The 57301-nt window shown below is 72.1% G+C and carries 52 protein-coding genes and 1 pseudogene (1 of these 53 cut by a window edge); 17 read left to right on the top strand and 36 right to left on the bottom strand.

What is annotated here, in order from left to right:
- Positions 1 to 49: 49 nt before the first annotated feature.
- The 14 genes from ACIBZJ_RS15890 to pruA form a co-directional block, all read right to left on the bottom strand.
- Complete coding sequence (locus ACIBZJ_RS15890; RefSeq protein WP_395929962.1) at positions 50 to 571, bottom strand: PadR family transcriptional regulator; 522 nt, start codon at positions 569 to 571, stop codon at positions 50 to 52.
- Positions 572 to 727: 156 nt separating this feature from the next.
- On the bottom strand, positions 728 to 1159 hold the full coding sequence (locus ACIBZJ_RS15895) for a pilus assembly protein TadG-related protein (protein WP_395929964.1): 432 nt from the start codon (positions 1157 to 1159) through the stop codon (positions 728 to 730).
- Positions 1156 to 1425 carry a hypothetical protein gene (locus ACIBZJ_RS15900; protein ID WP_395929966.1) on the bottom strand — a complete coding sequence of 90 codons (270 nt, stop codon included), beginning with the start codon at positions 1423 to 1425 and terminating at the stop codon, positions 1156 to 1158. The genes ACIBZJ_RS15895 and ACIBZJ_RS15900 overlap by 4 nt, the downstream gene beginning before the upstream one ends.
- A gap of 45 nt (positions 1426 to 1470) precedes the next feature.
- The gene (locus ACIBZJ_RS15905) at positions 1471 to 1710 is read right to left on the bottom strand and encodes a hypothetical protein (RefSeq protein WP_395929968.1); all 240 of its coding nucleotides are present in this window, start codon (positions 1708 to 1710) and stop codon (positions 1471 to 1473) included.
- A complete protein-coding gene (locus tag ACIBZJ_RS15910) occupies positions 1707 to 2072 on the bottom strand; it encodes a TadE/TadG family type IV pilus assembly protein (RefSeq protein ID WP_395929970.1) in 366 nt (121 codons plus the stop codon). Before ACIBZJ_RS15910 ends, ACIBZJ_RS15905 begins: the two co-directional genes overlap by 4 nt.
- 33 nt (positions 2073 to 2105) lie before the next feature.
- The gene (locus ACIBZJ_RS15915; RefSeq protein ID WP_395929972.1) at positions 2106 to 2300 is read right to left on the bottom strand and encodes a hypothetical protein; all 195 of its coding nucleotides are present in this window, start codon (positions 2298 to 2300) and stop codon (positions 2106 to 2108) included.
- 112 nt (positions 2301 to 2412) lie between these two features.
- Positions 2413 to 2796, bottom strand: coding sequence for a hypothetical protein (locus ACIBZJ_RS15920; RefSeq protein ID WP_395929974.1), 384 nt, complete (start codon positions 2794 to 2796; stop codon positions 2413 to 2415).
- 86 nt (positions 2797 to 2882) lie between these two features.
- Positions 2883 to 3248 (bottom strand): fluoride efflux transporter FluC, encoded by a 366-nt coding sequence (locus ACIBZJ_RS15925; protein ID WP_395929976.1) that lies wholly within the window; start codon positions 3246 to 3248, stop codon positions 2883 to 2885.
- Positions 3245 to 3700, bottom strand: a complete 456-nt coding sequence (locus ACIBZJ_RS15930; protein WP_395929978.1) for a fluoride efflux transporter FluC — start codon at positions 3698 to 3700, stop codon at positions 3245 to 3247. The genes ACIBZJ_RS15925 and ACIBZJ_RS15930 overlap by 4 nt, the downstream gene beginning before the upstream one ends.
- A 43-nt stretch (positions 3701 to 3743) precedes the next feature.
- Positions 3744 to 4643, bottom strand: a complete 900-nt coding sequence (locus tag ACIBZJ_RS15935) for a type II secretion system F family protein (RefSeq protein ID WP_395929980.1) — start codon at positions 4641 to 4643, stop codon at positions 3744 to 3746.
- The gene (locus ACIBZJ_RS15940; RefSeq protein WP_395929982.1) at positions 4640 to 5542 is read right to left on the bottom strand and encodes a type II secretion system F family protein; all 903 of its coding nucleotides are present in this window, start codon (positions 5540 to 5542) and stop codon (positions 4640 to 4642) included. Before ACIBZJ_RS15940 ends, ACIBZJ_RS15935 begins: the two co-directional genes overlap by 4 nt.
- A 1-nt stretch (position 5543) precedes the next feature.
- A complete protein-coding gene (locus ACIBZJ_RS15945) occupies positions 5544 to 6800 on the bottom strand; it encodes a CpaF family protein (RefSeq protein ID WP_395929984.1) in 1257 nt (418 codons plus the stop codon).
- A gap of 73 nt (positions 6801 to 6873) precedes the next feature.
- Positions 6874 to 8715 carry a protein kinase gene (locus ACIBZJ_RS15950; RefSeq protein ID WP_395929986.1) on the bottom strand — a complete coding sequence of 614 codons (1842 nt, stop codon included), beginning with the start codon at positions 8713 to 8715 and terminating at the stop codon, positions 6874 to 6876.
- 122 nt (positions 8716 to 8837) lie between these two features.
- Positions 8838 to 10478, bottom strand: a complete 1641-nt coding sequence (gene pruA / locus ACIBZJ_RS15955; protein ID WP_395929988.1) for an L-glutamate gamma-semialdehyde dehydrogenase — start codon at positions 10476 to 10478, stop codon at positions 8838 to 8840.
- Positions 10479 to 10682: 204 nt separating this feature from the next.
- Between pruA and ACIBZJ_RS15960 the strand changes: the two genes are divergently transcribed.
- Entirely contained in the window at positions 10683 to 12869 is a 2187-nt protein-coding gene (locus ACIBZJ_RS15960) for a hypothetical protein (RefSeq protein WP_395929990.1), read from the top strand.
- A 68-nt stretch (positions 12870 to 12937) separates the two neighbouring features.
- Here ACIBZJ_RS15960 and ACIBZJ_RS15965 read toward each other — a convergent pair whose 3' ends face one another.
- From ACIBZJ_RS15965 to ACIBZJ_RS15985, 5 genes are all read right to left on the bottom strand, one after another.
- Entirely contained in the window at positions 12938 to 13441 is a 504-nt protein-coding gene (locus tag ACIBZJ_RS15965) for a DUF6912 family protein (protein WP_395929992.1), read from the bottom strand.
- Positions 13442 to 13475: 34 nt separating this feature from the next.
- Positions 13476 to 14456 carry a patatin-like phospholipase family protein gene (locus tag ACIBZJ_RS15970; protein ID WP_395929994.1) on the bottom strand — a complete coding sequence of 327 codons (981 nt, stop codon included), beginning with the start codon at positions 14454 to 14456 and terminating at the stop codon, positions 13476 to 13478.
- Positions 14453 to 15844, bottom strand: a complete 1392-nt coding sequence (locus tag ACIBZJ_RS15975; protein WP_395929996.1) for a wax ester/triacylglycerol synthase family O-acyltransferase — start codon at positions 15842 to 15844, stop codon at positions 14453 to 14455. The genes ACIBZJ_RS15970 and ACIBZJ_RS15975 overlap by 4 nt, the downstream gene beginning before the upstream one ends.
- Before the next feature lie 71 nt (positions 15845 to 15915).
- Positions 15916 to 17595, bottom strand: coding sequence for a CpaE family protein (locus ACIBZJ_RS15980; RefSeq protein WP_395929998.1), 1680 nt, complete (start codon positions 17593 to 17595; stop codon positions 15916 to 15918).
- The gene (locus ACIBZJ_RS15985) at positions 17592 to 18500 is read right to left on the bottom strand and encodes a flagellar biosynthesis protein FlgA (protein WP_395930000.1); all 909 of its coding nucleotides are present in this window, start codon (positions 18498 to 18500) and stop codon (positions 17592 to 17594) included. The genes ACIBZJ_RS15980 and ACIBZJ_RS15985 overlap by 4 nt, the downstream gene beginning before the upstream one ends.
- Before the next feature lie 211 nt (positions 18501 to 18711).
- Between ACIBZJ_RS15985 and ACIBZJ_RS15990 the strand changes: the two genes are divergently transcribed.
- Positions 18712 to 18960 carry a helix-turn-helix domain-containing protein gene (locus ACIBZJ_RS15990; protein ID WP_395930002.1) on the top strand — a complete coding sequence of 83 codons (249 nt, stop codon included), beginning with the start codon at positions 18712 to 18714 and terminating at the stop codon, positions 18958 to 18960.
- On the opposite strand, the gene ACIBZJ_RS15995 is transcribed toward ACIBZJ_RS15990, so the two are convergent.
- On the bottom strand, positions 18950 to 19504 hold the full coding sequence (locus ACIBZJ_RS15995) for a hypothetical protein (RefSeq protein WP_395930004.1): 555 nt from the start codon (positions 19502 to 19504) through the stop codon (positions 18950 to 18952). The genes ACIBZJ_RS15990 and ACIBZJ_RS15995 overlap by 11 nt on opposite strands.
- A gap of 138 nt (positions 19505 to 19642) precedes the next feature.
- Between ACIBZJ_RS15995 and ACIBZJ_RS16000 the strand changes: the two genes are divergently transcribed.
- Entirely contained in the window at positions 19643 to 20182 is a 540-nt protein-coding gene (locus tag ACIBZJ_RS16000; RefSeq protein ID WP_395930006.1) for an Rv3235 family protein, read from the top strand.
- 22 nt (positions 20183 to 20204) lie between these two features.
- Here ACIBZJ_RS16000 and ACIBZJ_RS16005 read toward each other — a convergent pair whose 3' ends face one another.
- Entirely contained in the window at positions 20205 to 21518 is a 1314-nt protein-coding gene (locus ACIBZJ_RS16005) for a hemolysin family protein (RefSeq protein WP_395930008.1), read from the bottom strand.
- 122 nt (positions 21519 to 21640) lie between these two features.
- Complete coding sequence (gene secA / locus ACIBZJ_RS16010; protein ID WP_395930010.1) at positions 21641 to 24514, bottom strand: preprotein translocase subunit SecA; 2874 nt, start codon at positions 24512 to 24514, stop codon at positions 21641 to 21643.
- Positions 24515 to 24760: 246 nt separating this feature from the next.
- Here secA and ACIBZJ_RS16015 point away from each other — a divergent pair, with 246 nt between their 5' ends.
- A complete protein-coding gene (locus tag ACIBZJ_RS16015; protein ID WP_395930012.1) occupies positions 24761 to 25309 on the top strand; it encodes a GNAT family N-acetyltransferase in 549 nt (182 codons plus the stop codon).
- Positions 25310 to 25392: 83 nt separating this feature from the next.
- Here ACIBZJ_RS16015 and hpf read toward each other — a convergent pair whose 3' ends face one another.
- The 5 genes from hpf to mtrA all read right to left on the bottom strand — a co-directional run bounded on the left by hpf (position 25393) and on the right by mtrA (position 31405).
- On the bottom strand, positions 25393 to 26031 hold the full coding sequence (hpf, locus tag ACIBZJ_RS16020) for a ribosome hibernation-promoting factor, HPF/YfiA family (RefSeq protein ID WP_395930014.1): 639 nt from the start codon (positions 26029 to 26031) through the stop codon (positions 25393 to 25395).
- Positions 26032 to 26386: 355 nt separating this feature from the next.
- Positions 26387 to 27103 (bottom strand): ComF family protein, encoded by a 717-nt coding sequence (locus tag ACIBZJ_RS16025; protein WP_395930016.1) that lies wholly within the window; start codon positions 27101 to 27103, stop codon positions 26387 to 26389.
- A 75-nt stretch (positions 27104 to 27178) separates the two neighbouring features.
- Positions 27179 to 28966 (bottom strand): LpqB family beta-propeller domain-containing protein, encoded by a 1788-nt coding sequence (locus ACIBZJ_RS16030; protein ID WP_395930018.1) that lies wholly within the window; start codon positions 28964 to 28966, stop codon positions 27179 to 27181.
- Positions 28959 to 30659, bottom strand: a complete 1701-nt coding sequence (gene mtrB / locus ACIBZJ_RS16035; RefSeq protein WP_395930020.1) for an MtrAB system histidine kinase MtrB — start codon at positions 30657 to 30659, stop codon at positions 28959 to 28961. Before mtrB ends, ACIBZJ_RS16030 begins: the two co-directional genes overlap by 8 nt.
- A gap of 56 nt (positions 30660 to 30715) precedes the next feature.
- On the bottom strand, positions 30716 to 31405 hold the full coding sequence (mtrA, locus tag ACIBZJ_RS16040; protein WP_395930022.1) for an MtrAB system response regulator MtrA: 690 nt from the start codon (positions 31403 to 31405) through the stop codon (positions 30716 to 30718).
- A gap of 124 nt (positions 31406 to 31529) precedes the next feature.
- Between mtrA and ACIBZJ_RS16045 the strand changes: the two genes are divergently transcribed.
- Genes ACIBZJ_RS16045 through ACIBZJ_RS16065 form a run of 5 tightly spaced genes read left to right on the top strand, consistent with a single transcriptional unit; the run spans position 31530 to position 36705 of the window.
- Entirely contained in the window at positions 31530 to 32477 is a 948-nt protein-coding gene (locus tag ACIBZJ_RS16045; RefSeq protein ID WP_395930024.1) for a hypothetical protein, read from the top strand.
- Entirely contained in the window at positions 32474 to 33202 is a 729-nt protein-coding gene (locus tag ACIBZJ_RS16050) for a DUF4129 domain-containing protein (RefSeq protein WP_395930026.1), read from the top strand. Before ACIBZJ_RS16045 ends, ACIBZJ_RS16050 begins: the two co-directional genes overlap by 4 nt.
- Positions 33199 to 34398 carry a DUF4350 domain-containing protein gene (locus ACIBZJ_RS16055; RefSeq protein WP_395930028.1) on the top strand — a complete coding sequence of 400 codons (1200 nt, stop codon included), beginning with the start codon at positions 33199 to 33201 and terminating at the stop codon, positions 34396 to 34398. The genes ACIBZJ_RS16050 and ACIBZJ_RS16055 overlap by 4 nt, the downstream gene beginning before the upstream one ends.
- Positions 34395 to 35393 (top strand): AAA family ATPase, encoded by a 999-nt coding sequence (locus tag ACIBZJ_RS16060; protein ID WP_395930030.1) that lies wholly within the window; start codon positions 34395 to 34397, stop codon positions 35391 to 35393. Before ACIBZJ_RS16055 ends, ACIBZJ_RS16060 begins: the two co-directional genes overlap by 4 nt.
- 1 nt (position 35394) lies before the next feature.
- Positions 35395 to 36705: a DUF58 domain-containing protein gene (locus ACIBZJ_RS16065; RefSeq protein WP_395930032.1), complete on the top strand. Its 1311-nt coding sequence runs from the start codon at positions 35395 to 35397 to the stop codon at positions 36703 to 36705.
- A gap of 1 nt (position 36706) precedes the next feature.
- On the opposite strand, the gene ACIBZJ_RS16070 is transcribed toward ACIBZJ_RS16065, so the two are convergent.
- The 5 genes from ACIBZJ_RS16070 to ACIBZJ_RS16090 all read right to left on the bottom strand — a co-directional run bounded on the left by ACIBZJ_RS16070 (position 36707) and on the right by ACIBZJ_RS16090 (position 40836).
- On the bottom strand, positions 36707 to 37732 hold the full coding sequence (locus ACIBZJ_RS16070; RefSeq protein WP_395930035.1) for an adenosine deaminase: 1026 nt from the start codon (positions 37730 to 37732) through the stop codon (positions 36707 to 36709).
- A gap of 56 nt (positions 37733 to 37788) precedes the next feature.
- Positions 37789 to 38784, bottom strand: a complete 996-nt coding sequence (locus ACIBZJ_RS16075; protein ID WP_395930037.1) for a stage II sporulation protein M — start codon at positions 38782 to 38784, stop codon at positions 37789 to 37791.
- Between the two features lie 52 nt (positions 38785 to 38836).
- A complete protein-coding gene (locus ACIBZJ_RS16080; protein WP_395930039.1) occupies positions 38837 to 39307 on the bottom strand; it encodes a Rieske (2Fe-2S) protein in 471 nt (156 codons plus the stop codon).
- Between the two features lie 164 nt (positions 39308 to 39471).
- Complete coding sequence (locus ACIBZJ_RS16085; protein ID WP_395930041.1) at positions 39472 to 40146, bottom strand: DUF6529 family protein; 675 nt, start codon at positions 40144 to 40146, stop codon at positions 39472 to 39474.
- A 9-nt stretch (positions 40147 to 40155) separates the two neighbouring features.
- Positions 40156 to 40836: a hypothetical protein gene (locus ACIBZJ_RS16090; protein WP_395930043.1), complete on the bottom strand. Its 681-nt coding sequence runs from the start codon at positions 40834 to 40836 to the stop codon at positions 40156 to 40158.
- Between the two features lie 116 nt (positions 40837 to 40952).
- Between ACIBZJ_RS16090 and ACIBZJ_RS16095 the strand changes: the two genes are divergently transcribed.
- Together ACIBZJ_RS16095 and ACIBZJ_RS16100 are read left to right on the top strand one after the other, a co-directional pair.
- On the top strand, positions 40953 to 42971 hold the full coding sequence (locus ACIBZJ_RS16095) for an adenylate/guanylate cyclase domain-containing protein (RefSeq protein ID WP_395930045.1): 2019 nt from the start codon (positions 40953 to 40955) through the stop codon (positions 42969 to 42971).
- Positions 42968 to 43648 (top strand): Crp/Fnr family transcriptional regulator, encoded by a 681-nt coding sequence (locus tag ACIBZJ_RS16100; RefSeq protein ID WP_395930047.1) that lies wholly within the window; start codon positions 42968 to 42970, stop codon positions 43646 to 43648. Before ACIBZJ_RS16095 ends, ACIBZJ_RS16100 begins: the two co-directional genes overlap by 4 nt.
- 16 nt (positions 43649 to 43664) lie before the next feature.
- Here ACIBZJ_RS16100 and ACIBZJ_RS16105 read toward each other — a convergent pair.
- The 3 genes and pseudogenes from ACIBZJ_RS16105 to ACIBZJ_RS16115 all read right to left on the bottom strand — a co-directional run.
- Positions 43665 to 44037, bottom strand: a pseudogene (locus tag ACIBZJ_RS16105) (IS982 family transposase); the annotation flags it as partial.
- 226 nt (positions 44038 to 44263) lie between these two features.
- The gene (locus tag ACIBZJ_RS16110) at positions 44264 to 45649 is read right to left on the bottom strand and encodes a cystathionine beta-synthase (RefSeq protein ID WP_395930049.1); all 1386 of its coding nucleotides are present in this window, start codon (positions 45647 to 45649) and stop codon (positions 44264 to 44266) included.
- 50 nt (positions 45650 to 45699) lie between these two features.
- Complete coding sequence (locus tag ACIBZJ_RS16115) at positions 45700 to 48210, bottom strand: ATP-binding protein (protein WP_395930051.1); 2511 nt, start codon at positions 48208 to 48210, stop codon at positions 45700 to 45702.
- Between the two features lie 318 nt (positions 48211 to 48528).
- Here ACIBZJ_RS16115 and ACIBZJ_RS16120 point away from each other — a divergent pair, with 318 nt between their 5' ends.
- From ACIBZJ_RS16120 to ACIBZJ_RS16130, 3 genes are all read left to right on the top strand, one after another.
- Positions 48529 to 49536, top strand: a complete 1008-nt coding sequence (locus ACIBZJ_RS16120) for an SGNH/GDSL hydrolase family protein (protein ID WP_395930053.1) — start codon at positions 48529 to 48531, stop codon at positions 49534 to 49536.
- Positions 49537 to 49672: 136 nt separating this feature from the next.
- Positions 49673 to 50449: an SGNH/GDSL hydrolase family protein gene (locus ACIBZJ_RS16125; RefSeq protein WP_395930055.1), complete on the top strand. Its 777-nt coding sequence runs from the start codon at positions 49673 to 49675 to the stop codon at positions 50447 to 50449.
- A 72-nt stretch (positions 50450 to 50521) separates the two neighbouring features.
- A complete protein-coding gene (locus ACIBZJ_RS16130; RefSeq protein WP_395930057.1) occupies positions 50522 to 51754 on the top strand; it encodes an acetyl-CoA C-acetyltransferase in 1233 nt (410 codons plus the stop codon).
- Between the two features lie 54 nt (positions 51755 to 51808).
- On the opposite strand, the gene ACIBZJ_RS16135 is transcribed toward ACIBZJ_RS16130, so the two are convergent.
- Complete coding sequence (locus ACIBZJ_RS16135; RefSeq protein ID WP_395930059.1) at positions 51809 to 52801, bottom strand: UDP-glucuronic acid decarboxylase family protein; 993 nt, start codon at positions 52799 to 52801, stop codon at positions 51809 to 51811.
- 427 nt (positions 52802 to 53228) lie between these two features.
- Between ACIBZJ_RS16135 and ACIBZJ_RS16140 the strand changes: the two genes are divergently transcribed.
- The 3 genes in view from ACIBZJ_RS16140 to ACIBZJ_RS16150 are tightly spaced (at most 8 nt apart) and all read left to right on the top strand, a layout consistent with a single transcriptional unit that may run on beyond the window.
- On the top strand, positions 53229 to 55307 hold the full coding sequence (locus tag ACIBZJ_RS16140; RefSeq protein WP_395930061.1) for a glycosyltransferase family 2 protein: 2079 nt from the start codon (positions 53229 to 53231) through the stop codon (positions 55305 to 55307).
- Positions 55308 to 55315: 8 nt separating this feature from the next.
- Positions 55316 to 56359 (top strand): UDP-glucose 4-epimerase GalE, encoded by a 1044-nt coding sequence (gene galE / locus ACIBZJ_RS16145; RefSeq protein WP_395930063.1) that lies wholly within the window; start codon positions 55316 to 55318, stop codon positions 56357 to 56359.
- Positions 56356 to 57301: the 5' portion of a UDP-glucose dehydrogenase family protein gene (locus tag ACIBZJ_RS16150; protein ID WP_395930065.1), read on the top strand. Its footprint extends 344 nt past the window's final position; 946 of the gene's 1290 nt are visible here — the first part of the coding sequence; the start codon lies at positions 56356 to 56358; the stop codon falls past the right edge of the window. Before galE ends, ACIBZJ_RS16150 begins: the two co-directional genes overlap by 4 nt.

Genomic DNA, 57301 nt, shown 5'->3' on the forward strand with positions numbered 1-57301 from the left:
CCCCTCCCGGCAGCTGCGCGCGGCCGGGAACGACCGGTCGCCTCGTTCTCTAGCTGGACATCCCCGGAGCACTGTCGAGCCACTTCAGGATCGAACGCTGGTACGAGATCGCGAACTCCAGGGTGGCTACCTGGAACGAGTCGTCCCGCTTCTTCACCTCCTTGAGCTCCTCCCGGAGCTCGGCGAGCCGCGCGTTGTGCTCCTCCCGGCGTTCCGCGTACAGCTCCTGGAGCTGCTGCGGTTTGTGCAAGGACCCGAAAGCAGCCCGCAACATCAGCGGGTTGCGCAACTGGTCTCGCCCCGCATCCTCGCTCAGCCACTTCGCGAACACCCGCTTGCCGGATGCGGTGATCGCATAGGGCTGGGAGGAGCGGGGGCCGGGTCTACCTAGCCGAACGAACCCCTTCTCGGCCAGGACCGGCAACTCGCGGTATACCTGGCTTCGAGTAGTGGTCCAGAACGGACCCAATCTGTTCTCTGCAGTGGCCATGAGCTGGCCACCTGTCATCGGACCTTCGTGCAGCAGCCCAAGTAGTGCAGCTGCCGTCGCATTGAGACCTTTCTCCGCCATGTTAGCCACGGTGACACGATTCGGGCGGTCGCGCCATACGCCACGCCTTCCAAAGTGGAACCCGTCACAAGTCGGACAGTTCCCAGGTCATCGGGGGCGCTACCAACCCCCACCGCGCGAGTCTACGAACGTCGACAAGCGCCGGTCACGGTCCGATCAGGTCTTCCAGAATACTCGCGCAGAGCTTGTAGCGACCCTCTCGATGCCATTCGGCTTTCCGAACAACCGTCCGAACGGGAGAGGCACCATACGCACACAGACCAGCACTATCTGATCATTTTGCACGTTGAGCGCGACGTCAACCTCCTCTTTTTGTATACCTTTCAGGTAGCGCTGCAGCTCAGGGGCTGCTTCCTGGTATGTGACGGACGCGTGATCGGACGGTTCCGTACCGCTTATGTACGCTGCTGCGTCGCTTGTGCCGCCTGCGGTCGCGAGCGCAGCGGCGTCGCACCAGGACTGGAGGTCCCGCTGGGCGAGGAATGCAGTGGATGCAGTCGCCACGCCCGCGATCAGGAGCAACGCGACCGCGACACAGAGGAGGATCAGCGGCTGCAGGCTGCCGTCGTCCCGCGCCCGCCGGATCACTGCCCGCTCCGCGCGCCGTCAATCGTGACGACGTACCTGGCTTCGATGACGTTGCGACCGGCGTCGACCATCGTCGGAACGCCCGGCAGGCGGTAGACGCGCCGGACGCAGAGCTCGAAGCGCGAGCCGGGATCGAGCGGCGGGCCGTTCACGGGGTTAACCGTCGAGTCCAGGGTGAGGCGCGGGCCGTCGCAACCGGCGCCGACCGGGCCCCAGCGCAGCTCGGCCGGCCCGGTCAGGCCCTGGTCCTCGGTCGCGAGCCGCACCGCGGAGGACGCGCGTTCGATCGCGGCCGCGGGGTCGTCCGTGCTCTAGGCGCGGCCCGCTTCGCGAGCCGCCTCGGTGACCGCGAAAGCGTTCCGCTGGACCTCGAAGACGGCGAGGACGACGTAGAGCAGGGGGACGAGGAGCAGCACGCCACCCCAGACGAACTCGATGATCGCCGACCCGTCGTCGCCACGAGGCCGCCGGTGCCCGGGCCGAGCCTCCCGCGGACGCACACCCTCCGGCGGCGGCACGGTGGTGCGACATGGGGTGAATGGGGACGTCATGACGGCTCGGCCTCCTCGACGGCGCGGGCCGTGGCGTGGAGGGGAAGCACCGCGCCCAGGGGCGCGAAGAACACCGGAAGGGCACCGGTGCAGTCGACCCGGGCCAGGCGCAGGCCGTTCGGCGCGACCTCCTCGCTCCCGGCGCACACGAGGTGATCGGCGACGTTCCGCCCCGCGCCGCGGCGGAGGATGTCGTGCGCCCGCGCCGCTCCGGCGTCCGGCCCGACGTCGGCATTGGCCGCGTACCGTGCGCCTTCAGCGGCGCTCGCCACGACGATCGTGCGCACGTACAGGTACACCGCGACCTGCAGGACGCCCAGCAACAGGCCCAGCAGAACGACTGTGACCAGCGAAAACTCCACTACCGCAGACCCGCGGTCGCCGCGGAGCACCGATTACCGCCCGGTATCCGAGACCACCTGATCGAGCGCGGTCTGCACCGCGGTGACGATCGCGTCGCGGAACACCGCGAACACCGCCGCGACCAGCCCCGCGGTCATGACCGTGACCATCACCCAGCCGGGGACGTCTCCACGGTCGCCCCGTGGGGCACGCAGGCGGCAGAACAGCCAGAACAGAGGAGGCAGCATGGGACGCCCTCCGAGCGCTCGACGCGAGTTCCCATGGCCCCGATACCGAGGGTAGGGATCACGTACGCGCTCCGCGAGGGCTTCGGGCAACCTGTGGACGGCCGGGACCCGATCAGGCCAGTTCGGCCGGCCGGGCCACCCCGTTCCCGTCGAGAATCGCTCGCAGTGCGTCGGCGAGCCGCTCCGGGGAGATCTCGTCGTCGGGGCTCATCGGACGGTCCGAGTAGCGGAAGCTGCGCTCCCAGCCGTGCCGCCCGTCGGCGAACACGAGCACACCGTCGTCGTCGCCCTCGACCTTGGTCTCCCAGAACCGGTCTTGTTGCTGACCGGTCAGCTCACGCATGAACGACCCGAACTTCCGCGACGTCCCGGGGTTGTCGGCCTCCCCCATCGCGGCGAGGAACGCGTCGACCAGGCGAGCTCGCTCGACGCGCTCGGCGTCGAAGCCCGGCTCGGATTCCGAGAAACCGTGCTCATCCTTACGGACGTCGACCATCGGAACAGCCTCCTTCTCGTCGTCCCTGGTCTCGTGCCCGGCAAAACGGCGGTCAAACCTGGATGCGGACGGAAGCCGCAAAGAGCCTAAAGTTCACCAATAGCCCTAGACAGTACGAGGCCGACGGCGGCCGCGCCGAAGGCCGCGAAGAGCGTCGCCACGACGTATGCGACCGACAGGAACCGCGCTCGGCCCTGCGCGAGCCGCAGTACCTCGTAGCTGAACGTCGAGTACGTGGTGAGCGCGCCGCAGAACCCGGTGCCGACCAGCGCGGTCACCCCGGCCGACGCCGGCCGCCCGGCGACGAACCCGAGGACCAGCGACCCGGCGACGTTGACCGTGAACGTCCCCCAGGGGTAGCCGGGGCCGACGATCGCCTGGACGGCCCGGTCGGTCAGGTACCGCAAGGGTGCCCCGACCGCCGCCCCGAGCGCCACCAGCAGCACGGTCATCGCCGCGCCACCAGCCACCCGGTGATGCCGCTCCCGGCCCAGACCGCCACCAACGCGGCGACCACGGTCACCGCGAGATACACGAGCCCGACGGCGGCCGCGCCCGCGGTCGCGTTGCGTCCGGCGTCCACCACGTAGGTCGAGAACGTCGTGAACCCGCCGAGGAACCCGACGCCGAGGAACGGCCGCAGCAGCGTCCGCTGGGGGTACACCTCGGTCACCACCACCATGAGGACGCCGATCAGAAAGCAGCCCGACACGTTGACGACCAGCGTCGACCAGGCGAACTGATCCGGGCCGTGGGGCCAGGCGGTCGAAATCCCGTAGCGGGCGAGCGCTCCGAGAACGCCGCCGGCCGATACCGCGCCCAGGACCGGCCAGACGTGCTCACGCCGCTGCGCCAGGATCTCGAGGTCGACGTCGGCATCGGCGGGCATGGTTGGTTCACTCATCGGTCCTCCCCGGGCACGGTAACGCGGGCCGGGCGAGCGCCGGCTAACGGGTGAGCGTGCTGATCGAGACCAGGCCCGGATAGAGCGCGAACAGAACCGTGACCGGCAGGATCAGGAACACGACCGGAATCATCATCGCGATCTCGCGTCGCCCGCCGGCCGCGAGGAGCGAGCGTTTCTCGGCCTCGCGGGCGTCGGCGGCCTGGGCGCGGAGTACCTCGGCGAGCGGGGTGCCCCGCTCGAGCGCGATCACGATCCCGTCGACGAACCGGGCCAGCGGTTCGGACGCCGCCCGGGCGGCGAGCGCTTCGAGTGCGGTGATCAGGCCGGCGCCGGAGCGGCTCTCGCCGAGAGCCCGGGCCAGCTCGCGGCTGAGTTCGCCGCGGCCGGTCTCGCTGACGCGGCGCAGGGCGGCGGCCGGTGCCTCGCCGGCGGTGACCGCCAGCGCGAGCAGTTCGGCGACCACCGGGAGCTCGGCGCGCATCGCGTCGGATCGGCGGCGTACCTGGACCGAGAGCCACCAGTCCCGCCCCAGCACGCCGCCGGCCGCACCGAGCGCTCCGAGCACGCCCAGCCCGGGGAGGCGGCCGGTGGCCGCAGCCAGGACGACCCCACTGACCAGCCCGATCGCGCCCCACCGCACCTGCTCGGCGCGAAAACCGACCACCGCGGGGGGCCGGCCGGAAGCGACGAGGCGGCGTTGGACCGCTCGGCCGCCGCCGAGGAGGCGATCGAGCAGTTCGGCGACCGATCGCGCCGCCGCGGCCCAGGACCGGTCGGGGCCTTTCGCGGCGCCGAGGGCCACCCGGGTCACTTCCGCCCGGCCCAGGTACGGGGCCAGGCGGTCCTCCAGGCGGGGGCGGCGGGCCGGCGGAACTCCCCGCGCGACGAGCAGAATGCCGAGCGCCAGCCCGAGCCCGATCACGGCACCGGCCGCGCTCATGCGAGCACCCGGCGCTCGTCGGGCAGGTGTCCGATCCGCAGCATCAGGCGGTAGGCCAGCACGGTCAGGGCTCCCCCGACGGCCAGCAGCAACCGTCCCGAGCCGCGGTCGAACACGGTGAGCGTCGTCGACTGGGTCGCGAGCAGCACCAGCACGAGCCAGGGCCCGGCCACCGCCAGCCGGGCCGCGTTGACCGTCCAGCCCTGGCGGGTCTCGAGCTCGGCCCGGATCCGGGCGTCCTCGCGGAGGAACCCGGCCAGCGTGCGGAGGAGGCGGCCGAGGTCGGTGCCGCCGACCTCGCGGGCCACCCGGAGCGCTTCGCAGATCCGGTCGGCGACCGGATCGGACAGGTCGTCCTTGAGACGGTCGAGGCAGACCAGGAACTGGCCGGTCGCGCGATGATCGGCGGCGAAGCGCGCGAACGCCGGACGCAGCGGTGCGGGGCCGCGCTCGGCGATCGCGCTCACCGCCTCCGGGAGCGACAAGCCCGCGCGCACCGCCGAAGCCAGGTTGTCGACGACGTCCGGCCAGGCGTCCCGGAGCTCGCGGGCCCGGTTGGCCCGCAGCCGCCGCACCAGCGCCACCGGCCCGAGAAACCCGAACACCCCGAAGCACACCCCGATCGAGGTGCTCCCGGTCACCACGAACGCGATCGCACCGGCCGACAGTGCCGCGGCGGCCTGTGCCCCGAGCAACTGCCCGGCGCCGACCCCCGGCAGCCCGGCCGCCGCCAGCATCCCGGCCCGCCGCGCGGCCCACCCGGACAGCACCCGGCCGGGCCCGCCGGCTGCACGGCTCGCGTCGGCCCGGTCGGGGCCGCGGCGACGACGGCGCGCGGGGCGGCGTCCGAACAGGAGCAGGAGTCCACCGGCGAACGCGAGGCCGACGACGGCGCCCACGTCAGGCCGACCTGGGGGCCGGGAGGCCGCTGCGCGGCGCGAGCAGGGCCGGAAGGTCCACCCCGGCCCGGGCGTAGCGCTCGCCGTGGGGCGGGAAGCCGTCCGCGCGGGTCAGCTCGCCGCCGACGGACGTGAAGATCTCGGCGGTCTCGATCGCACCGTCGCCGCTCCGGCCGCCGACCGCGACGATCTCCCGCACCGTCCGGGTTCCGGCCGCCGTCATCTCCAGGTGGACGACGAGGTCGACGCACGTCGCCACCGTCGGCACCACGAACGACGGATGCACGTTCTCGCCGGCCAGCAGCGGGAGCGTGCAGAGCTTGGTCACGGCCTGCCGCGCCGAGTTCGCGTGCACCGAACAGAGCCCCGGCAACCCGGCGTTCAGCGCGATCAGCAGGTCGAGCGCCTCGGCCTGCCGCACCTCACCGACGATCAGCCGGTCCGGACGCATCCGCAGCGCCTCGGTGACCAACCGGCGCAACGGGATCTGGCCCGCTCCCTCGAGGTTGGGCTGCCGCGTCTGGAGCGCGACCCAATCGGGGTGGTGACGCAACTGGAGCTCGAAGACCTCCTCGCAGCTGATCACCCGCTCCGACGGGGGGATCGCTCCGGCGAGGCAGTTCAGCAGCGTGGTCTTGCCGGTCTGCGTGCCGCCGCTGACGATGACGTTGAGACCGGCCACGATGGAGGCTTCCAGGAACCGCCCGGAGTGCGGGGTCAGCGTGCCGAGCGGGATCAGTTCGGCCAGCGTGTGCGCCCGGGCCACGAACTTCCGGATGTTGACCGCCCAGTGCTCGCGCGTCACGTCCGGGATGACGACGTGCAGACGCGAGCCGTCGGACAGCATCGCGTCGACGAACGGCGTCGACAGGTCGACCCGCCGGCCGGTGCGCTCCAGCGCCCGCTGGACGAGTTCCTCGATCTGGCCGGGCGCCAGGATCGTCGTGGTCAGCTCGGAGCGTCCGCTGCGGGCGACGAACACCCGGCCGGGGCCGTTGACCCAGATCTCCTCGACCGTCGGGTCGTCGAGGAAGCGCTGGAGCGGGCCGAGGCCCGCGACCGCGTCGAGGACCGTGCGCCGGATCCCGGGCGGGTCTCCGAGCGCCTCGACGACGCCGCCGGCCGCTCGGTCGGCGTGGGCGGCCAGGACCTCGTCGATCAGGCCGCTGACCGCGGCCGGATCGCCGAGCGGGTCGACCCCGCGCAGGCGGACCAGCTCGCGTACTTGCCGGTGGACGATCTCGTCGGCGCTGGACACCTCACCTCCCCGGTCCGGCTCGTGAATCGACGGTAGCGATTCGGATACCGGGTGTTACCGGGATGTGGATAACTCAGGTGTCGAACGGGGCGCCGATTCCGTCGCTGCCGCCCGGGGACGGGGTCATCTGGCTGGGGGGCTTCGGCATCGTCTGGCCGGGCTTGGGCAGGCCGGGGATGTCGGTCGGCGGGGCGCCGTCCGGGGTCTTCGGGCCGGTGCCGTCGGGGCGGGTCGGGGTCGGGAACGGGTTCTTCGGCATCGACGGGATCGGCTGCGTGTGCGTCGGGACGGGGGCCGGGCGGACCGCGGTCTTGTTGTTGTCGGTGGTCAGGACTCCGGACCAGAGGACGCCGAACGCGACCGCGGCGAGCGTGACGACGCAGGCGGCGGAGAGGCTGAGCACCAGGGGCCAGCGGCGGTGCCGCCGGGGTGGCGCCGGGGTCGCCCAGGGCGGCGGAGGCGGAAGCCCCGGGCCGCCGGGGCCGCCCGGGCCGCTGTAGCCGGGGGCGCCGAAGGCGGCGGGCGCACCCGGGCGGAAGTCGGCGTTCCGCGCCGCCGGGATCCCCGGCCCGCCGAACGCGGCCGGGCTGCCGGCTACGGCCGGGCTGCCCGCTACGGCCGGGCTGCCCCAGGGCGGCGGGCTTCCCGCCGGGGCGGGGCTTCCCGCCGGGGCGGGAGTGCCCGCCGGGGCGGGAGTGCCCCAGGCCGCCGGGGCAGGCGGGATGCTGAGGGCGGCCGGGGCCGCCGGGCTCGACCAGGCGGGGTTCACCGCGGGCGCGAGGCTCACCGGGAGCTCAGGGCTCACCGGGGGCGCGGGGCTCACCGGGTTCGGCACCGGGCCGGACGCGCCGGCCCACGCGGCCGGAGCCGCCGGGCTCAGCGGAGCCGCCGCCGCGACCGGCTCGAACGGCGCCGCCGGACTCGACGGCACCTCCAGGTTCGACGACACCGGCTGCGCCGCAGCGGGCATCGCCAGCGTCGGGCTGGGCCGGACCGAGCCGGGCTTCGACGGCAGCACCGACGTGACCCGGTCGTCCGGCAGAACCTCACCCACCGCGGCCACCGGCACCTCCTGGTAGTGCGGCGTCCCCTCGGGCAGCAGCGCCGCCGCGGGCAGGCCGGCCAGCGTGGCCGCGAGCTCCCGCAGGTCGGCGGCGAGCGACTCGGCGCTCGGACGGCCGAGCGGGTCGCGCCGCAGGCACGCGGTGAGCAGCGGACGGACCGCGGGCACCGTCGCGTCGGTCCAGATCGGCCGGGCCGTGACGTGCCGGTTCATCACCTCGGACGAGGTCCCGCCGCGGTACGGCGTGGTGCCGGTCAGCAGCTCGTAGAACAGGATGCCGAGCCCGTACACGTCACTCGCCGGAATCGACGCGTGCCCCTGCACGACCTCCGGCGCGATGTACTCCGGCGTGCCGTAGCTGAGCGGCGCCGGACCCCGGACCAGCCGGGACACCCCGAAGTCGGCCAGCCGCACCGGCCCGCCGTCCGCGGGCACCAGCACGTTCGCGGGCTTGACGTCCGCGTGCACGATGCCGGCCGCGTGGGCGGCCGCCAACGCGTCCGCGATCGTCGCGGCGGTCAGCGCGGCGGACGTCGGCGCGAACGTCCCCGAGGCCGCCAGCGCGTGGCGCAGGTCGGCGCCGTCGACCAGGTCCATGACGAGCGTGATCTGGTCCCCCTCGACGACCAGATCACGCATGCGGACGACGGCCGGGTGCGTGATCGACGTCAGCACCCGCCGCTCCCGGAGGAACCGGTCGACGACGTCGGCATCGGAAGCCAGCTCGGCGCGGATCTGCTTCGCCGCGACGAGCTCGCCGGTCTTGATGACCCGGGCGCGCCACACCGAACCAGTGGCACCGCCGGCGATCTTGTCGACCAGTTCGTATCGGCTGCCTAGAGGCGTGGTCACGGCGTCGTCCCTTCGGGTACCGGACGCCGAGGAGACGCCCGCAACCCGAGTATGCAAACGGGCCGCCCGCACGGTCTCCCGGATTCGTGCCACTCCCCGCCCCGCGTCGGCGACCCGACACGTCAGCCCATGTGCGGGTAGCCGTGGTCGGTGGCGGGGACGAAGGTTTCCTTGATCGTGCGGGGGCTGACCCAGCGGAGCAGGTTGAAGATCGAACCCGCCTTGTCGTTGGTGCCGGACGCGCGGGCCCCGCCGAACGGTTGCTGCCCGACGACCGCACCGGTCGGTTTGTCGTTCAGGTAAAAATTGCCGGCCGCGAACCGCAGCCGTTCGGTGGCCCGCACGAGCGCCTCGCGGTCGCGTCCGAAGACGGACCCGGTCAGCGCGTACGGGGTGCTGTCCGCGGCCAGGTCGAGGACGTCGTCGAACGCTTCGCTCCCGGTGTCGTCGTACACGTGGACGCCGAGCAGCGGGCCGAAGTACTCGGTGCGGAACAGTTCGTGGGCCGGATCGGTGCCCACGACCACGGTCGGCCGCACGAACCAGCCGACGCTGTCGTCGGTCGTGCCACCGGCCAGCATCGTGCAGGACGGGTCGGCCGAGAGCTTGCCCAGCACGTCCCGGAGCCGGTCGAACGCCCGTCGGTCGATCACCGCGCCGCCGAAGTGACGGAAGTCACGGACGTCGCCGTACTCGAGCTCCTCGACCGTCGTCGCCAGCCGATCGCGCAGGCCGCCGGCCTCCCAGAGCGACCGCGGCAGATACGCCCGGGACGCCGCCGAGCACTTCTGCCCCTGGTACTCGAACGCGCCCCGGACCAGCGCGGTGTGCAGCGCATCCACGTCCGACGACGGGTGCGCGACGACGAAATCCTTGCCGCCGGTCTCGCCGACCAGGCGTGGATACGCGGCATACCGATCGAGATTCCGCCCGACCGCCTCCCAGAGGTAGCGGAACGTCCGGGTCGAGCCGGTGAAGTGGATTCCGGCCAGGTTGCGGTCGGAGAGCGCGACCTCGGACACCGCCGCTCCGTCACCGGTCAGCAAGTTGATGACGCCCGGCGGCAGCCCGGCCTCGGTGAGGATCCGCATGAAGTAATGGGCCGAGAGCTGCTGGGTGGGCGAGGGCTTCCACAGCACGGTGTTGCCCATCAGCGCCGGGGCCGTCGGCAGGTTGCCGGCGATCGCGGTGAAGTTGAAGGGGGCGATCGCCAGCACGAACCCTTCCAGCGGGCGATGGTCGAACCGGTTCCAGGCGCCGCCGCCGGAGGCGGGCTGCTCGGCCAGGATCCGCTCGCCGTAGTGCACGTTGAACCGCAGGAAGTCGATCAGCTCACAGGCGGAGTCGATCTCGGCCTGCTGGACCGTCTTCGACTGGCCGAGCATCGTGGCGGCGTTCAGCCGGTCGCGCCAGGGCCCGGCGATCAGGTCGGCCGCCCGGAGGAAGATCGCGGCCCGATCGGCGAACGGCATCGCCTGCCAGGCCGGGGCCGCCTGGGCCGCAGCGCTGATCGCGTCGGTCACGTCTTCCCGCGTAGCCTGCCGCAAGGTTCCGAGAAGATGGGCATGCGCATGTGGCTGGACCACCGGCACTTCGTCACCGCCGCCCCAACGGGTGGCGCCGCCGATCGTCTGAGTGAGGTCTTCCCGCTGGTCGTCGACCGTTTCCAGAGCAGCGTGGAGGGTGAGAGCCTCCACGCTGCCCGGTGCGTAGCTCCGGACCGGCTCGTTGACCGGTTCCGGTACCCGGGTGACGCCGTCCATGTGTGGTCACCTCCGCGTAGGCCCGAGTGGAGTGCGGCGGTTAGCACTCTATCGGGCACATCCGATCTCGATCGTTCTGTAATGACGGTGCTATCCAGCGGCTTTGGGGATCAATCGGCTGTGGGGCAGACTGCCGAGTGCTGATCCTCGATACCTAAGATGCGCCTGTAGACCGTGTCCGCTCCTGTTCAGAAGGGAGTCGACGTGGAGTCCGGCCCTGCGCCCGCCCACCCGCTCACCGAACCCGGTCGAACCACCGTTCAGCTTCTGGTCGTCTCCTCCGCGGTACTCGCAGTTCTCCAGCTTGTCGCGGCGACCTCGGTCGACGTCGTCAACGGCGAGAGAGCAGGTTGGTGGGTCGCGATCCAGGGCGCGACCGTCGCCTTCGCGGCCGCCTTCGCCGGCGCCGCCGCCAGTGCCAACGGCGCCTGGTGGCGTCGGATGCAACAGAAATCCGGTAGTACGACGCCACAGAGCCTCGGCACCGGTATCGCGGCGGCCAGCGTGGCCGGCACGGTGTTCGCGATGCTGTGCTGGGCGTCCAAGTCGCTCGACGATGCCGACGCCACCTATCCGATGGTGGTCGCGGTGTTCGTCGCCGCGATTCTCGGTGGTGTCGTCGGTGGGGTGCGGGCCGGCGGGGCCGTGCTCGGCGGGCTGGTGTCGACGTTCGCGGCGACGCTGGTGAACCTCTTCGGGCAGGCCGTCATCTCGGTGCTCACGCTCGCCCCGGCCACGCCCGGGCACGGGACGCCGCTGGGCGTCAGCACGGTGAACTGGGCGATCTCGTCCGCGGTCGGTGCGGTGGCCGGTGTGTGGTGGCTCTCGCGGCGGCGCCAGCGGACGTGGTGGTCGCACTGGCTGATCGTCGGGTGGTTCCCGGCCGCGCTGGTGGTGATCGGTGACCTCGCGGAGCTGCTGGCGTGGCTCATGGTCGACGACCCGGCGAAGGGCGACGCGCTGGCGCAGGCTGCTCGCGGGCACGGCGTGCAGCTGCTCGTGATGGTGGTGGCCGGTGGCATCGCCGCGTACTTCGCCGGGCGGGCGCGCCGGGCGGCTCGGCTCCGGGCGGCGATCGAGGCTCGCCAGGCCGCGGAGAGCGCTGCCGCGCACGCGTTGGCCGCTCGCGCCACGGCGACGCAGGCGGCTGCGGCCGAGGCCGGTGCGCCTCCGGCGTCCGCGCAGCAGGCCGCGGCGGCCCAGGCGTTGGTCGAGCAGGCGGATGCGGCCGAGAAGGCGGCGGCGCAGGCCGCTGCGGCCCGGGACGCGGCCGAGCAGACCGGCGCCACCCAGATCGCTGCCCTGCAGGCCGCGATCGCCCGCGCGGCGGCCGCGCAGGCAGCGGCCAACGACGCCGCGGCCACGAACGAAGCCGCCGCGGCCCGCTCCGTGTTCCCGTCGTCCGCCTCCCCGGCCGCCCCACCACCGCTGGCCGCACAGACGTGGCCGTCGCCGCAGCCCACCTTCCCGGCCCAGTCCGGCTTCCCGGCGGAGCCTGCCTCCTCGGCGCAGCCGGCCGAACAGACGTGGCCGTCCGCGCAACCGGCTACGCCGGTGGACCAGCCCACCCAGCCGCTCGCCCCGCAGCCCTGGTACGCACCTCAGCAGCGGTCGCAGGCACTTCAGTCGACCGAACAGCCGTGGTACGCGCCCCCGCAGGCGGCCCCAGCCGCGCCGCCGCAGTCGGCTGAGCCCGGCACGGCAGCCCGAGCGGCCGAGCCCGCCCCACCGCTACAGGAGGCGCCCCACCAGGGCGCCCGGACGGCCGCACAGCCCTGGCCGACCCCGGCCGCCCAGCCCGCTCCGGCCGCCCAGCCCGCCCCAGGACGGTGGGACGCACTCCGGCAGACCGCACCGGCCGAAACCGACGCGCCCACCGCACAGCCGTGGCCGACACCCCACCCGGGCGCACCCGCCCCGGCCATCGAACCGGCCGCGGGGCCCTGGGAAGCACTCCGCCAAGTCCCACCGGCCCAGGCCGACGAGCCGACCGCCCAGCCTTGGCAGGCACCCCGCCACAGCGCGCCGCCCCCGGCCACCGAACCCACCGCAGGACGGTGGGAGGCACTCCGGCAGACCGCACCGGCCGAAACCGGCGCGCCCACCGCACAGCCGTGGGAGACGCCTCGCCACGGGGCTCCGCCGTCGGAGGGTCAGGCGGGCGCACCGTCGGCGGGGGCTCGGCTCGGTGAGACCGGGTTGCCGCCGCAGGCGGGGGCTCCGGATCCGGCCGGTGCGCCCACGGTGCCGTTGCCGAGGCAGCCCGATCCGGCGGCCGCCGACTCCGGGGCCGGAGAGGTGATACCGCCCGCGGACGAGTCGCCCACCCGGCCGCTACCGCAGGGCGGCGGCGGCTCCCCCCGAGCCGTGACCTCCACCCACGGCCGCTAGCCCCAACCACGAGCAGCCCCGCCCGCCGGTCCGGCCGCCGGTCCGGCCGGCCGGCGGGCGGGCCAGGACTACGCCGGGAAGGACTCGAGCAGAGCCGGGAGCTCCTGCACTCCGTACCACTCGAGCTCGTAGTCGTCCGTCCCGTCGACGGTGAACTGGGCGTCCTCGTCCCCGAGGTCGGCGTCCATGATCACGCGGGCGGCCGAGGCGACGTCCGCCTCGGCGTCCGCGCCGTCGACGTGGATCGACGCGAGCCGGTCGAGCGACACCGGGCCGGCGGTCCGCACGACCGCCCGTTCGAGGTCGGGGTAGGGCGTCAGCTCCCCGTCCGGCACGTCCGCGGACAGCACGACCCGGCGACGGGGCGCTGACGGGTCGTTGTCGAGCAGCCGCAACGACGCCCGGGCGGCCTGCGAGAACGCCGCGTACTCCAGCACCTCTTCGTCGTCGTCGAGATACCACTCGCGCAGCGCGGGCGTGACCGCGAACGCCGTCAGCGGCGCCGGTCCGACCTCCTTGTCGGACTCGACCAGGTGGAGCATCGCCAACGTCGCCGGCAGGTAGATCCGCATCCCCACAGTGTGCACGAGCGCCGCGGACGCACTGTCAACCGGCGATGTCGAACGGCACTGCCCGCAGCCGCCGCGTCGCCGGTGCGGGCCGTAGCGCTGCTCCTGACGTCCGCAGAGAAGTGTGCAGCACCGACTCGCGTCGCCGGGCGTCCATCAAGTTGGAACCGATCGCGGTGAGGTCCTCCGGACCGGGTCCGAGGAGCGTGACCCGGGTGCCGGAGGCACGCAGCACCTCCGCCTCGCGGAGCAGCCGCGCGGTGAGCGACCGGCGGACCCGCCGCTCGAGCTTGCCGGCGAACGACGCCGGAGCGTCGTAGGCGAACGAGGCCATCGGCGTCAGGACGAAGACCTCGTCGAGCTCGCAGCCGGCCAGCAGGTCGGCCGACGCGGTCGAGTACGTGCCACCGTCGACGTAGGGCCGGCCACCGATCCGGACCGGAGCGAACCAGCCGGGCACCGCGCAGGAGGCGCTGACCGCGTCGGCCAGCGTGGCCTCCGGAGCGCCGTCCCGGCCGAACACGACCCGCTCGCCGGACGCGTAGTCCATCGCGACGACCCAGGGGCGGGGCCGGTCGGGCCAGTCGTCGCAAGGCAGCACCGAGCCGATCAACCGGCGGACCCCGGTATGCGCGGCACGGCCACGCGGCAGCAGGCCGGACAACGCCACCATCGGCGACATCGACGCCGGACGGCGGGCCGCGCGCCAGAGCAGCCCCGGCGAGCCGAACGCGAGCGCGGGCCACGGCGGCACCGGCCCGGCGCCGTCGACGTCCTCGTCGTAGTCGACGGCGGGGTCGCCGGGCGCGGGGATGCCCTGCTGGTGGCGGACGATCGACTCGACCGGTACCCCGCACGACAGCAGCGACGCCAGGATCGACCCGGCGGACGTGCCGACCAGCGCGTCCACCGAGCGGCAGTCGAAGCCCTCGGCCCGCTCCAGCGCCGCCAGCGCACCGGCCGCCCAGGCGAAGCCCAGCACGCCACCCGCGCCGATCACCAACCCACGTCGCGTCATGGCGTCGCCTCCGTCAGCTCGTCCACGGATTCGGTAAGCAGACCGGCGAGCACGTCCACATCGGCCATCGCGTCCCAGTCCGCGTTCAGGCCGTAGTAGACGTGACCGTCGTACGAGGTCACTCCGATCGCGACCGCCTGCCCGGAGGCGAGCGGGACGAACGGGTAGATCTCGCGGAGCCGGGCGCCGGCCACGTACAGCGGACGCTGCGGGCCGGGAGCGTTCGTGACGACCAGGTTGAACAGCCGCCGGGAGAGCCCGGAGGCGGCGCGGGCGGCCATCGCGTTCAGCGTCGCGGGAGCGAAGCCCGACAGCCGGACCAGCGCGTCCGCACCGACCTTGCGGCCGGGCTCGGCGTGGGCGCGCATCGAATAGGCGATCTGGGTGAGGCGGATCGCCGGGCTCGGCTCGCCGATCGGCAGGTCGACCAGCGAGGTCGCGACCCGGCTGCCGACCTCGCCGACGTCACCGCCGAAGGCGGCCGGTGGCCCGCCGCGGACGCTGGTCGGTACCAGCGCGCGCAGGACCGCGTCCGGCGGCACCGGAGCGCCCCGGTACAGCAGCCAGGAACGCAGCGCGCCCGCGACGGTGGCCAGTACGACGTCGTTGACCGTGGTGTTCGGCCGCTTGCCCAGGCGCCGGTACAGATCCAGGTCGGTACGGGCGGTCGCGAACCGGCGCTGGCGGCCCGGCTCGACGTTCAGCGGGCTCGCCGGCGCCGGGCGGGCGGCCGCGAGCAGCCCGGTGCCGGTCGCGCCGAGCACCCGGCCCGCCATCGACCAGGCGTGCTGCGCGCCGGAGGTGATGGCACCGACCGGGTGGCGGACGAGATCGACGGCAGCGTCGAGGACCAGCTCAGCCGTCCCGGGCTCGGGGTCGGGACGCCAGGCCGGGGTGACGCCGTCGGCGGTGGCCGGGCTGTCGTCGAGCAGGACGTGGAGCAGGTCGACGCCGCCCACCCCGTCGACGAGCGCGGGATGCGACTTGGCGACGACCGCGACCCGGCCGCCGCTGAGCCCCTCGACCAGGTACAGCTCCCAGAGCGGGCGGGACCGGTCGAGGTGACCGGAGATCAGACGGCCGACGAGTGCGCGCAGCTGGGTGTCGGTGCCCGGAGTCGGTAGACCGGTGCGCCGGACGTGGTACGCGAGGTCGAAGCGGGAATCGTCGACCCAGACCGGCTGGCTCAGACCGCCCGGCACCCAGCGGACGCGGCGCCGGAAACGCGGCACCAGCGCGATCCGTTGCTCGACCCGGCGGCGGAGCGCGGCGACGTCGAACCCCGTGGCCGCGGGCTCGAGAATGGCCAAGCCGCCGACGTGCAACGGGGTGTTCGGCGTCTCGGCGGAGAGGAACGAGACGTCGAGCGGCTGGAGGCGATCGGACATCACGATCACCTCCTCGACGCCTGCGGTGTTACGACGATGTGACACCGATGACATCGCCATCGTGACACGGGTTACCGGCCAGTACCCAGATTTCTTGGGGTATGCACCTCTGCTGCACCGATCAGGAATAACGCGAGGGTCGAGAGAGCCCGACGAAGCGGTGATTTCTCGGCGATTTCGGCCAGCGTGCGGCCTTCGGCGAGTGCCCGGTCGGTGGCCGAGAGGTCGTACGGGAGCGTACGGACGCCGTCGATACCGGCGAATCGCCGCAGCGCGGTGTCGATGCTCGCGGCGGGGTCGTGCGGGATCGGGCCGCGGCGGAGCCGGTTGACGACGACGATCGGTTCGGCGGTGGGGACCACCTCTTTGAGCGACGCCAGGCCGCGGACCAGGCGGTGCAGGCCCACCGGGTCGGCGGAGCCGATCGCCAGGAGGGTGTCGGCCTCCTCGATCGCGGTGAGCGTGGCGCCGTTGCGGCGCGGGGCGGCCGTGTCGAAGACCAGTTCCTCGTCTTGCTCGAGACAGAAGCCGGTGTCGACGATCGTGAGCGCGCAGAGGTCGCGGGCCTGGTCGAGGAGGTCGGCGACGGCGCCCGGCGTGATCTCCGGCCACCGGTCGGCACGGCTGATGCCGGTCAGGACCCGCAGGTGCGGGGTGAGGGCGCGGGCCACGGCGGCGAGGCTCGTGGTGTCGAGCCGTCCGGTGTCGGCGAGCCTCGCGGCGGAGGCGAGCCCGGCGGCCTCGTCGAGCAGGCCGAGGTGCTGCGCGACCACCCCGCCGTAGGTGTCGGCGTCCACGAGCATGGTCCGGACGCCCAGCCGCGCGCACTCGTCGGCGAGGCCGACGGCCACGGTCGTGCGGCCCGGCGCCCCGGTCGGTCCCCAGACCGCCACGACCCGGCCGCGCGCCCCGCCCCCCGGAGGAGCCGTAGCCGTGCCGGGCGGGCCCACAACCGTGCCGGGAGGGGGCGCGACCGTGCCCGGCGGGGGCGCGGCCGTGCCGGGCGGGCCCACAACCCTGCCGGGAGGGCCTGCAACCGTGCCGGGAGGGGGCGCGACCGTGCCCGGCGGGCCCACAACCGTGCCCGGCGGGGGCGCGACCCTGCCGGGCGGAGCAGCAACCGTCCCGGGCGGGCCCGCAACCGTGCCCGGCGGGGGCGCGACCGTGCCGGGCGGGGGCGCGGCGGGCGGGCGCTGAGCGGCACGGTCGATACTCGACCCGAGCGGCCCGCCGTCGGAAGGCTGGGCCGCGGAAGGCTGGGCCGCGGAGTGGCCGGGGAGCGCGGGTCGGTCGGACGTTTCGGCGGTGTGCAGGCCGGGAGACCGTTGCGGCCAGCGGGAGGCCTCGGCGTCGGCGGAGCGGCCGTGACCCGGTGCCGCTCGGGTGAGGCGGCCGGTGGCGGCCCTCAGCGCGGCGGCTACAGCCGGCGGCGACGCGTCGGTAGGCAGCACGTAGGCGATGCCCAGCGCACGGAGGCGGTCACGGGACTCGCCGTCGTCCGGATCGACCAGGCCCACCACCGCGACGCCGGACGCGGTCAGCCGGGTCAGCAACGGGCGGTCGAGGTGTGGCAGGTCGGCGGGCACGACCACCGCGGCCGCGATCCCGGTCGACGCGACCGCGAGCAGATCGGCCGGCCCGGTGCACCGCCGGACCACGCTGACCCCCGAGTGCGGAGCCCCCCAGGCCGCGACGAGCGACGCCTCCCAGGCGCTCCCCTCGGTCACCACGGTCAGCACCGGAAGACTCATCCGCCCGCTCCCGAGGCCGCCTCGTCGGGCGCGCCACCCTCAGCCGTGCCCGACCCGGGCGTCCCCGACCTGGGTAGGCCCGACCTGGGCAGGCTCGACCCGGGCGGGCCCGCCACCCCGGTCTCCCCGGGGACCGGGCCACCCGACGCCGAGGGAAACGGCGGCCCACCCGCCGACGGCGTCCCCGCCGCCGACGGCGACGGCCCGGACAGCGGCGGCCCAGACGATGGGAGCCCGGACGGCAAAGGCCCGGACGGCGACGGTTCGGACGGCGACGGTTCGCCGCAGGGAGGGTCCGGCGGGCGGCCGGTGACCGTGACCACGTCGAGGTCGGCCGTGCGCACCGCCCGCACCACGACCGGCGCCACCGTGTCGGGCACCCTCACCACCAGCGCCCAGCCCCCGCCGAGCCCCGACCCCCGATCCATCCCCTGCACGGTCGCCGCCGCCAGCACCCGTACGGTCGCGCCGCCCCGGGGCGTCGCGAACACGTCCACCCGCACCCCGCGCCGGAGCGTCGCCGGCGCGTGCTGCGCGTTCACCGGCACGCTCACCTCGCTGCCGCACACCCGGCCCGCCACCGCGGCCCGCGGCAACAGCTCCCCCGCTCCGACGTCCCGCGACAGCGGCCGGCCCACCGGCCCCGCACCGCTCGCCGCCAGATACCGCCCCGAACTCTCCGGCAGCCGCACCCGCACCCGCACCAGGTCGTCGGCCCGCAGGATCGTGCCCGCGGCGAGATCACTCCCCACCGCCCACACCCGCACCGTGTCGTCCGCCGCCGCGAACAACCGGGCCCCGCCCACGACCGACACCACGACCAGCAGGACGCCGAGAAGGAACCGGAGATCGAGCCACGAAGGGACACGCCGACGGGCAGCCTGCGGTGACACCGGAGCGGACATCGGAATACCTCACCGTGTGGCGTTTATCCGGGCCGATCGAGGCGACTAGGGGGTCCTATCGTCTCGCATCCCGATCAGACCGCACCTCGTTTGTCCACAGTCGGCGTCGAACCGGTTCGCACCGCGAAACATCGTTGTGAGATCGCTGTGGACCGTCCAGAACGGAGCTACCGCCGCAATGGCAAACTCAAGAGGGGCAGTGGGAGGTGACATGGCGACCGATCGATTTCTGCAGCTCTCCGATGTCGCCGAGATTCTGAACATCTCGTCGTCACAGACCTACGCGCTGGTGCGCTCGGGCGACCTCCCGGCCATCAAGATCGGCGGCCGGGGTCAGTGGCGGGTCGAGCGGGCCGAGCTCGAGCGGTACATCGAGCGGATGTACAAGGAAACCAAGGACTTCGTCCGCACCCACCCGTTCACCTACACCGACCCGCAGGAGGAGGAGGTCAGCAGCTAGCGGCGCGTGTGTGAACGGCCATCAGCGCGGCCAACGGCACAGTGCGCACCGCGCGGACGGCTTTCGTGCGTCTCGGCTCGGATCCGGCGTGTTCGGCGAGCTCGAGGAAGTCGCGTCCGACGCGGTCGACGGTCCCCGACAACGATTTCCCTCCCCGCAGAGCCAGCCGGACCGATGTGCGATCCCGAGCCAGCCGCCGGAGCAGGAACCGCAGATCCGTCCGAGCCTCCACCGCGCCCACCTCACCGGCGAACGTCCTCGACGACAGGCCCGTCACCGCCACGACGCCCGCCAGCGGGACGAGCACCTCCGGCGCCAGCGCGATCCAGTCCGGACCCACGCGCTCCAGTACCCCGGTCACCGGCTCCGTCTCCAGCCACACCTCGAGCCGCTCACCGACCGCGCCGCGCAGCCGGTCGGCCAGCTCGACGAACGCGAACTCCCGCCGGGCCCGGTCGGCGGCCTCCGCCGTCATCTCGTCCCGGCGAAGCGCGGCGAACTGGGCCTCGGCATCGGCGAACAGGAACTCCCACCGGTCGTCCACCGCTCCACTGTGTCCCACCCGGGACCTTGCCGGTCCGAACTTGTCCACAATCCGCGATCAACTGCTTGCGCAACGCTACCTTCCGGCCGTCTCCTGAATGCAAACGAAAGCAAACTCAGAAGAAGTGAGGAGGAGCCCGTGCAAGTGCCCGTCATCATTCGCCCGCCCGCGCTCGAACCGCCGGCCGTGGCGCTGCTCCGTCCATCGGCCGCCCACATCCGCTCAGCCCCTCCGGAGCTGCCGTTCCCTCCCGGGCGAGACCGGCGCTCCCGCTCGGCCGGGGTGTCGTTCGGCCCCCAGGCGACGCCGAGCGACGCGCTGCCCGACCCGTCGGCCCACGCCCGCGGGCTCGTCCTGGCGCTGCTCGAGGTACTGAGCGGGCGCCGCCCGGTGCAGCAACTCCGCCCGCACCTGACCGAGGAGGCTTTCCAGCGCCTCGCGGGCCGGCTCCAGCGGGCCCGCGCCACGGCCGGCGCGGTGGCCCCGGCCACCACCGTCCGAAGAAACCGGCGGCCCCGCACCCGAATTCAGATCGGACGCACCCGTCTCTGCGAACCGGCCGACGGCATCGCCGAGATCACGGTCCTCGCCGACGTAGGCAGTCGCACCCGAGCCGTGGCGGTACGCCTGGAGGGCCTCGACGGCCGCTGGCGCTGCCCGGTCCTGACGATCCTCTGACCCCCGGCCAGCGCGCGGACCCTCACTCCGCCGCCGCGGTCTCCTCGATCTCTCGCGGCTCCACGCCCGCCGTCGGATTCGGCCGCACCCGCACCTCGGTGATCGCCCGGCGCCGGACCGCCAGCACCTCGAACGCCCACCGGTCGATCGTCACCTCGTCGCCCGGCGAGCGCGGGATCCGTCCCAGCACGGTCAGGATCAGCCCCGCCACCGTCGTGTAGTCACCGTCCGGCCGGTGCGGCAGCTCGATCGCGATGTCGATCAGATCGTGCACCGGGAACGATCCCGGCAGCACCATCGATCCGTCCTCGGCGATCTGGACCGACCGGATGTCTTTGTCGGTCTCGTCGTAGATCTCGCCCACGACTTCCTCGACCAGGTCTTCCACGGTCACCAAGCCGTCGATGTCACCGTGCTCGTCGACGACCAGCGCCATCTGGGTGCGGGCCAGCGACAACTCCCGCAGCGCGTCCGGCACCCGCATGCTGCCCGGCAACGCCGGTACCTGCCGGGCCCGGGAAACCAGATCCGAGGAGTCGTCCAGAAGATCCCGCAGATGCACCACGCCGATGACGTCGTCCAGCGAACCGCGCGCGGCCACCGGAGCCCGGCTGTGCCCGGAGTCGGCCAGCGCGCGCCGCGCCCGGGGCACGTCCAGCTCGCTGGGCAGCACGAACGCCTCCCGGCGGGGCACCAGGATCTCTCGCAGCACCCGGTCGCCGACCTCGAGCGCGCCGACGATCATCGTCTGCTGCAACGGGGTGAAGCCCTTGTGCGAGCTCACCATCTCGGTGACCTCTTCCCGGGTGACCTCCTCGCGCTGCCGGTCCGGGTCGCCGCCGAACAGCCGCACGACCGCGTCGGTGGTGACGCCGAGCAGCCAGATCGCCGGACGGCTCAGCGTGGCGAGCAGGTCCAGCGGACGCGCCACCGCCAGCGCCCACCCCTCGGCCCGCTGCATCGCGATGCGCTTCGGGGCCAGCTCGCCGAACACCAGCGTGACGAACGTCAGCAGGATCGTCACGACGACGATCGCGACCGGACGGGCGGCGTCGCCGAAGAAGCCCAGCACCCCGACCAGCGGTTGCGCCAGCGACACCGCCGCGGTCGCGGACGCCAGGAAGCCGGCCAGCGTGATGCCGACCTGGATCGTGGCCATGAAGCGGTTCGAATCGCGCGCGAGGTGGGCGAGCACGCGCCCCGCACGACTGGTACGGGTGAGCCGCTGCAACTGGCTCTCCCGCAACGAGATCAGCGCGATCTCGCTCCCGGCGAACGCGGCGTTGACGAGGACGAGCAGGGCGACGAGTGCCAGCTGGGCACCGACGGAGTCCATGGTTCCTCTCGGGAGCCGGAACGATTGTTAACCCTGCCTACCCACCCGGCTGCGCTGCTCAAACGGCGTCCGAACAAGAAAGGCCGGCCCGGCGGACCGGGCCGGCCTTCGAAACGGAACCGTTACGCGGGCCCGCCGGGAGCGCCGTGGCAGCGCTTGTACTTCTTGCCGGAGCCACACGGGCACGGCGCGTTCCGCGACGGACCGGCACCGACCTTCTGGCCCGGGGCGGTGGCCTTCTTCGCACCGGCACCACCGGCCGCCGCACCCAGCGGCGACTCGGTCGCGACCGCGACCCCACCACCGGTGCCCGCCTCACCGTCGATCGTCGGCGAGCTGTACTGCAGCGGGAGGTTCGACGTCCGGGGCCGGACCAGGCCGTGGATCTCGGCGTGCTGGCCGAGCGGAGCCTCGATCGTCGGCGAGTCGTCGGCGGCCGCACCCTGCGGGGCCGGAGCGTCGGGCGAGGGAGCCTCTTCGGTCTGGATCTCGGCGTGGAACAGGAGGCGGACCGACTCCTCCTTGATCCCCTCCATCATCCCGTTGAAGAGGTCGAAGCCCTCGCGCTGGTACTCGACCAGCGGGTCGCGCTGGGCGTACGCGCGCAGGCCGATGCCCTCCTGCAGGTAGTCCATCTCGTAGAGGTGCTCGCGCCACTTGCGGTCGAGCACCGCGAGGACGATCTGCCGCTCGGCGTCGCGCATGAGCTCGGTGCCGAGCTCCTTCTCGCGCCGGTCGTAGGCCTCCTGCGCGTCCTCCTTGAGCTTCGCGGTGAGGAACTCGGCGTCGATCGCCTCGCGGCCACCGGCCTCTTCCTCGAGCGACTCGGCCGTGAACGAGATCGGGTAGAGCAGCCCGAGGTCCTTGACCAGCTGCTCGAGGTCCCAGTCTTCCGCGTAGCCGTCGGCGGTGAGGCCGGTGACGTACGCGTCGACGATGTCGTCGATCATGTGCCGGAGCTGCTCCTGCAGGTCGGCACCGTCGAGCACCTCTTTGCGCTCGGCGTAGATGACCTGGCGCTGCTTGTTCAGCACCTCGTCGTACTTGAGGACGTTCTTGCGCGCCTCGGCGTTCTGCTGCTCGATCTGCGTCTGCGCCGACTGGATCTGCCTGCTGACCATCTTCGACTCGATCGGCACGTCGTCCGGGATGTTGAGGCGGTCCATGATCGCCTCGACCGCGCCGGAGTTGAAGCGCCGCATCAGGTCGTCGCCGAGCGAGAGGTAGAACCGGGACTCCCCCGGGTCGCCCTGCCGGCCGGACCGGCCACGCAGCTGGTTGTCGATTCGGCGCGACTCGTGCCGCTCGGTGCCGAGGACGTAGAGACCTCCGGCGCCGGTGACGACGTCGGCCTCCTCGTCGACCTCGTCCTTGACCCGCTCGGCCGTGGTGGCCAGCAGGTCGTCCCAGTCTTCGTCCTCCGGCGTGTGACCGGCGTTGCGCAGCTCGGCGGCGGCGAGGAACTCGGGGTTGCCGCCGAGCATGATGTCGGTACCACGACCGGCCATGTTCGTCGCGACCGTGACCGCGCTCTCGCGACCGGCCTGGGCGATGATCTCGGCCTCACGCGCGTGGTTCTTCGCGTTCAGCACCTCGTGCCGGATGCCGCGACGGCCGAGCATCGTCGAGAGCAGCTCGGACTTCTCGACGCTGGTCGTGCCGACCAGGATGGGCTGGCCGTTGGCGTGCCGCTCGGCGATGTCTTCGACGACGGCCTCGAACTTCGCGGTCTCGGTCTTGTAGACGACGTCCGGCCGGTCCTTGCGGACCATGTCCCGGTGGGTCGGGATCGGCACGACGCCGACCTTGTACGTCTTCTGGAATTCGGCCGCCTCGGTCATGGCCGTACCGGTCATGCCGCCGAGCTTGTCGTAGAGGCGGAAGTAGTTCTGCAGCGTGATCGTGGCGAGAGTCTGGTTCTCGTCCTTGATGTTCACGCCTTCTTTGGCCTCGATGGCCTGGTGCATGCCCTCGCTGTAGCGGCGGCCGTGCAGGACGCGACCGGTGAACTCGTCGACGATCAGGACCTCACCGTCGACGACGATGTAGTCCTTGTCTTTTTTGAAGAGCTCCTTGGCCTTCAGCGCGTTCTGCAGGTAGCCGATCAGCGGCGTGTTGATCGCCTCGTAGAGGTTCTCGATGCCGAGCTGGTCTTCGACCTTCTCGACGCCCTCTTCGCTGATGCCGACCGTGCGCTTGCCCTCGTCGACCTCGTAGTCGCGCTCGCGGCGCAGCCGCGGCACGATCCGCGCGAACTCGGTGTACCAGCGCGCCGACTGTTCGGCCGGGCCGGAGATGATCAGCGGCGTCCGGGCCTCGTCGATCAGGATCGAGTCGACCTCGTCGACGACCGCGAAGAAGTGGCCGCGCTGGACCAGTTCCTGGTCGGTGCCGGCCATGTTGTCGCGCAGGTAGTCGAAGCCGAACTCGTTGTTCGTGCCGTAGGTGATGTCGCAGTCGTACGCGGCCTTGTGTGCCCCCGGCAGCGCGTTCGGCAGGATGACGCCGACCTCGAGACCGAGGAACTTGTGCACCCGGCCCATCCACTCGGCGTCGCGCTGGGCCAGGTAGTCGTTCACCGTGACGACGTGGACGCCCTCACCGGCGAGCGCGTTGAGGTACGCGGGCAGCACACAGGTGAGGGTCTTGCCCTCACCGGTCTTCATCTCGGCGATGTTGCCCAGGTGAAGTGCCGCACCGCCCATCAGCTGGACGTCGTAATGACGCTGGCCCAGCACGCGTTTCGCGCCTTCGCGGGCGACCGCGAAGGCCTCGGGGAGCAGGTCGTCGAGCGACTGGCCGTCCGCGTACCTCTCCTTGAACTGGTCAGTCTGCTCGCGGAGTTCCGCGTCCGTCAGATCCGTGTACTCGTCCTCGATCGAGTTCACGGTGTCGGCGATCGCCTTGAGACGGCGAATGATCCGCCCCTCACCGGCGCGGAGGATCTTCTCGAAGATCACGGGTTCGGTCAGCTCCCTCGGATGTCCTACCGCCATCGTAGGCGCGGTCGGAGGCGACGGGCCTCCCGCGCTACGCGGCCGGCCGTCCACCGGTCGGGGCACGGCCTCCCCCCAAGTAAACCGCAGCGGGGGGCAGACGGTTCCCGGGAGCGGCAACCTCGATTCCTCACGGGCGGTTACCGGCCCCGAACAATAGTCCGGCCCGGGCAGTTTGCCGAAGATTTCCACGTTTGAGCCGAACACGTTGGTGCCGAAAACCGGCGGACCAGCCAGGATGACCTGGTGGACACCGTGGAGATCGCCTCCGGGCGTTTCGTGCTCCGGCCGTGCCGGGACGTCGATGCCGACTGGGTGTACCGCGCGTGCCAGGACCCGGCGATCCAGCGCTGGACGAGGGTTCCGACGCCGTACCGGCTCGACGACGCGGTCGGGTACGTGACCGAGCACGTGTCGCAGTCGTGGGCGTCCGGGCGCGCGGCACCGTTCGGGGTCTTCGACGCGCTGAGCGGCGAGGGGCTCGGCACCGTCGGGCTGGTCTCGATGGACCTCCCGGAAGGGCTCGCCGAGGTCGGCTACTGGGTCGCACCCTGGGCGCGCCGGCGGGGAGTCGCCACCGTCGCGACGCTCGCGGTCGCGCGCTGGGCGTTCGGTGAGCTGGGGGTCAAGCGGCTGACCTGGCTGGCCGAGGTCGGCAACACCGGCTCCCGTGCTGTCGCCGAGCACGCCGGCTTCACCGTCGAGGGGGTGCTGCGTGACCGGATCCGCACCCGGGACGGCTCCCGCGCCGACGCCTGGATCGGTTCCCTGCTGCCCTCGGACCTCAAGTCTTGATCTGCGCCGCCCCGTCCCGCCGTGTGGCCCGGACACGCACGAACGCCCGGCGCGGCGCGCCGGGCGTCCGATGGTAGGTGCCGCTAGATCCCCAGGGCGATGACGCCGTAGTCGTAGCCTTTGCGGCGGTACACGACGCTGGGGCGGCCGGTGTCCTTGTCGTTGAAGAGGTAGAAGTCGTGCCCGACGAGTTCCATCTCGAAGAGCGCGTCGTCGACGGTCATCGGCTCGCCCGGGTGCTCCTTGGTGCGGACGATCCGGCAGGGACCGTCCTCCCACTCGTCGATGACGGCGACCGCTGCCTCTACCGGCTGCTCCGAGCCATTGGGTGACACCCACGAGGATGCCGGGAGCACGGAGTTCTCCACGGTCACTTCCGCCATCGCCGAGGCGACCGAGACGGGAGTGCGACGACCGTGGTGGACGCGCCGGCGGTCAGCCGCGCGCCGGAGACGGTTCTCCAGTTTCGTCATCGCGAGGTCCAATGCGGAATAGAAATCCGCCGCGCAGGCTTCGCTGCGAATCATCGGGCCCCGCGTCTTCACGGTGATCTCGACCCGCTGGCAGGTCTGCGCCTGCCTGCGGTTCGGCTCGTGGAACAGTTCGACGTCGATACGAATCAACTTCTGGTCGTAGCGCTCGATCCGCGAGATCTTCTCACCGACGTGCTGCCGGTAGTGATCGGGCACCTCGACGTTTCGACCCTTGACGACGATGTCCACACGTACCTCCACGCTTCCGCGAACTGGTCAGCCGGCCCTACGCCGGGCGGCTTCATTTGCGAGGTACCGGTCAACCCTGACGGGCCCTGTTCACAGGGCGGGAGGGAAACCGGTAAGCGGCAACCTCCCCTCGATGACTTCCATCTGTTCAGGGTGAGAACTGCGGTGGAACCTGACGCTAACCCCTCCGGGTAGGAGTAGTCACCCCTCCACTCCGACCAAAACATCCCGTTTGGGGAAACCGTATGCTTGTTACGCCTGGTGACCGACTTTTGTCTTCCCTCAGAATGGAAACAGACACCGGGCGTGGCGACACCCACGCCGGGCGGACTGCACCCGCTGCGCAACCATGGAGCTACCGAAAGTGACGGGCGGTCGGCCCTGGAGACCCTCGCCGGGACGTCGCCGCGACCACCGCGGCGGCCAATACCGGCAGCCCACGACCGGACACCGCCCGAGCCGCCTCGGTGAGCGTCGCGCCCGTGGTCACGATGTCGTCGACGAGCACGATGGCGCTCCCCCGGCGCTGCCGCGCGCGGGCCGCCGGACGGGTACGGGCGACCCCGAACGCGCCCGCGATGTTCTCGCGACGTTCCGTAGCGGTCAATCCCACCGAATCTGCCGGAGTGCGACGCTGGGTGAGCAAAGGGGCTGCCATCACCTCCACACCCTGGGAACGCAACGTCACGGCGGCGTGCCGGGCCAGGCGCAGGACGTGGTCGCCACCGCGGGCGCGGATCGCGGCGGGTGACGACGGCACCGGAACCAGCAGCAGCCGACCGCCCCCGGACCCGGCCGCCACCGCGACGGCCAGGCGGGCGCCCAGGAACGCCGCCAGCGAACGGCGTCCGCGTTCCTTGTAGGCGATCAGCGCCGCCCGCAGCGCCCCGCCGTAGGGCCCGGACGCGACGCACACGGCCGGCTCGCCCCCGCCGGAGCGGTCGCCCGGCGGCACCGCCAGCGCGACCGTGCTCTGCACCGCGAGCGCGCACGGCGGGCACAGCGGCCCGCGATCGCCGCCGCAGCCCACGCACCGCACCGGCAGGACCAGATCGAGCACCGCATCGAGCATGCGGCCACAGTGCTCCGCCGCGACGGCGTCCGGTAAGCCCCTGTGGACCACCGGTCAGCCGCTGTGGACAACCGGCTAACCGGGGTAGAACGGCGCCGAGCCGGGCCGGTCGGGGTTCTCCGGGCGGCTGTTCACGCTCAGGTCGACGATCTTCCCGCCGACCTCGAGCGGCACCGCGCTCTCCGGGTTGGCGGTCGGATCCGCGGTCACCCGCACGGTCGTCGGATACGGCGCGGAACGGTCGGACGACTGCTGCGAGCGCGCGGGTGCCCCGTCGACCGGTGCGATCACCAGCGAGATCCGCCCGTTGGCCCGCTCGACCGGTACCGCGGCGGTCACCAGGTCACGCCAGGACACGTCCCGCGGCACCCCGTCGACCTGCAGCTCCCGCACGGTCAGCACCAGCGCGCCGCCGGTCGAACCGGTCAGCGTGCCGTAGTACAGCCGGGCCGAGCTGCCGGTGCCGTTGATCAGCAACGCGCGGACCCCGTCCAGCGAGAGCCGGAACGAGGTGACGTCGGTGAGCCGGCTGCCGCCCGGCGCGACCACCCGGATCTCGGTCGGATGGGCCGCGTTGCCGACGCCGACCTGGTAGACCCGGCCGTCGATCGGAACCGCGACCGTCGCCCGGCCACCTCCCCAGGACGGGCGGCCGATCTCCGGCGCCCGCAGCGTCGGCTGCAGGAACCCGGTCGCGTCGGCGATCCAGAGCCGCTGCCCGCCGCCCGGTTCGTCGCGCACGACCGCCATCCGGGTCAGATCGAGCGAGACGGCCGCCGAGTGCACGCCCTTCATGACGACCGGCCGCTTGAGTTTCGGCCGATCCGGATCGACCGCGCCCGCCGGGGACAGGATCTGCACGGCGCCGTTCTTGACGTAGAACGACGGCAGGTTCCGGTTGACCACCGCCGGGTTGTAACGCCGCCAGAGCGATTGCGGCTGGGTGGCCGAGAACCCCTTGACGTCGAGCGGACGACCACCGACGAGCAGCCGCACCGCACCCTGGAACGAGCTGCTGAGCGACCAGCCGACCTCGGCGACGAACGCGTTGAGCGCGTCCTTGTCCACCGACTCGGCCTCGGGCTCCAACTCGATGATCAGGTCGCCGTTCTCGAACGCGACCCGCCGGGTCCGCTTGATCTTCTCCATCGGGTTCTGGGCGACGCGGCTGAGCTCGGTGGACGGCCCCGACAGCACGAAGTCGACGATCTGGTTCGGCTGGCTGCCGATGTCTTCGTTCACGTACCGGATCTCGGGGACGACCAGCCGGGGGTTCGTACCGGTGATCGCACTCGGCGCGGCCGCGTAGTACACGGTGTACGGCGGGAACGAGTCCTTGAACCGGTCGGCGGTGACGATGATCGGCGGCGGTTCCGCGAACAGCCACACGCCTTTGACCTTGACGATCCGGACCTGGACCTGCCAGTCCGGGTTCTCCTGCTCGCGGAAGATGCCGCCGCTGTCGACGGTGCCGACCAGCTCGGCCCGGAACGTGGCCGTCGTCGCGTCGCTGCCGTTCAGGGCAGGCGCCACCGCGGTCTGGATGTCGCCGCGCACGACCACCGTCGACGGGTTCTGGTTGAACGCGTTGCGGGTCTGGGCGGCCAGGTACTTGTCGCCCAGCGACACCGGATTCCGGGTGTTCACCAGCGCGCTGACGTACGCGCCGACGGACTTCTCGGCGTCGTCGGTGGGGTCAGGGAGCTGCGTGTTCACACTGCCGAGCTCGGCTTCGCTGCTCTGCGAGGCGCCCGGGATCGCGATCGGCACGGCCGGCCCGCTGTCGGGCACGTGCGCGCAGCCGACCAGCGCAGTCGAGAGCAGCGCGACCACGGCGAGCGTCAGCACCCCCGGCCTAACCACGGCGGCCCACCTCGGCCTCCACATCGGGGGGTACCGGCACGTCGGGCCCGGCATCAAGATCGGGTCCGGCCGGCGCGTCGGCCGGGTGCGGAATCACCGGCTCGGTCCTCGACCCCTCGATCCGTGGGCCCTCGATGGCCCGCGGGTACCGGGTGCCCGCGTCGGCGGGAGCCAGCGGCAGCGGCGCCGACGTCAGCCGCACGCCCCGGTGCGACGGGAGCGTCAGCCGGAACTGGGCGCCCAGGCCGGGCCAGCCCCACACCTGCAGCCAACCGTCGTGCAGCCGGGCGTCCTCACGGCTGATCGAGAGCCCCAGCCCGGTGCCACCGGTCTGCCGGGCGCGGGACGGGTCGGCCCGCCAGAAGCGGTCGAAGACCGCCTGCGCCTCCCCCGGACGCAACCCGACGCCGTAGTCCCGGACCGTGATCGCGACCGCCTCGGCGTCGCTGTCCAGCGTGATCCGGACCGGCTGGCCCTCGCCGTGCTCGATCGCGTTGCCGACCAGGTTGCGCAGGATCCGCTCGACGCGGCGCGGGTCGACCTCGGCGATGACCGGCTCGTCGGGCATCACCACCTCCAGCGTCGACCCGATCCGGCCCGCGAGCTGGCTCAGCCCGTCGACGGTGCGGGTCACCAGCGTCCGGACGTCGGTGTCCTCCGGTTCCAGCACCGCGGCGCCGCTGTCGTAGCGGCTGATCTCCAGCAGGTCGTTGAGCAGCGACTCGAACCGGTCGACCTCGGCCGAGAGCAGCTCGGTCGAACGGGCGAGCGCGGGCGGGAACGTGTCGGCGGACATCTGGATGACGTCGGCGGCCATCCGGACCGTGGTCAGTGGCGTCCGCAGCTCGTGTGAGACGTCGGACGTGAACCGCTGCTGCAGCCGGGACAGGTTCTCGAGCTGGACGATCTGCCGCTGCAGGTTCGCGGCCATCTGGTTGAAGGAGTGCGCCAGCCGGGCCAGCTCGTCCTCGCCGCGGACGACCATCCGTTCCTCGAGCAGGCCGGCCGAGAGCCGTTCGGCGGTACGGGCGGCGACCCGCACCGGCGTCACGACCTGCCGGGTCACGATCCCGGCGATCGCGGCGAGCAGCAGCAACAGCAGCGCACCGATCGCGGTCAGCGAGTTCTGCACCAGGCTCACGGTCGCGACCTGGTCGTCCAGCGGGAAGTAGTAGTAGAGGTCGAACCGGCCGGCCTTGGTGTCGACCGGCGCCGCCGCGACCAGGAACGGGCGGGACGGGCCGTCGTCGACCGAGGTACGGGTGAACTCGTATCCGCGCTGCTCACCGGAGACGATCAACCGCGCGAGCGCGACCGGAGGCCGCACGTCGCCGGCGTCGTAGCGGGGGACGTACTTGGCCGGGAGCCGCGCGTTCTCGGTCTGCTGCACGGCGACCGCGAAGTCGGCGCTGCGCGCACCGCGCGCGGAGAGGTTCGCCGCGGCGAGCCGGAGCGCGTTGTCCAGTTCGGGGTCGTCCGGGCCGTTGAGCTCGGAGAGCTCACCGCCGAGGTAGTTCGCACCGCTGGCCAGCTGGGCCAGCGCCTGTTCCTTCTCGGCCGCCACCAGCCCGTCGGTCACCCGGTGGACGACGAACAAGCCGAGTGCGACGGTCACGATGCTGCTCGCGATCAGCGTGCTCGCGACCACCCGCAGCTGGAGCGAACGCCGCCAGCGGGCGAGCACTCGCGCCATCAGCCAGCGTGCCGCCCGGGCGGCACGCGGGAACCAGCTCCGGGGTACTACTTTCCTCACCCGGTACCCGCTTTGTACCCGACGCCCCGGACCGTGAGCACCACCTCGGGGTGCTCGGGGTCGCGCTCGACCTTCGCCCGCAGACGCTGGACGTGGACGTTGACCAGCCGGGTGTCGGCGGCGTGCCGGTAACCCCAGACCTGCTCGAGCAGGACCTCGCGGGTGAACACCTGACGCGGTTTGCGGGCGAGCGCGACCAGCAGGTCGAACTCCAGCGGCGTCAGCGCGATCGGGTTGCCCTCGCGGGTCACCGAGTGGCCGGGGACGTCGATCTCCACCTGGGAGTGCGGCGGCCCGATCGTCAGCGACTCGGGCGGTGCCTCCTCCCCGCGCCGCAACCGGGCCCGGACACGGGCCACCAGTTCCTTGGGCTTGAACGGCTTGACGACGTAGTCGTCCGCGCCGGATTCCAGCCCCAGCACCACGTCGACGGTGTCACTCTTGGCCGTCAGCATCACGATCGGTACGCCGGATTCGGCCCGTACCGCTCGGCAGACGTCCAGCCCGCTCATGCCCGGGAGCATGAGATCGAGCAGGACCAGATCTGGTCGGGTTTCCCGGAAAACGGTCAGGGCCGCCTCACCGTCCGCAACGAACGAAGGGGCGAAACCCTCACCGCGTAGCACGATTCCGAGCATCTCGGCCAGGGCAGGATCGTCGTCGACCACCAGCACACGCGCTCTCATGCCCCACAGGGTGCCACTCTCCGGAACAAGTTGCCTTAGCGCCGCCGTACTGACGCGCCGGAACGACCTCGCGCGGGCATGACACCATGTCGCAAACAGTGACTACGGGGGAGGCGATCAGCGGGTGAGCACGGTGACCGCACCGGCTCCACCGGTCGGGCTGCCCCCGCTCGCCGCCGGGCCGAGCTCCGGGCCCGTCCCGCTCCGGCCGCTCTCGGTCGGCGAGATCCTCGACGGCGGCATGGACCTGCTGCGACGCCACCCCGGGCCGACGCTCGGCGTGGCGTCGGTGATGGTCTGCATCCAGCTGCTGATCAGCGTCCCGCTCTGGTGGGTGGTGACCAGCCTGCTCAGCCGGGAGTCGAGCTCGGCCGGCACCGACTTCCTGCTGTTCCTCCTGACGCTGACGCTCGCCTCGGTCGTGGCCTCGCTGGGTTCCACCGTGGCCGCGGTGATGACCAGCGCGTCGGCCGCGATCGCGGTGGCGCAGGAAGCGGCGGGCGCGCCGGCGACGCTGGCCGCGGTCTGGGCCCGGATGCGGCCCGTGCTCGGCCGGCTGACCGTGCTCGCGCTGGCCCTGACCGGCCTGAACACGGTGATCGCGGCGATACCGGTGATCGGGTACTTCGTGCCGCTGTTCGGCGGCCTGATGCGACTTTCGGTGCTGGTGATGGTGTTCGAGGGCGCGTCGATCGGCACCGCGTTGAAGCGGGGGATGCAGGTCGGCGGCGGCACCGGGGCATCACTCTTCCGCCAGCTCGGGATCCGGCTGCTGGCCGGTCTGGTGAGCGGTGTCGTCTGGCTGATGCTGTTCCTGCCGCTGACGCTCATCGGCAGCCTGGTCGTGGAGGCCGTGGTCGGCGACGATCCGCTGGTCAGCGGCGACCACGGGGCACTACTGCTGCTGTCGATCTCGATCGCGGTCGCGTACTACCTGCCGCTGGTCATCGTCTGGGCGTTCCGGTCGGGGATCGACACGCTGCTGTACCTCGACGGGCGCATGCGGACCGAAGCGCTGGACGTGGAGTGGGGGCTGGCCGGACGGCTGGCGCGGCGCGGGGGTGCACGGTGAGCGTGACCGGTTTCCTGCTCGGCCTGCCGGCCGAGCCGTATCCGCGCCAGCCGTCGGCCGACGAGGCCGCCGACGAGCTGTCCAAGCAGATCTATCAGGACGAGAAGCCGTCGCTGATCCAACGAATGGTCGAGTGGGTCCAGGACACGCTGCGGCACCTGATGGACGGCGCGAGCAACGCCGGGCCGGGCGGCGGGATCGGGCTGCTGATCTTCCTGGCCGTCGTCGCGGCCATCGTCGCGCTGCTGATCTGGAAATTCGGGGTGCCGGGCCGGTCCGCGCGGGTGCGCCGGGCCACCGACCCGGTGACACCGACGCGGACCGCGACCGAGCACGAGGCCCAGGCCGACGCGTACGCCGCCGAGGGCAAGTGGGCCGAGGCGCTGCGCGAGCGGTTGCGCGGCATCGTGGCCGGGCTGGTGGCGCGGGACCTGGTCGACAACCGGCCCGGGCGCACGGCGTACGAGCTGTCGTCGGAGGCCGGTGCGGTGCTGCCGACGGTCGCGTCCGACCTGGCCGAGGCGGCCGAACTGTTCTCCGAAGTCTGGTACGGCGGCCGTTCGGCGACCGCGGAACACGACGCGCGGATGCGCGAGATCGCCCGCGCCGTCGCGGCCGCGCGAGCGAGCGAGGGCGCACTGGTCGGAGCCGAGACGTGGGTGGCACCGGGAACGGGCGGATCCGCCCGTCCGGAGCCGGACGGAACGGACGGTGAGGGGCGGTGACCGTGACGGCCGCCGCACCGCCGGCCGGTCAGCGGTCGCCCTGGCGGGTCCGGATCGTGCTCGGTGCGGCGCTGGTCGCGCTGGTCACGGCCGCGATCTTCGTGCTGAACGGCACCGGGCCGTCCGGCCCCAAGATCCCGCTCGACCCGGACGGCGCCTACCCCGACGGGACGCGGGCGCTCGCCGTGCTGCTCGGCAACCACGGGCACCCCCTGACCGAGGTCGACACGATCGACGAGACGCTCACCGGCGCGTCCGACGGCGACGTGACGATCGTCGTGGCGTTCCCGTACAACCTCGGCCGGGACAGCCTGCGCAAGCTCGCCGATCTGCCCGACACCGTCCGCGTCGTGTTCCTCCAGCCCGACACGTTCACGCTCGACGACCTGGACGTCGGCGTCGGAATCGACACCGCGAGCCTGAACGACACCACCGAGCCGGACTGCGGCCTCGCGGAGGCCCGCTCGGCGGGCAACGCGGAGATGGGTGGCTACCACTACGTCGCCGAAGGCGGCACCACGCTCACCGCCTGCTACGACCGCACGCTCGCCGTCCTCGACCGCCCGTCCAAGGCCGAACTGGTCTTCGTCGGCGCCGCCGACGCGATGACGAACAAGCACCTCGCCGAGCACGGCAACGCGGCGCTCTCACTCGGCCTGCTCTCCGCCCACCGCGGCGTCGTCTGGATGCAACGGGTGACGCCGGAGGCGATCGCCCAGGACGAGCCCCGCTCGTTGACCGACCTGCTCCCGGGCTGGATCCCGACCACGCTCTGGATGCTGCTCGCGGCCGGCGTCCTGGCCGCGTTCTGGCGCGGTCGCCGGTTGAGCGCGCCGATCGCCGAACCGCTGCCGGTCATCGTCCGGTCGACCGAGACCGTCGAGGGCCGGGCCCGCCTCTACCAGCGGGCCCGGGCCCGTCCGGAGGCCGCCGAGGCGCTCCGTGGCGCCGCGCTCGCCCGGCTGCTGCCGGTGATCGGGCTCGGCTCGCACCCGGAGCCCCGTGAGGTCTGCGACGCGGTCGCCGACCGCTCCGGCTGGCCCGCCGCGACCGTCGGACAGCACCTCTACGGGCCGCCGCCGGCCGACGACCAGGCGCTGGTCGTTCTCGCCGACGCTCTGGACGCGCTGGTGACGGCCGTGATGAGCCCGACTCGCAGACCTGGAACGACCACTGACGAAGGACAACCGTCGTGACCGATGCGTCCGTACAGTTCTCTCCCACGCCGAGCGTCACCACCGGTGCCGAGGCGGCCCGGGCGGCACTCGGCCGGCTCCGTAGCGAGGTCGGCAAGGTCGTCATCGGCCAGGACGCGGTGCTCACCAGCATGGTGATCGCGCTGCTCTGCCGCGGCCACGTGCTGCTCGAGGGCGTCCCCGGCACGGCGAAGACCCTGCTGGTCCGGACGCTCGCCGCGGCGCTGTCGCTGGACTCCAAGCGGGTCCAGTTCACGCCCGACCTGATGCCCGGTGACGTCACCGGCTCGCTGGTGTACGACGCCCGCACGGCCGAGTTCGAGTTCCGGGAGGGCCCGGTCTTCACGAACTTGCTGCTCGCCGACGAGATCAACCGGACGCCGCCCAAGACTCAGGCGTCGTTGCTGGAGTCGATGGAGGAGCGGCAGGTCACGGTCGACGGCACCCCGCGCAAGCTGCCCGACCCGTTCGTGGTGGCCGCCACCCAGAACCCGCTGGAGTTCGAGGGCACGTACCCGCTGCCCGAGGCCCAGCTCGACCGGTTCCTGCTCAAGGTCGACGTGCCGCTGCCCTCGCGCGACGCCGAACTGCGGGTGCTGGCCGCGCACCACCACGGTTTCGACCCCCGAGACCTGTCGTCGGTCCAGCCGGTCGCGTCGGCCGCCGACCTGGCCGCCGCCCGCGAGGCGGTGGCCCGCACGGTCCAGGTCGCCGATCCGGTCATGGGCTACGTCGTCGACGTCTGCCGGGCCACCCGGACGTCGCCGTCGCTGTCGGCCGGTGCCTCGCCCCGGGGAGCGACCGCGCTGCTGGGGACCGCGAAGGCGTGGGCCTGGCTGTCCGGACGCGACTACGTCACCCCGGACGACGTGAAGGCGCTGGCCCGCCCGACGCTGCGGCACCGGATCGTGCTCCGTCCGGAGGCCGAACTGGACGGTGCGACGCCGGACGGCGTCCTGGACTCGGTGCTGGCCACCGTGCCCACCCCGCGCTGAGATGATCACGGGCCGGGTCGTCCTGCTCTGCGTCGCCGGGGCGGTGGTCAGCGCGCTGCTGCCCTGGCACGCGCGCTCGGCCCAGCTCTGGCTGCTGGCGCTCGCGCTGGTCAGCATCGCCGACTGGCTGCTCGCCGGCGCGGCGGGCAAGGTGACGTTCCGCCGCCGGGGTGCCACCCATACCCGGCTGGGCGAGTCGGCGGTGGTCACGCTGGTCGCCACGAACACCGGACGGCGGACCGTGCGTGCCCGCGTCCGGGACGCGTGGGTGCCCTCAGCCGGCGCTTCCCCCTACGTCCACCACGTGGTTTTGAAGGCCGGTGCGACCGCGAGGCTCGACACCACCCTCACCCCGACGCGGCGGGGAGACCGGCCGGCGGTGGCCGTGACGGTCCGGTCGACCGGACCGCTGGGGCTGGCGTACCGGCAGACGCGCCGTCGGCGGAACCGGCGGCTGACGCCGGCGTGGACGATGCGCACGTTGCCGCCGTTCGCCTCACGGCGGTTCCTGCCCGAGAAGCTGTCGCGGCTGCGGCGCCTGGACGGGTCGCTCGCGGTGCGAGCACGCGGGCAGGGCACCGAGTTCGACGCGCTGCGCGAGTACGTCCCCGGGGACGACGCCCGGTCGATCGACTGGCGGGCGACGGCCCGGCGCAGCGAGGTCGTGGTGCGGACCTGGCGCCCGGAGCGCGACCGCAGGCTCGTGCTGGTGGTCGACACCGGCCGGACGTCGGCGGCGCGGGTCGGCGACATGCCCCGGCTGGACGCCGCGATGGACGCGTGCCTGCTGCTGGCCGCGGTGGCCGCCAAGGCGGGCGACCGGGTGGAGCTGTTCGCCGCGGACGTGGCGCTGCGGACGTCGGTGCGGGGCAAGGGGCACGGCAGCGTGGTCGCGTCGATCGGCGAGGCGCTGGCGCCGGTCGAGCCGCGGCTGGTGGAGTCCGACTTCGATCTGGTCGTGTCCGAGGTGCTCGTGCGGGCCCGGAAGCGGTGCCTGGTGGTGCTCTTCACCGCGATCGAGCCGGCGCCGCTCGCGGAGGGGCTGCTGCCGGTGCTGAGCCGGCTGACCGACCGGCACACGGTGGTGCTGGCCGCGGTCGGAGACCCGGCCGCCGCCGCGATGGAGGGGCAGCGCGGGACCTCCGAGGCGATCTACCAGGCGGCCGCGGCGGCCCGCGGCGACGCCGAGCGGCGCCGGATCGTCACCGCGATGCGCAGCCGTGGGGTCGAGGTGGTGGACGCTCCGGCCGACGTCTTCGCGTCGACGGTCACCGACACGTACCTGGCGATGAAGGCGGCCGGGCGGCTGTAGGTCACGCCGAGGCGGCCGCGGTGTACGCGTCGATCTCGGACTCCAGTTCCTTCTTCAGCGAGTCCGGTGCGAACGACGCCCGCACCCCGGCCTTCGCCAGCGACGCCACCCCGGCCGCGTCGAGGTCCAGGAGGTCGGCGGCGACCCGGTACTCCTGCTCCAGCGTCGTGCCGAACATCGGCGGGTCGTCGGAGTTGATCGTCACGAACAGCCCGGCTTCCACCATGCCCGGCAGCGGGTGCTCGGCCAGGCTCGGGACCGCCCGGGTGCGCAGGTTCGACGTCGGGCACACCTCGAGCGGGATCTGGTGCTCGGCGAGGTAGCCCACGAGCTCGCGGTCGCCCAATGCGCTGGTGCCGTGGCCGATCCGCTCGGCGCCGAGCTGACGGATCGCGTCCCAGATCGTCTCCGGGCCGGTCGTCTCGCCGGCGTGCGGCATCGAGTGCAGTCCGGCCGCGCGCGCCTGGTCGAAGTACGGCTTGAACTGCGGCCGGGGCACACCGATCTCCGGGCCGCCGAGGCCGAACGCGATCAGCCCGTCCGGGCGCTGCTCCAGCGCGGTCTTCAGCGTCGACTCCGCCGCCGGGAGGCCGGCCTCGCCGGGGATGTCGAAGCACCACACCATCTCGATGCCGAGATCCCGCCGGGCGGCGCTGCGGGCCTCTTCGAGCGCCTCGCAGTAGGCCTCGGGCGCCATGCCGCGGACCGTGTGCGAGTACGGGGTCGCGGTGAGCTCGACGTACCTGACCTGCTGCCGGGCGAGCCCGCGGGCGACCTCGAACGTGAGGATCCGGACGTCCTCGGGGTCGCGGACCAGGTCGGCGACCGCGATGTAGACCTCGATGAAGTGTGCGAAGTCGCGGAACTCGAAGAACTTCTCCAGCGCGTCCAGGTCGGCGGGCACGTTCGTGCTTCCGGCGTGACGTGCGGCGAGTTCGGCCACCGCCTGCGGCGAGGCCGACCCGACGTGATGCACGTGCAGCTCGACCTTGGGCAGGTCGGAGATAAACGCGTCCAGGTTCACCATGCGTGGACGTTACCACCAACGTGTCAACGTTCCGGGAAGCCACGGGACCCTGAGCGTCAGACCGTCGGGGCCAGGTCTTCTCGTTCGCCGAGCGCCAGGTCACCGGTCTCGCCGGCGCGGGCGGCCCGGCCGCCGAGCACCACGATGTAGGTGAGGAAACCCCCGAACGCGACCACGCCGATCGAGATGCGTGCCCACGTCGGCAACCCCGACGGCGTCACGAACGCCTCGATCACACCGGAGATCGCCAGCACCACGACCAGCCCGAGCGCGATGAGCACCGCGGCCCGGGACGTCTCGGCCAGCGCCTGGGCACGGGTCCGGCCGCGGCCGGGCGCGATCCAGGACCAGCCGATCCGCAGGCCCGCACCGGCGGCCACGAACACGGCGGTGAGCTCCAGCAACCCGTGCGGCGTGATCAGGCCGAAGAACACGTCGGCCTTGCCGTACGCCACCATCACGCCGCCGATCTCGCCGACGTTGACCGCGTTCTGCACGAGCACGATCAGCACCGGGAAAATCAGCACACCGGAGAACAGGCAGAGCGCGGTGACCAGCGCGTTGTTCGTCCACACCTGGGCGGCGAAATCCTGCGCCGGGTTCTCCGAGTAGTAGTCGGCGAAGTCGTGCTCGACGAGTTGCTTCAGCACCGAGTCCGGCGCGAGCTGCGCGGCCAGCGCGGGGTGCGTCCCGAACCACGCGATCATTCCGAACGCGATCGCCGAGAACGCGGTCGCGACGCCGCACCACCACGGCCAGGCCCGGTACACGGCGACCGGGAAACCGACGGTGAAGAACCGGGCGAACGTGAGCCACGACGGCGCACTAGTGCCGGTGACCGCCGACCGGGCTCGCGCCACCAGCCGCGACAGCCGTCCGACCAGCGCGGGGTCGGGCGCGCGGCTCTGCACCGCGGAGAGGTGCGTCGCCGCACGCTGGTAGAGCGCGATCAGCTCGTCGCTCTCCTGGCCGGTGAGGCGCCGCCGGCCGAGCAGCTGCTCGAGCCGGCGCCACTCCCCCTCGTGTTCGGCCACGTAGGCGTCGACATCCACGGCAAAACACTATCGGTCCAGCGCTAACGCTCAGCCCACGCGAGCGACGGACTCAGGCCAGCGAGATCGAGTCGCCGTTGACCGTGACGTTCTTCGACTCCAGCGGCTTCGTCGCCGGGCCGGCCGTCGGCGAACCGTCGCTGATCGAGAACTTGCTGCCGTGGCACGGGCAGTCGATCGTCTTCTCGACCTTGTTCACCTTGCAGCCCTGGTGGGTGCAGACGTTCGAGAAGGCTTTGATCGTCCCGGCCTGCGGCTGGGTGATCACCACGTCGTCGAGGATCTTGCCGCCGCCGACCGGGATGTCGGCGACTTTCGCGATCGCGTCGGCGGCGGGCGCGTCGGCGCCCCCGGTCGTCGCACCCGCGCTCGGAGCGGCCGGCGCGCTGGAGGCGGGAGCGGAGTCACCGCTGCCGCTGTCGCCGTAGGTCGAGCAGGCGCTGGCGACCAGCGTCACGCCGACCGCGCCGGCGCCGGCCAGCACCGTGCGCCGGTTGAGCAAGCCCCGGATCTCGGTATCCATACGTTCTCCTCGGTTAGGCTGAGCTTTGTAGTAGTACATGTAGTAGTTGAGTGCTCAATCAGTAGCACAGACCGCTACGGCTCAGCCAGGCCACCACAGATGTTCACAGGCACCGCAGAGGATCACGGGACCGGGCCCGAAAAAGTTCAGAACTGGCCCGGCGACTAGAACTGGAAGCCGGAAGTCCCGAAGAACCAGGCCGCCGAGGTGGCCCATACGCCCACGAGCGCGGCGAACACCGCCCCGCCGAACAGCGGCAGCACCCACCCGGCCAGCCCGTGCTTCGTCAGCACCAGCATCTTCGTCGTGAACACCCCGAAGAACAGGCAGCCCAGGATCGAGTGGGCCAGAGTTCGCGCACTGTAATCGGCGAACCCCAGCGCGTACAGGCAGTGGATGACGACCGGGATGGTCAGCACGAACGCGACCCGGCCCGACCAGCGGTGCACCGGGCTCACCCACGAGCCCCGGAGCGGCAGCTTGCCCCACATCGCGAGCGCGGTGATCAGCTGCACGACCGCGAGCACGACCGCGACCGTCGCCAGCCACACCTTGACCTGCAACGGCCCCGAGAAACCGGCGACGCTGACCGCGATGCCGGTCGGGGTGTGCAGCTTGCCGTAGGTGCCCAGCACCACGGCGACGCCGGCGCCGATCGCCACCGGCACGATGAGCTTGGCCACGGTCGACGTGGTAGCCGGGCGCAGCGGCGGCGGCGGGGGGCCCGTCGCCGCCGTCGTCCGCAGCACGGTGGGGTCGGTCCGGGACGCCGCGGGCCGGGGCTGGGGCACCTGGAAGGCGCGGGTGGGGGCTTCGTCGGGATCGGGGTTCCAGGTCATCGGAGGCTCCTACGCAGCCGGCTCGGCCTCGGCGACCGCCACTCGGCCGCCGTCGATCGTCGAGGTCTTGGTCTTGAGATCGATCAGCGGCGCCGGCTCCGGGGCGCCGTCCACGCTGGCGACGCCGACCTGGCTGCCGTCGGGCAGCACGATCCAGCCGGCCACCACGCGGGCACCCTTCACGGTCGCGGTACCCCGGTAGACCCCGGACGGCGAGGTCACCAGCGGAGCGTCGAACTTCCACTTCTGGCCGCCCGCGGTCACCGTGCCGGCCGCCTTGGTGCGTCCGTAGGTGCCGGTGAGCGTTCCGCCCGGGGCGCCCTTGAGGTCGAGGTCGCCGCCGTCGGCCGGACCCTGCATCCAGGCCTCGGTCTTCTTGCCGTCGCAGAAGTAAGCAACCGCCTGGCCGTTCTTGACCGATATCGCTACCGTCGCCCTGCCTCCTTCGACTCGTCCGGCGAAGACCGCCTTCCGGGTCGCGGGAGTGGCCGGCTTCGTGCTGCCGCCCGCGCTCGGCGCGGGGCTGGCAGAAGAGGGGATGGCGCTGGGCGCCGCACTCGGCTGGGATGTATTGGCGGCGGGCGCAGCCGTGCTGGTGCTCTCGTGGTTGGCCTGCGAGCTGAGAGTCAGTAGCACAGCGGCGACCACCGCTCCGGACAGGAGGGTGAGGAGTGGTCCTCTGTGGCTCATGACGTCTCCAGGTCTGGCCGCAACGGTGTCCCCTTCACTGTGAGGGCGGGCGCCACCCCACGTCCGTGCAGAATTACGCACAAGGCGCCGCATGTCGCCTACCGGACAGTGCTGCGATGAGCGCTGTCCCGCATTTGCCGCCGACCGTACAGCCGCTGCGGGCCGTGGTCTGGCTGATGCATCTGCTGGTGCCCCTCGGTGGTCTCGCGCTGCTGCTGGTGCACCCGCAGGCCGACGTCCTCTGGCACCATCCGCCGAGCCATTTCTGGCTGGTGATGAACGTCGCCGGGATCAGCCTGCTGCCCGGTATCGCGATGACGAACGCGGCCATGAACCGGCGTGATGCCCGGTTGTTCCTGGTCTCGCTGTGCTTCCTCTCGTCCGCCGGGTTCTTCCTGCTGCACGCGCTCGCGACGCCGCTCGTCCTGGTCGACCACGCGAACCTCGGCTTCGATCTCTCCCAGCCGACCGGGCTGGCGATCTCCGCGGTGTTCGCGGCGGTGTCGTCGCTGCCGCTGAACTCCGACAAGGTGCTCGCCGTCCGGCGTCCGCTCTGGGTGGGCCTCACCGTGCTGATGGTGGCCTGGGGCGCCGCCACGCTGCTCGACCTGCCGCCGCTGAACGCCCGGCAGCAGACCCGCGACGCCGAGGGCCCGTTCGCGGTCGTCGCGCTGCTCGCGGTGGTGCTGTACCTGGTGGCCGCGTGGCGGTACTTCCAGCTGCACCGGCGGGCTCCGGCGGCCGCGCTGGTCAGCATCCTCACCGCGTTCGTGCTGCTGGCCGAGGCGATGGTCGCGGTGACGCTGGCCGACAAATGGCACCTGTCGTGGTGGGAGTGGCACGTCCTGCTGGTGTTCGCGTTCGGCTTCGTCGCCTACAGCGCGTACATCCAGTACCAGAAGGAGGGCTCCAGCGCCGGGCTGTTCGACGGCGTGATGCTCGCGCCCGCCGTCCGCGCGGTCCGGGCGCAGTACGAGTCGGCCTTGGAGGAACTCGTCACGCTGCTCCGGGAGCGCGAGCGCAGCGGGCGGTCCACGGTGGAGCCGATCGCACTGCAGATGGCGCACCGGTTCGGTCTCACCGAGCGTCAGGCGGTCGTCCTCGAGCGGGCCGGCACCGCGCTCGCCGCCGAGCGGGAGCTCTCCGCCGTGCTCGGTGCGCTGGTCGCGGTCGGCGAGCGGGTCCGCGTCGGTCTGAGTGAACGCGAGCTCCTCGAGGAGGTACTGATCCGCGTGCGTCCGGCGTACGGCGCCGTCGAGGTCGGCCTCGTCAACAACGGCGTTCTGGACGTCGCCGGGCGCGCCTATTCTCCGGCCGAACTCGGAGCCCGCGGGCCGTATCGCGACGCCGATCGCCTGGTGTTCCCGCTCACAGTGAAGGGCCAGGTGGCCGGCGTCGTCGAGGTACCGGCCCGGGCCGGTTCGGAAACCTGGTCCGCGCTGGCCGCGACGCTGGCGAACCAGCTCTCGATCGCGGTCGAGAACGCCCGCCTCTACGCCGAGCTGAGCACGCTGTTCCGCCAGTACATGTCGCCGGACGTGGCGGCTTCGCTGCTCGCCGACCCGGCGCAGGCGGCCCTGGGCGGCTCGATCGTCGAGGTCACGGCACTGTTCGCGGACCTGCGCGGGTTCACCACGTTCTCCGAGAAAGTGGATCCGGGCGAGATCGTGACGATGCTCAACCGGTACCACGGTGTTGCGGTGCCGTGCATCCTCGACAATGGAGGGACGGTCGTCCAGTTCGTCGGCGACGCCCTGCTGGCCCTGTTCAACGCGCCCGCCCGGCAGCCCGACCACGCGCTGCGGGCGGTGCGCGCCGGACTGGCCCTGCAGGCGGCCGTGGACGTGATCGCGGACGGGCATCCCGGCTGGCCGCGGTTCCGGGTCGGCATCAACACCGGGGACGCTCTGGTGGGCAACATCGGCAGCGAGACGCTGAGGGGATTCAACGCCATGGGTGACGCAGTGAACGTCGCCGCGCGGCTGCAGACGCTGGCTCAGCCGGGTCAGGTCGTGGTGGGTGAGGCGACGATGCGGCAGCTGGCCTTCCCGGCGTCGATCTCGTATTCGCTCGGCGACCTGACCGTGAAGGGCCGGTCGCAGCCGGTGCGGGCGCACGTGGTGGCCGCGTTGTGAGCACCGTGCCGCCGTCCGAAGACTTCTGGGGTTCACTCGAGCCGTTCGAAGCCGCGGACTTCCTGGCGGTGGCGCGGCCCCGGTCGTGGGGGCGCGGTGAGGTGCTGTTCCACGAGGGTGACGAGTCCGACTCGGTGCTGGTGCTCGTCAGCGGGCGGGTGAAGGCCTATTCGAGCACCGGCGGCGGTACCGAGGTGCTGCTGGCCGTGCGCGGGCCGGGTGCGCTGGTCGGGGAGCTCGCCGCGATCGACGAGCGGCCGCGGTCGGCGACCGTGGAGGCGCTGGAGCCGGTGACCGCGCTGGTGCTGCCGCTGGCGTCGTTCGAGGAGTACCTGCGGGAGCACGGCCGGCTGGCGCTGCTGCTCGCCCGGATGATCTCCGGCCGGCTCCGGGACGCCGACCGGAAGCGGATCGAGTTCGGGGCGCACGACACGCTCGGGCGGGTCGCCGCCCGCCTGGTCGAGCTGGCCGATCGATTCGGCCAGCCGACCGAGGAAGGCATCCGGATCGCGCTGCCGCTCTCCCAGGACGAGCTGGCCGGCTGGATCGGCGCGTCCCGGGAGGCCGTCAGCAAGGCCCTCCAGGCCCTCCGAGCCGACGGCGTCATCCGCACGTCCCGAATGACCGTGGTGATCCGCGACCTGAAGGCCCTGAGAACCCGAGCCCTGGACTTCTGACCCCCGCAGCCCCACGTCAGTGGTCGTAGGCGATCAGTGATCGGGTGACCGGTTGGCCGGTGTGGTCGTTGTGCCGGATCGCGGCGGTCAGCGCGAGGAGGCGTTGGGCGACGCGGACGCCGACGCCGGTCAGGGTGCGTCGGTGAGCTGGTGTCCGAACTCGCGGCGCGACATCGCGTTCGTCGGTTTTCGCGCCGGCCAGGGCCCAGGTGACCGGCAGGCCGGCCGGGGATGGCGACCAGGTGCAGGCGCAGGCCCCAGAACCAGCGGGGGTGGGAGGCTGTTTCCCGGGAGTTCCCGCAGCCGACCGGAGTGGAGCCGGCCAGCCAGACGTCGTCGCGCCAGAACATGGTGTCGCGAGCCGGCTCACGCATGACGTGTGCGAGCAGGCCACCGGTCGCGGGGAGACAGTCGAGCCCACCGACGCCGCACCCCCACCGAATTCCCCACAAAGAAGCCGCACCCAATCACCGAGCGCCGCCACCCGAGACCCGTCCTAACCCGGAGCCCGCCCAGGGCGGCGCTGACAGTCGAGCGCGCCGACGCCGTGGCCCCAGGGATCCCGCCATAAGGAGGCGCGCTCGCCTGTCAGCGTCGTCCTGGGCGGGCCGCCCACTATTGGGCTAGGTAGAAGAGGAGGTCTTGCCGCGTCAAGATCCCGATCGGCTTGCCGTCTTCGAGCACCACGGCCGCGTCCGAAGCCTCGACCGCCTTCATCGCGACGTCGACGGTCTCGCCGGAACCGACCGCCGGGAGCTGCGGGCCCATGTGCTGCTCGACCGCGTCGCTCAGCGCCGCCCGGCGCTCGAACAACGCGTCCAGCAGCGCCGCCTCGCTGACCGACCCGGCCACCTCCGCCGCCATCACCGGCGGCTCGGCCCGCACGACCGGCATCTGCGAGACGTGGTACTCGCGCATGATGTCGATCGCGGTCTTCACGGTCTCGTTCGGGTGCGTGTGGACGAGCTGAGGAATCCCCTCGCTCTTGGCCCGCAGCACCTCCCCGACCGTGATGCCACCGGGCACGTTCTCGGCCAGGTTCAGGAAGCCGTACCCGGCCATCCACTCGTCGTTGAAGATCTTCGACAGGTAGCCCCGGCCACCGTCCGGCAACAGCACGACGACGACCGCGTCCGGGCCGGCCTCGCGGGCCACCTTCAGCGCCCCGGCGACCGCCATCCCGCACGACCCGCCGACCAGCAGACCTTCCTCGCGCGCCAGCCGGCGCGTGACGAGGAACGACTCGGCGTCGGAGATCGCCACGACCTCGTCGGTCACCGTCGGGTCGTACGCGCTCGGCCAGAAATCTTCCCCGACGCCCTCGACCAGGTACGGACGCCCGGTGCCGCCGGAGTACACCGAACCCTCCGGGTCGACGCCGACGATCTTCACCGTGCGGCCGGCTTCGGCGGCCTTCTCCTTGAGGTACCGGCCGGTGCCGGTGATCGTGCCGCCGGTGCCGATGCCGGTGACGAAGTGCGTCACCCGGCCGTCGGTGTCGTTCCAGACCTCCGGGCCGGTCGTCTCGTAGTGGCTGGCCGGGCCCTCGGGGTTGGAGTACTGGTCGGGCTTCCAGGCGCCGTCGATCTCGCGCACGAGCCGGTCGGAGACGTTGTAGTACGAGTCGGGGTGCTCCGGCGGCACCGCGGTCGGGCACACCACGACCTCGGCGCCGTACGCGCGCAGCACGTCCCGCTTGTCTTCGCTGACCTTGTCGGGGCACACGAACACGCACCGGTAGCCCTTGGTCTGGGCCACGATGGCCAGGCCGACGCCGGTGTTTCCGCTGGTCGGCTCCACGATCGTGCCGCCGGGCCGCAGCGCGCCGGACTTCTCGGCCGCCTCGATCATCCGCACCGCGATCCGGTCTTTCACCGAGCCGCCCGGGTTCAGGTACTCCACCTTCGCGAGGACGGTTCCGGAGATGCCTTCGGTGAGGGATCGGAGCTTGACGAGCGGGGTTCCGCCGATCAGGTCGACTACAGACTCGAAGTACCGCACGGCTTGGTCTCCCTGTGGGTGATGCTAGGAATTCCGAGCCTAACCGCCGCCTAACTGCCCAGGTCGGAGCGGGTCGGGTCGGCCGTCTGCCGCGCCGTGCGGATACGTGCCAGCAACTCGTCGGCCTCCGGCTGTTCGACGTCGGCCAGCACGGTCCGGGCCCGCTCGAGGTGGTCGTCGGCGTCCCGCCCCTGGCGGGTCAGCAGCAGTGCGAGCCGCAGCAGCGCGGTGCCCTCGCGCACCCGGTCGCCCACCGCCCGGAACCCGTCCGCCGCTCGGCGCAGCCGCTCCGCCGCCGCGTCCGGGCGGCCCGCCGCCAGGTCGACGTCGGCCAGCGCGACGAGCGTGATGCCGGCACCGGTGTGGTTGCCGCTGCGCTCGGCGAGCACCCGGGCGGCCTCGAGGTGCTCGGTGGCCGGGGCCAGCCGCCCGTCGGCCAGATCGAGCCGCCCGATCTCGCGCAGCGCGGTGATCTCCCACATCGCGTCGCCGAGCCGCCGGAACACCGCCAGCTGCGGGGTGACGAGCTCACGGGCGACCTCGGTGCGGCCGGCCTTGCGGTGCGCCCGGGCCAGCGACGTCCGTGCACGGGCCAGGCCGGCGGCGTCACCGGCCTTGCGGCGGATCTCGACCGCGCCCTGCAGGGTCTGCACGGCCTCGTCGATCCGGCCGAGCGCGACGATCAGGCTGCCCAGCCCGCGCATCGCGGCGGCACGCAGGGCGCGGGCTTCGTCGGCGGACCACGGCGAGGCACCCCGCCCCGGTGGTCCCGGTTCGGCGTGCCGCGCGTCGGCGATCGTCCGGTCGCAGAGGCGGATCGTCCGGTGGTAGTGCTCCTCGGCCTCGCGGAGCCGGCCGACGCTGTGCAGGGAGCTGGCCAGCCGTCGGTGCGCCGCCGCACAGTTCCGTTCGTCGTCGGTCTGCTCCCACCACCCCAGGGACGCACGGGCGTGTGCCAGGCCGAGCTGTACGTCGCCGCTGTACTGGGTGGCGCGCGCCATCGCGAACTCGGCCCTGGCGATCAGCTCCGGGCGGCCGATGGCCGTGGCCGCGGCCAGGCCCGCGTCCCAGAGCCGCCGGGCGTCCGCGTGGTACGGGTAGCGGGAGAACGCCGGCTCGGCGGCGGCGGCCAGCTCCCAGGCGGCCTCGTACTGCGCGACCGCGACCGCGGCGGCGGCCGTCGCGATGATGTTCTCCCGCTCGGCGTCGATAGCGGCGGCGCGCGCCGGCTCGACGCCCACGTAGCCGGGTTCGTAGGCTTCCTGGCCCGGGTCGGTGGAGCCGGCGACCCGGGCCGCGTAGTGGCGGGCCAGCCGGCGCAGCGCGTCCGGGCCCTCGGCGCCGGTGCCCAGTTGCTCGGCGGCGTAGAGCCGGAGCAGGTCGTGCAGGCGGTACCGGTCCGCGGTCACGACCTCGACCAGCTGACGCTCGACCAGGCGGTCGAGTGCGGGCGCCGCGCCGGCCGGGATGAGGTCGGCGAGTGCGGCGGCGGCCGGGGCGTCGAAGTCGGTGCCCGGGTGCGCCCCGAGCCGGCGGAAGACCCGCTGGTGGTAGGCGTCGAGCTCGGTGTAGGTCGCGGCGACGCTGGCACGGACGGCGTCGTGGCCGGAGCTCAGCTCGTCGAGACGGCGTCCCTCGTCGGCCAACCGGTCGGCCATCGTCGCGAGCGACCACGACGGCCGGGCGCGGAGCCTGCTCCCGGCGATCGCGACCGCCAGCGGCAGGTTGCCGCACGCGCGGAGCACGGCCTGGGTGGCGGCCGGGTCGGCGGCCACCCGGTCGGCGCCGGCCAGCCGGACCAGCAGTTCGCGTGCCTCGCCGATCGGAAAGACCTCGAGCCGGACGAGCGTCGCCGCCGCCAGCTCGGCCAGCACCGGCCGGCTGGTCACCAGCACCAGCGAGCCCGGTGCGCCCGGTAACAGCGGGCTGACCTGCCTCGCGGTGCCCGCGTCGTCCAGCACGATCAGGAAACGACGACCGGCGATCCGGGTGCGGTAGCGGGCGGCCAGCGCTTCGGCGTCACCACGCAGCTCTACGGCGTCCGAATCGTCGGAACCGGCACCCAGGCTGCGCAGCAGACGGCCGAGGACATCGGCCGGATCGGCGGGCTCCGGGCCGGCGCCGCGGAGGCGCACGAACAGCACACCGTCGCGATAGCGCGGGCTGAGCCGGTGCGCGACCTGGAGCACGAGCGCGGACTTGCCGACGCCGGCCGGACCGGAGACCGCCACCACCGGAGCGCCGTCTTCGACCGCGGTGAGGATCTCCTGCATCTCGCGCTCGCGCCCGGTGAACAGCGCGGGCGCGGCCGGCAGCTCGGCCGGGACGCGGCCGTCGGCCGGGGCACGCTCGGGTGCCGCCGGAACCGGACGCTGCTGCCAGAGCGCGAGCAGTGCGGTGATCAGCCCGGCGATCGCGACCGCGGGCCAGGCCCACGGCTCCAGCGGAGCCAGCCCGCCGGGAAGCTCGCCGCCGGTGGCGACGTTCACCGCGACCGCGAGGAGCACCGAGGTGACGGCGGACGCCGACGCCAGGGCCACCAGTACCAGCCCTCGGCGCACGTGCGGCTCCCGTCAGCAATGGGTGCGAGTTAGGAGTATCCGGCGGCGCCGCGAGCGTGCGCAAACTCCGGCCCTGCACCCCCCGCCCACCCGCCCCGATACCGGAATCCTTTCTTCTGGATATTCCGGGTCTGACGGATGACCGATAGACGGAGAGTGACATAGCCGACGCCGAGCTACTTTGGAGGAAGCGCCGCGGATGCACCCGGGCGGTCGCGGGATTCCCTGCGACGGCCCGGACGCATCGCGGCGCGAGTCAGCAGTGGCGGATTTGACCGAGTACCGGTGCCGTCACACGGCGTGAGCAGGAGGTGACACGTGGACGGTCGGGTACTTCACGTGAAACGGGTCGCGATCGGCGCGGCCTACGGCGGTGGCGGCCTCGGACTGCTCAGCGCTGCGTTCTACGGACTCCTGCTGGGCCAGGCGACGCTGGCCCGTCGTGCGATCCAGCCGCTGGAGATCGGCCCTCCGCTCGCGGACGGCCGGTACGGCTCCGGCGAGGGCACCCCGGTACGGCTGGCACTGCTCGGCGACTCGAGCATGGTCGGTTACGGCGTCGGAACCGTCGCGGAGACGCCCGGCGCGCTGTTCGGCACCGGTCTGGCCCGGCTCTCCGACCGGCCGGTCGACGTGGTCTCCGCGGCCGAGTTCGGCGCCCGGAGCTGCGATCTCGCCGCCCAGGTGGACGCCGTGCTGCCGGGACGTCCGGAGCTGGCGCTGATCTTCATCGGCGGCAACGACGTCACGCACAAGACCCGTCCGACGATCGCGGTCGCCCAGTTGCGGCAGGCGGTCCAGCGGCTGGTCGACGCCGGCACCGAGGTCGTGGTGGGCACCTGCCCCGATCTGGGGACGATCCGGCCGATCCCGCAGCCGCTGCGGTACATCGTCCGGCGGTGGAGCCGGGACTTGGCCGCGTCGCAGACCGTCGCGACGGTCGAGGCCGGTGGGCGGACGGTGTCGCTCGGCGACCTGCTGGGCAAGGAGTTCGCCGCGCACCCGGTCGAGATGTTCTCACCGGACCGGTTCCATCCGTCGGCGGCCGGTTACGGCCGGGCGGTCGACGCGATGCTGCCGTCGGCGGCCTCGGCGCTCGGCTTCGGGCCCGACCCGGCGGTCGAGCCGCACCGCGGCGAGGGGTTGCGCTCGCTGGTCGACGCCGCCATGGCCGCGGCCGAAGCGGCCGGTACCGAGGTCGCGCCCACCGAGGTGGAAGGCCGCGAACGGGGTCCGTGGGGCCGCTGGGTCGAGCTCCGCCATCGGATCCGCCTGTTTGGTGGCGCCCCTACCGCGGGAACCGCTCCAGAGACGGTCGTAGCTTGACGTATTGCCCGGACCTGGAGCCCGCTGAGGGCGACGCCGACATCCACGCCACTCGACGCCACGTATTGGGCATACTCAAGTCGAGTGGCGCGGCTGTCAGCATCGCCCTCGGCGGGCCGTGCACGGAGGAGGCGGTATGAAGCTGACGACGATCGCGGCCGCGGCGGCTACGGCGGCGGCGACCGCGGCCGGTGGCGCCGTCTCCGTACTTGCCATCGAAGGCCTGCTGGCCCGCAGGCGGCGCTACCTCTCGGCCGACCTGGCGCCACCCGGATCGGGTGTGTTCGGTGCCGGGCGGCCGCTGCGGCTGGTGATGCTCGGCGACTCGACGGCTGCCGGGCTCGGCGTCACCGTCACCGGCGAGACCGTCGGCGGACGCCTGGCCGAGCTGCTGGCCTCGACCGGCCGCCGGATCCACCTGTCGTCCGGCGCGGTCGCCGGTTCCCGCACCGCCGATCTGGACGCCCAGGTCGCGCGCGTGCTGGTACACGGCGTCCCGGACGTGGCGGTGATCCTCGTCGGTGGTGAGGACGCGATCGCGTTCACGCCGATCGAGATCGTCGAATCGGAGCTGGCCGCGACCGTGCGGCGCCTGGTCACCGCCGGTTCCGCGGTGGTCGTGGGTACCTGTCCCGACCTCGGGGCGGCCCGGAACTTCGGGCAGCCGCTGCGCGAGATCATGGCCTGGTCCGGGCGCCGGGTGGCCGCCGCGACGGGCCAGGCGGCGGCCGAGTCCGGGGCCGGCGTCGTCGACCTGGCCGAGCGCACCGGTGGGGTGTTCCGGGCCGACGGCGGCACGCTGTCCGCGGACGGCTACCACCCGTCGGCCGACGGGTACCAGCTCTGGGCGCTGGCGCTGTACCCGGTCGTCTACGAGGCCTCCCGGGCGACGTCGGCCCCGCGTGAGTTCTAACTAACAGCGTTCGGACCTACCCGGCGGTAGCGTGGCCCGTAATAACCACGTCACACCGTCTGGGAGGACACCGTGGCTGAGTTCGCCGACCGCGACGCCGTCATCGTTGCCACTGCGCGGTCACCGATCGGACGCGCGATCAAGGGTTCGCTGAAGGACGTCCGCCCGGACGACCTGGCCGCGACCATCGTCCGCGCGGCCCTCGACAAAGTGCCGTCACTCGACCCGACCACGATCGACGACCTGATCCTCGGCTGCGGCCTGCCCGGCGGTGAGCAGGGCTACAACATGGGCCGCGTCGTGGCCGTGCTGCTGGGTTACGACACGCTCCCCGGCACCACGATCACCCGGTACTGCTCGTCCTCCCTGCAGAGCACCCGGATGGCGTTCCACGCGATCAAGGCCGGCGAGGGCGACGCGTTCATCTCGGCCGGGGTCGAGACCGTGTCGCGGTTCGTCAAGGGCAGCTCCGACGGTCTGCCGGGCACCACGAACCCGCTGTTCCTGGACGCCCAGAAGCGGTCGGACGACTCGGCAGGCGGCGGCTCCACCTGGCACGACCCGCGCCAGGACAGCACGCTGCCCGACGTCTACATCGCGATGGGCCAGACCGCGGAGAACCTGGCGCAGCTGAAGGGTGTCTCCCGGCAGGACCAGGACGAGTTCGCGGTCCGGTCGCAGAACCTCGCCGAGAAGTCGATCGCGAACGGGTTCTTCGAGCGTGAGATCACCCCGGTCACGCTGCCCGACGGCACCGTGATCAGCACCGACGACGGCCCGCGCGCCGGGACGACGTACGAGAAGGTGGCCGGGCTCAAGCCGGTGTTCCGCCCGGACGGGACGGTCACGGCAGGCAACGCCTGCCCGCTCAACGACGGTGCGGCGGCGGTGATCATCGTCTCCGGGGCGAAGGCCAGGCAACTCGGCCTCACCCCGCTGGCCCGGATCGTGTCGACCGGCGTCACCGGGCTGTCGCCGGAGATCATGGGCTACGGGCCGGTCGAGGCCTCGAAGCAGGCGCTGGCGCGGGCCGGGATGGCGATCGGCGACATCGACCTGGTCGAGATCAACGAGGCGTTCGCCGCACAGGTCATCCCGTCGTACCGGGACCTGGGCATCGACCTCGACAAGCTGAACGTGAGCGGCGGCGCGATCGCGCTCGGCCACCCGTTCGGCATGACCGGCGCCCGCATCACCGGGACGCTGCTGAACAACCTGCAGACGCACGACAAGCAGTTCGGCCTCGAGACGATGTGCGTCGGCGGCGGCCAGGGCATGGCGATGGTGCTCGAGCGCCTGAGCTGACGCCCGTCCCGGACTGAAGCCCTGCCCCGGTGCCCGGGGCGGGGCTTCTTTCACTCAGGACAACAGGACGCCGCCGGGCTGGGCGCCGGCCAGCGACGGCGCGGCGGCTAACAGCTCCTCCGGGCGCGACCGGAACCACTCGACGGTCCGGCGCAGGCCCTCCTCGACCGGCACCACCGGCTCCCAGCCGAGCAGCCGGCGGGCCAGCGTGATGTCGGGACGACGCCGGGTCGGGTCGTCGGTGGGGAGCGGGTAGCGCTCGATCGTCGAGGACGATTCGGTGATCCGCAGGATTTCCGACGCGAGCCGGCCCACCGTCCACTCGACCGGGTTGCCGAGGTTGACCGGACCGGTCACGTCGCCGTCGATCATCGCGACGATGCCGGCGACGAGGTCGTCGACGTAGCAGAAACTGCGGGTCTGCTCGCCGTCGCCGTAGATCGTGAGCGGGTCGCCGACCAGGGCCTGGGTGATGAAGCTGGTGACGACCCGGCCGTCCTGGGGCCGCATCCGCGGGCCGTAGGTGTTGAAGATCCGCACGATGCCGACGTCGAGGTCGTAGGTGCGGTGATAGGCCATCGTGACGGCCTCGGCGTAACGCTTGGCCTCGTCGTAGACGCTGCGCGGGCCGACCGGGTTGACGTTGCCCCAGTAGTCCTCGCGCTGCGGGTGGACCACCGGGTCGCCGTAGACCTCGCTGGTGGACGCGAGCACGAACCGGGCCTGGTTGCGGGCCGCGAGCCGGAGCCCGTACTCGGTGCCGCGGCTCCCGACGGCGAGGGTCTCGAGCGGCAGCCGGTGGTAGTCGGGCGGCGACGCGGGGCTGGCCAGGTGCGCGACCGCGTCGACCCGGCCCGGAATCTCGAGCCCTTCGGTGACGTCGGCCTCGATCAGCGTGAAGCCCGGGTCGCCCAGCAGCGCGTCGAGGTTCTCCCGGCGTCCGGTGGAGAAGTTGTCGACGCAGATCACCTGGTCGCCGCGGCCACGGAGCAGCGCCGAGAGGTGCGAACCCAGGAAGCCGGCTCCGCCGGTCACCACCACGCGCATCCATCCCCCAGGGATCTGGTTTCGGTCTCTAGGTCAGCGCTGCCCCGTCAACGGTCGAAGTCACTATACAGAGCGTTTCCCGGGCTCCCCCAACCGGTCCGATTCGAATTGATCGAAAAATGCCCATCGGGCAAACGTACGAATTCGTTAGCAACGCGTTCCATAAGCCCAATAGATCCGCGATATTGGTGTAGACGTAGGCGTTTCCGCAGGATGTCGGATTGACGACTGGCCACTGTGCACCAAATTTTACTTGACGAAATCCGTGGCCCCGCCTACTTTTACGGCGACCGTGGCGATCAATTCAGTGAAGAACCACTCGCTGGGTTATCGTCGCTTCACTCCGGGAGAATTGATGGTTCCGCCCGATTCGTTACCGATTCTTCCGCGCATTTCGCGGACGATTTGGAAATCGGAGTCCTGATCCGTGTCGATTCCTCCGGTAACCCGGATCGGATGGCAGCCCTACCCGGACGACCATGCCGCGGAGCCCCCACCGGTCTGGAACGCCTCGGACGCCACGGCGGCCCGCGCCGCCTGGGACGGCGCCGACAACACGATGCTCTTCGACCTGGGCTGGGACGACGCCGGCTACGGTCCGTACGACGCTCCGGCGCCGGTCTCGTCGCCGGTGGGTGTCGGGTTCGTCACTAACGGCACGGCCTCGCTCGAGGCGGTGATCGGCCACCTCTCCGGCGGCAAGGTGTTGAGCGCCCCGGCCAGCGGCCCGGCCATGCGGACCCGGCGGGTACGGCGGCACGCGCTGCTGCCGGACACGTTCACCCCCGCGCTGGGACCCGGCCGCCGCTTCCTGGTGCACGCCCTGACCGCGGGCTGGCTGGCGACCCTGGTGTTCTTCTGGTTCTGGTGGCTCCAGCCCGAACACCGCCACGGCTGGGCCGGTCTGCTGATCAACAGCGCGCTGCTGGCGTACCTGTCGATCTACCCGATCCTGCCGATCCTGCGGTTCAACAAGATCACCACGGTCAACCCGCACCTGCCGGTGCCCGGGCTACGGATCGCGTTCTGCGTCACGAAGGCGCCGTCCGAGCCCTGGGACACCGCCCGGACGACGCTCGAAGCGATGCTCCGTCAGCATTTCCCGCACCCGTACGACGTCTGGATCTGCGACGAGGACCCGAGCGAAGAGACCCTACGCTGGTGCCGCCAGTACGGGGTCCACGTCTCGACCCGGCGCGGGCAGCCCGAGTACCAGCGTGACACCTGGCCCCGACGGAAGAAGTGCAAGGAGGGCAACCTCGCGTACTTCTACGACCACTACGGCTACCGCGACTACGACGTCGTCGCGCAGCTCGACTGCGACCACATCCCGAGCTACACCTACCTCGCGGAGATGGTCCGGCCGTTCGCCGACGACTCGATCGGCTACGTCGCCGCGCCCAGCGTCTGCGACACGAACGCGGACGTGTCCTGGTCGGCGCGCGGCCGGCTGTACCGCGAGGCCGCCTTCCACGGCCCCTACCAGGCCGGATGCAACGCCGGATACGCCCCGTCGTGCATCGGCTCGCATTACGCCGTCCGGACCAGGGCGCTGCGCGACATCGGCGGCGTCGGGCCCGAACTGGCCGAGGACTTCACGACGACGTACCTGCTGAGCTCGGCCGGTTGGCAGGGCGCGTTCGCGCTGGCCGCCGAGGCGCACGGCGAGGGCCCGCCGACGTTCGCCGCGATGCTGACCCAGGAGTTCCAGTGGTCGCGCAGCCTCACCACCGTGCTGCTGAGCATGACCAGGCACCTGCGTCGGATGCCGTGGTCACTGCGGCTGCGCTTCCTGCACGCGCTGTTCTACTACCCGCTGCTCACGTTCACCACGGCGGCCGGGCTGTGCCTCGCGCCGGTCGCCGTGATCACCGGCGTGCAGTGGGTCGACGTCCCCTACCTGGAGTTCATCGTCCGATTCGGGGCGGTGAACTTCTGGCTGCTCGGCGTCGTCCTGGTGCTGCGCGGGGGCGGTGTCCGACGTCCGAACCGGGCGCCGATCATCAGCTGGGAAGACTGGCTGTACATGCTCACGCGCTGGCCGCTGAACCTGCGCGGGGTGCTCGCCGCCGCCGTGCAGAAGGTCCGGCCGCGCCCGATCAACTTCCGGGTCACCCCGAAGGGCAGCGACGGTTTCGAGAAGCTGCCGACCGGATTGCTCACGCCGTACTTCGTGATCAGCCTGGCGATGTCCGGCACGGCGCTGGTCGGAGAGCTCGTCCTGCACACCAGCTCCGGCGGCTACCTGCTGCTGTGCCTGTTCGCGGCGAACGCCTACCTGCTCGTCGGGCTCACCGTGCCGTGGATGCACGCGCGCGAGGCCGCGCGTAACGCCCGCGTCGGATTCTTCGCCGCGTTCGGCAAGACCGTCCGGCTCCCGTTCTTCTTGGCGACGCTCGTCATCGTGCCGTTCGTGGCCGCGGTCGCCAACTATCCGTTCGCCTATCTGCGGGCGCTGTACCAGGTGGACGACGTCGTCCGACTGCTCCACCTTCTCCCGTTCTGAGGAAATTGATGACAACCGTGCTGGTCACCGGCGGTGCCGGCTTCATCGGCAGCCACACGTGCGTCGAGCTGCTCGAGCACGACTACGACGTCGTCGTCGTGGACGACTTCTCCAACAGCTCGCCGCAGGCGCTCACCCGCGTCGAGAAGGCCGCCGGCCGCCCGATCGCGGCACTCCACGAGGGTGATCTGCGCGACGGCACCCTGCTGAAGCGGGTGTTCGAGTCGCACCCGATCGACGCGGTGATCCATTTCGCCGCGAAGAAGGCGGTCGGCGAGTCCGTCGCCCTCCCGCTCGAGTACTACGACATCAACGTCAGCGCGACGACGTCGCTGCTGCGCACGATGCTCGCCCACGACGTCCACCGGCTGGTGTTCTCGTCGTCGTGCTCGATCTACGGGCAGACCGAGACCGTGCCGCTGGACGAGACCGAGCCGCCGTCGCCCACGAACCCTTACGCGCGTTCGAAATGGTTCTGCGAGAACATCATCGCGGACGCCTGCCTGCGCTACCCCGAGCTGACCGCGGTCGCGCTGCGGTACTTCAACCCGGTCGGTGCGCACGCGTCGGGCCTGCTCGGTGAGGACCCGCGCGGTGTGCCCAACAACGTGATGCCGTACATGATGCAGGTCGCGATCGGACGGCGTCCGGAGTTGCAGGTCTTCGGCGGTGACTACCCGACCGAAGACGGCACCTGTGTCCGCGACTACATCCACGTGATGGACGTCGCCGACGGTCACCGGGTAGCTCTGGGCCGGCTGTCGAGCGGCTTCGACGTCTTCAACCTGGGCACCGGCATCGGTACCTCGGTTCTCGGGCTCGTGGGTGCGTTCGAGGAGGCCTGCGACGTCACGATCCCGGCCCGGGTCGTCGAGCGACGGGCCGGCGACGTCCCGAAGCTCATCGCCGATCCGGGCAAGGTCGCCGGGGCGTGGGGCTGGCGCGCCGGCCACGATCTGCACGCGATGGTGCGCGACGCCTGGCACTTCCAGCGCCTCAACCCGGACGGCTACGAAACCGAACTGAGCCTGACCTCGGGGAGCCCGTCGTGAGGCTGACCGTCATCGGCACCGGCTACCTCGGTGCGGTCCACGCCGCCTGCATGGCCGAGGTCGGGCACGACGTGCTCGGCGTCGACGTCGATCAGGCCAAGATCTCCGCGCTGGCCGAGGGTCGGGCCCCGTTCTTCGAGCCCGGCTTCCCCGAGGTGCTGGCCCGCAACCTGGAGAACGGCCGGCTGCGTTTCTCCACGTCACCGGCCGAGGCCGCCGCCTTCGGCGACGTTCACTTCGTCTGCGTCGGGACGCCGCAGACTCCCGGGTCGCACGCGGCCGATCTGCGCTATGTGGACGCCGCAGTGCAGGGCTTGGCGCCGCACCTGCGGCCCGGGGCGCTGATCGTCGGCAAGTCGACGGTGCCGGTGGGCACCGCGGCCCGGCTCGCGTCCGGGCTCGACGCGGACCTCGCCTGGAACCCCGAATTCCTGCGCGAGGGGTTCGCCGTCGAGGACACGCTGAGGCCGGACCGGCTGGTGGTGGGCGTGACCTCACCCCGCGCCGAGGCCGTGTTGCGGGAGGTCTACGCGACGATGCTGGACGCCGGAACGCCCTGGGTGAGCACCGACCTGGCGACCGCGGAGCTGGTGAAGGTCGCCGCGAACTCGTTCCTGGCGACGAAGATCTCGTTCATCAACGCGATGGCCGAGATCTGCGAGGCGACCGGCGCCGACGTGCCGACGCTGGCCGAGGCGATCGGTTACGACGCGCGGATCGGGCGCCGGTTCCTGCGGGCGGGCGTCGGATTCGGGGGCGGGTGCCTGCCCAAGGACATCCGGGCCTTCCGGCACCGGGCCTCCGAGCTCGGGCTCGAGGAGTCGGTGCGGTTCCTGGGTGAGGTCGACGCGATCAACCTGCGGCGCCGGTCCCGCGCCGTGTCCCTGGCGCGGGAGTTGGTGGGCGGATCGTTCGCGGGCACCGGCGTCGCCGTCCTCGGAG

The sequence above is a fragment of the Cryptosporangium sp. NPDC051539 genome, from assembly GCF_044454545.1.
Taxonomy (GTDB): domain Bacteria; phylum Actinomycetota; class Actinomycetes; order Mycobacteriales; family Cryptosporangiaceae; genus Cryptosporangium.

Coding starts and splice junctions, on each gene's coding strand:
- ACIBZJ_RS15935 (WP_395929980.1), bottom strand. CDS start 4,643: ATGAGCGCGGCCGGTGCCGTGATCGGGCTCGGGCTGGCGCTCGGCATT.
- ACIBZJ_RS15965 (WP_395929992.1), bottom strand. CDS start 13,441: ATGCGGATCTACCTGCCGGCGACGTTGGCGATGCTCCACCTGGTCGAG.
- ACIBZJ_RS16090 (WP_395930043.1), bottom strand. CDS start 40,836: ATGAGCCACAGAGGACCACTCCTCACCCTCCTGTCCGGAGCGGTGGTC.
- pruA (WP_395929988.1), bottom strand. CDS start 10,478: ATGGACGGCGTCACCCGGGTACCGGAACCGGTCAACGAGCCGGTCCGG.
- ACIBZJ_RS16125 (WP_395930055.1), top strand. CDS start 49,673: ATGAAGCTGACGACGATCGCGGCCGCGGCGGCTACGGCGGCGGCGACC.
- mtrA (WP_395930022.1), bottom strand. CDS start 31,405: ATGAGAGCGCGTGTGCTGGTGGTCGACGACGATCCTGCCCTGGCCGAG.
- ACIBZJ_RS15970 (WP_395929994.1), bottom strand. CDS start 14,456: ATGACGCGACGTGGGTTGGTGATCGGCGCGGGTGGCGTGCTGGGCTTC.
- ACIBZJ_RS15930 (WP_395929978.1), bottom strand. CDS start 3,700: ATGAGTGAACCAACCATGCCCGCCGATGCCGACGTCGACCTCGAGATC.
- ACIBZJ_RS15920 (WP_395929974.1), bottom strand. CDS start 2,796: ATGGTCGACGTCCGTAAGGATGAGCACGGTTTCTCGGAATCCGAGCCG.
- galE (WP_395930063.1), top strand. CDS start 55,316: ATGACAACCGTGCTGGTCACCGGCGGTGCCGGCTTCATCGGCAGCCAC.
- ACIBZJ_RS16025 (WP_395930016.1), bottom strand. CDS start 27,103: ATGCTCGATGCGGTGCTCGATCTGGTCCTGCCGGTGCGGTGCGTGGGC.
- ACIBZJ_RS16080 (WP_395930039.1), bottom strand. CDS start 39,307: ATGGATACCGAGATCCGGGGCTTGCTCAACCGGCGCACGGTGCTGGCC.
- ACIBZJ_RS16005 (WP_395930008.1), bottom strand. CDS start 21,518: ATGGACTCCGTCGGTGCCCAGCTGGCACTCGTCGCCCTGCTCGTCCTC.
- ACIBZJ_RS15980 (WP_395929998.1), bottom strand. CDS start 17,595: ATGAGTCTTCCGGTGCTGACCGTGGTGACCGAGGGGAGCGCCTGGGAG.
- ACIBZJ_RS16065 (WP_395930032.1), top strand. CDS start 35,395: ATGATCACGGGCCGGGTCGTCCTGCTCTGCGTCGCCGGGGCGGTGGTC.
- mtrB (WP_395930020.1), bottom strand. CDS start 30,659: ATGGCGCGAGTGCTCGCCCGCTGGCGGCGTTCGCTCCAGCTGCGGGTG.
- ACIBZJ_RS16095 (WP_395930045.1), top strand. CDS start 40,953: ATGAGCGCTGTCCCGCATTTGCCGCCGACCGTACAGCCGCTGCGGGCC.
- ACIBZJ_RS15905 (WP_395929968.1), bottom strand. CDS start 1,710: ATGACGTCCCCATTCACCCCATGTCGCACCACCGTGCCGCCGCCGGAG.
- ACIBZJ_RS16135 (WP_395930059.1), bottom strand. CDS start 52,801: ATGCGCGTGGTGGTGACCGGCGGAGCCGGCTTCCTGGGTTCGCACCTC.
- ACIBZJ_RS15985 (WP_395930000.1), bottom strand. CDS start 18,500: ATGTCCGCTCCGGTGTCACCGCAGGCTGCCCGTCGGCGTGTCCCTTCG.
- ACIBZJ_RS15975 (WP_395929996.1), bottom strand. CDS start 15,844: ATGTCCGATCGCCTCCAGCCGCTCGACGTCTCGTTCCTCTCCGCCGAG.
- ACIBZJ_RS16070 (WP_395930035.1), bottom strand. CDS start 37,732: ATGGTGAACCTGGACGCGTTTATCTCCGACCTGCCCAAGGTCGAGCTG.
- ACIBZJ_RS15915 (WP_395929972.1), bottom strand. CDS start 2,300: ATGCTGCCTCCTCTGTTCTGGCTGTTCTGCCGCCTGCGTGCCCCACGG.
- secA (WP_395930010.1), bottom strand. CDS start 24,514: ATGGCGGTAGGACATCCGAGGGAGCTGACCGAACCCGTGATCTTCGAG.
- ACIBZJ_RS15890 (WP_395929962.1), bottom strand. CDS start 571: ATGGCGGAGAAAGGTCTCAATGCGACGGCAGCTGCACTACTTGGGCTG.
- ACIBZJ_RS15990 (WP_395930002.1), top strand. CDS start 18,712: ATGGCGACCGATCGATTTCTGCAGCTCTCCGATGTCGCCGAGATTCTG.
- ACIBZJ_RS15925 (WP_395929976.1), bottom strand. CDS start 3,248: ATGACCGTGCTGCTGGTGGCGCTCGGGGCGGCGGTCGGGGCACCCTTG.
- ACIBZJ_RS16085 (WP_395930041.1), bottom strand. CDS start 40,146: ATGACCTGGAACCCCGATCCCGACGAAGCCCCCACCCGCGCCTTCCAG.